General features: G+C 68.3%; 58 protein-coding genes (1 of these 58 running past the window's edge). 30 read left to right on the forward strand and 28 right to left on the reverse strand.

What is annotated here, in order from left to right:
- Positions 1–172: 172 nt before the first annotated feature.
- The 4 genes from ACFUEJ_RS17390 (at position 173) to ACFUEJ_RS17405 (ending at position 4,463) form a co-directional block, all read left to right on the forward strand.
- Positions 173–1,210, forward strand: a complete 1,038-nt coding sequence (locus ACFUEJ_RS17390; protein WP_068970542.1) for a porin PorA family protein — start codon at positions 173–175, stop codon at positions 1,208–1,210.
- Positions 1,211–1,353: 143 nt separating this feature from the next.
- Complete coding sequence (locus ACFUEJ_RS17395) at positions 1,354–2,466, forward strand: NDMA-dependent alcohol dehydrogenase (protein WP_055475060.1); 1,113 nt, start codon at positions 1,354–1,356, stop codon at positions 2,464–2,466.
- A gap of 25 nt (positions 2,467–2,491) precedes the next feature.
- A complete protein-coding gene (locus tag ACFUEJ_RS17400) occupies positions 2,492–3,940 on the forward strand; it encodes an aldehyde dehydrogenase (RefSeq protein ID WP_137809919.1) in 1,449 nt (482 codons plus the stop codon).
- A gap of 277 nt (positions 3,941–4,217) precedes the next feature.
- Positions 4,218–4,463: a hypothetical protein gene (locus tag ACFUEJ_RS17405; protein WP_137809920.1), complete on the forward strand. Its 246-nt coding sequence runs from the start codon at positions 4,218–4,220 to the stop codon at positions 4,461–4,463.
- A gap of 75 nt (positions 4,464–4,538) precedes the next feature.
- Here the strand turns inward: ACFUEJ_RS17405 and ACFUEJ_RS17410 are convergent, their stop codons facing one another.
- Positions 4,539–5,999: a DUF222 domain-containing protein gene (locus ACFUEJ_RS17410; RefSeq protein ID WP_240198504.1), complete on the reverse strand. Its 1,461-nt coding sequence runs from the start codon at positions 5,997–5,999 to the stop codon at positions 4,539–4,541.
- Positions 6,000–6,107: 108 nt separating this feature from the next.
- The gene (locus tag ACFUEJ_RS17415) at positions 6,108–7,025 is read right to left on the reverse strand and encodes a hypothetical protein (RefSeq protein WP_055475058.1); all 918 of its coding nucleotides are present in this window, start codon (positions 7,023–7,025) and stop codon (positions 6,108–6,110) included.
- Positions 7,026–7,218: 193 nt separating this feature from the next.
- Here ACFUEJ_RS17415 and ACFUEJ_RS17420 point away from each other — a divergent pair, with 193 nt between their 5' ends.
- Both ACFUEJ_RS17420 and ACFUEJ_RS17425 read left to right on the forward strand, forming a co-directional pair.
- On the forward strand, positions 7,219–7,413 hold the full coding sequence (locus ACFUEJ_RS17420; protein WP_137809921.1) for a hypothetical protein: 195 nt from the start codon (positions 7,219–7,221) through the stop codon (positions 7,411–7,413).
- On the forward strand, positions 7,413–7,748 hold the full coding sequence (locus tag ACFUEJ_RS17425) for a hypothetical protein (RefSeq protein ID WP_055475056.1): 336 nt from the start codon (positions 7,413–7,415) through the stop codon (positions 7,746–7,748). Before ACFUEJ_RS17420 ends, ACFUEJ_RS17425 begins: the two co-directional genes overlap by 1 nt.
- A gap of 112 nt (positions 7,749–7,860) precedes the next feature.
- Here the strand turns inward: ACFUEJ_RS17425 and ACFUEJ_RS17430 are convergent, their stop codons facing one another.
- The 5 genes from ACFUEJ_RS17430 to ACFUEJ_RS17450 all read right to left on the reverse strand — a co-directional run bounded on the left by ACFUEJ_RS17430 (position 7,861) and on the right by ACFUEJ_RS17450 (position 13,216).
- Positions 7,861–8,223 carry a GNAT family N-acetyltransferase gene (locus ACFUEJ_RS17430; RefSeq protein WP_055475055.1) on the reverse strand — a complete coding sequence of 121 codons (363 nt, stop codon included), beginning with the start codon at positions 8,221–8,223 and terminating at the stop codon, positions 7,861–7,863.
- A gap of 101 nt (positions 8,224–8,324) precedes the next feature.
- The gene (locus ACFUEJ_RS17435) at positions 8,325–10,127 is read right to left on the reverse strand and encodes an acetyl/propionyl/methylcrotonyl-CoA carboxylase subunit alpha (protein ID WP_055475054.1); all 1,803 of its coding nucleotides are present in this window, start codon (positions 10,125–10,127) and stop codon (positions 8,325–8,327) included.
- Positions 10,128–10,333: 206 nt separating this feature from the next.
- Positions 10,334–11,872 carry a condensation domain-containing protein gene (locus ACFUEJ_RS17440; protein WP_055475053.1) on the reverse strand — a complete coding sequence of 513 codons (1,539 nt, stop codon included), beginning with the start codon at positions 11,870–11,872 and terminating at the stop codon, positions 10,334–10,336.
- Positions 11,869–12,306 (reverse strand): SufE family protein, encoded by a 438-nt coding sequence (locus ACFUEJ_RS17445; protein ID WP_055475052.1) that lies wholly within the window; start codon positions 12,304–12,306, stop codon positions 11,869–11,871. The genes ACFUEJ_RS17440 and ACFUEJ_RS17445 overlap by 4 nt, the downstream gene beginning before the upstream one ends.
- 13 nt (positions 12,307–12,319) lie before the next feature.
- On the reverse strand, positions 12,320–13,216 hold the full coding sequence (locus tag ACFUEJ_RS17450) for a sulfurtransferase (protein ID WP_055475116.1): 897 nt from the start codon (positions 13,214–13,216) through the stop codon (positions 12,320–12,322).
- A 152-nt stretch (positions 13,217–13,368) separates the two neighbouring features.
- Between ACFUEJ_RS17450 and ACFUEJ_RS17455 the strand changes: the two genes are divergently transcribed.
- A complete protein-coding gene (locus ACFUEJ_RS17455) occupies positions 13,369–14,352 on the forward strand; it encodes a metalloprotease (RefSeq protein ID WP_231632652.1) in 984 nt (327 codons plus the stop codon).
- Positions 14,353–14,377: 25 nt separating this feature from the next.
- Here ACFUEJ_RS17455 and ACFUEJ_RS17460 read toward each other — a convergent pair whose 3' ends face one another.
- From ACFUEJ_RS17460 to ACFUEJ_RS17470, 3 genes are read right to left on the reverse strand one after another with little or no spacing between them, the layout of a single operon-like run.
- Positions 14,378–15,046, reverse strand: coding sequence for a nucleoside triphosphate pyrophosphatase (locus ACFUEJ_RS17460; protein ID WP_055475051.1), 669 nt, complete (start codon positions 15,044–15,046; stop codon positions 14,378–14,380).
- Between the two features lie 2 nt (positions 15,047–15,048).
- Positions 15,049–15,267, reverse strand: coding sequence for an acyl-CoA carboxylase subunit epsilon (locus ACFUEJ_RS17465; RefSeq protein ID WP_171011626.1), 219 nt, complete (start codon positions 15,265–15,267; stop codon positions 15,049–15,051).
- A 32-nt stretch (positions 15,268–15,299) separates the two neighbouring features.
- Positions 15,300–16,928: an acyl-CoA carboxylase subunit beta gene (locus ACFUEJ_RS17470; RefSeq protein WP_055475049.1), complete on the reverse strand. Its 1,629-nt coding sequence runs from the start codon at positions 16,926–16,928 to the stop codon at positions 15,300–15,302.
- A 158-nt stretch (positions 16,929–17,086) separates the two neighbouring features.
- Between ACFUEJ_RS17470 and ACFUEJ_RS17475 the strand changes: the two genes are divergently transcribed.
- Positions 17,087–17,878, forward strand: a complete 792-nt coding sequence (locus ACFUEJ_RS17475) for a biotin--[acetyl-CoA-carboxylase] ligase (RefSeq protein ID WP_055475048.1) — start codon at positions 17,087–17,089, stop codon at positions 17,876–17,878.
- A gap of 35 nt (positions 17,879–17,913) precedes the next feature.
- Here the strand turns inward: ACFUEJ_RS17475 and ACFUEJ_RS17480 are convergent, their stop codons facing one another.
- Complete coding sequence (locus tag ACFUEJ_RS17480) at positions 17,914–18,534, reverse strand: hypothetical protein (protein WP_055475047.1); 621 nt, start codon at positions 18,532–18,534, stop codon at positions 17,914–17,916.
- A gap of 156 nt (positions 18,535–18,690) precedes the next feature.
- Between ACFUEJ_RS17480 and ACFUEJ_RS17485 the strand changes: the two genes are divergently transcribed.
- Genes ACFUEJ_RS17485 through ACFUEJ_RS17495 form a run of 3 tightly spaced genes read left to right on the forward strand, consistent with a single transcriptional unit; the run spans position 18,691 to position 21,387 of the window.
- On the forward strand, positions 18,691–19,311 hold the full coding sequence (locus tag ACFUEJ_RS17485) for a PH domain-containing protein (RefSeq protein WP_388030832.1): 621 nt from the start codon (positions 18,691–18,693) through the stop codon (positions 19,309–19,311).
- Positions 19,308–19,982: a response regulator transcription factor gene (locus tag ACFUEJ_RS17490; protein WP_004572230.1), complete on the forward strand. Its 675-nt coding sequence runs from the start codon at positions 19,308–19,310 to the stop codon at positions 19,980–19,982. Before ACFUEJ_RS17485 ends, ACFUEJ_RS17490 begins: the two co-directional genes overlap by 4 nt.
- Positions 19,983–19,989: 7 nt before the next feature.
- Positions 19,990–21,387, forward strand: a complete 1,398-nt coding sequence (locus tag ACFUEJ_RS17495) for a HAMP domain-containing sensor histidine kinase (RefSeq protein ID WP_058252699.1) — start codon at positions 19,990–19,992, stop codon at positions 21,385–21,387.
- On the opposite strand, the gene ACFUEJ_RS17500 is transcribed toward ACFUEJ_RS17495, so the two are convergent.
- Positions 21,359–21,919, reverse strand: a complete 561-nt coding sequence (locus tag ACFUEJ_RS17500; protein WP_197414684.1) for a GtrA family protein — start codon at positions 21,917–21,919, stop codon at positions 21,359–21,361. The genes ACFUEJ_RS17495 and ACFUEJ_RS17500 overlap by 29 nt on opposite strands.
- Before the next feature lie 182 nt (positions 21,920–22,101).
- Between ACFUEJ_RS17500 and ACFUEJ_RS17505 the strand changes: the two genes are divergently transcribed.
- Both ACFUEJ_RS17505 and purE read left to right on the forward strand, forming a co-directional pair.
- A complete protein-coding gene (locus ACFUEJ_RS17505) occupies positions 22,102–23,298 on the forward strand; it encodes a 5-(carboxyamino)imidazole ribonucleotide synthase (protein ID WP_175404351.1) in 1,197 nt (398 codons plus the stop codon).
- Positions 23,295–23,807 (forward strand): 5-(carboxyamino)imidazole ribonucleotide mutase, encoded by a 513-nt coding sequence (gene purE, locus ACFUEJ_RS17510; protein WP_055475043.1) that lies wholly within the window; start codon positions 23,295–23,297, stop codon positions 23,805–23,807. The genes ACFUEJ_RS17505 and purE overlap by 4 nt, the downstream gene beginning before the upstream one ends.
- Before the next feature lie 12 nt (positions 23,808–23,819).
- Here the strand turns inward: purE and ACFUEJ_RS17515 are convergent, their stop codons facing one another.
- From ACFUEJ_RS17515 to ACFUEJ_RS17530, 4 genes are read right to left on the reverse strand one after another with little or no spacing between them, the layout of a single operon-like run.
- Positions 23,820–24,650: a dienelactone hydrolase family protein gene (locus ACFUEJ_RS17515; protein WP_058252701.1), complete on the reverse strand. Its 831-nt coding sequence runs from the start codon at positions 24,648–24,650 to the stop codon at positions 23,820–23,822.
- Between the two features lie 4 nt (positions 24,651–24,654).
- Complete coding sequence (locus ACFUEJ_RS17520; protein ID WP_058252702.1) at positions 24,655–25,029, reverse strand: nitroreductase family deazaflavin-dependent oxidoreductase; 375 nt, start codon at positions 25,027–25,029, stop codon at positions 24,655–24,657.
- Between the two features lie 38 nt (positions 25,030–25,067).
- Complete coding sequence (locus ACFUEJ_RS17525) at positions 25,068–25,784, reverse strand: TIGR03089 family protein (RefSeq protein WP_058252703.1); 717 nt, start codon at positions 25,782–25,784, stop codon at positions 25,068–25,070.
- Positions 25,772–27,871, reverse strand: coding sequence for an LCP family protein (locus ACFUEJ_RS17530; RefSeq protein ID WP_388030839.1), 2,100 nt, complete (start codon positions 27,869–27,871; stop codon positions 25,772–25,774). Before ACFUEJ_RS17530 ends, ACFUEJ_RS17525 begins: the two co-directional genes overlap by 13 nt.
- A 230-nt stretch (positions 27,872–28,101) precedes the next feature.
- On the opposite strand from ACFUEJ_RS17530, the gene rfbD reads away from it, so the two are divergent.
- The 3 genes from rfbD to ACFUEJ_RS17545 are packed head-to-tail and all read left to right on the forward strand — an operon-like array spanning position 28,102 to position 31,114.
- Complete coding sequence (gene rfbD, locus ACFUEJ_RS17535) at positions 28,102–29,052, forward strand: dTDP-4-dehydrorhamnose reductase (protein WP_058252705.1); 951 nt, start codon at positions 28,102–28,104, stop codon at positions 29,050–29,052.
- Positions 29,053–29,057: 5 nt separating this feature from the next.
- Entirely contained in the window at positions 29,058–29,936 is an 879-nt protein-coding gene (locus ACFUEJ_RS17540; RefSeq protein ID WP_175404348.1) for a glycosyltransferase family 2 protein, read from the forward strand.
- Between the two features lie 44 nt (positions 29,937–29,980).
- Entirely contained in the window at positions 29,981–31,114 is a 1,134-nt protein-coding gene (locus tag ACFUEJ_RS17545; RefSeq protein WP_058252707.1) for a sugar phosphate nucleotidyltransferase, read from the forward strand.
- A 20-nt stretch (positions 31,115–31,134) separates the two neighbouring features.
- Here ACFUEJ_RS17545 and ACFUEJ_RS17550 read toward each other — a convergent pair whose 3' ends face one another.
- A complete protein-coding gene (locus ACFUEJ_RS17550) occupies positions 31,135–31,782 on the reverse strand; it encodes an O-methyltransferase (RefSeq protein WP_055475035.1) in 648 nt (215 codons plus the stop codon).
- Between the two features lie 292 nt (positions 31,783–32,074).
- Between ACFUEJ_RS17550 and sigE the strand changes: the two genes are divergently transcribed.
- The 4 genes from sigE (at position 32,075) to tatB (ending at position 35,488) form a co-directional block, all read left to right on the forward strand.
- Positions 32,075–32,695, forward strand: a complete 621-nt coding sequence (sigE, locus tag ACFUEJ_RS17555) for an RNA polymerase sigma factor SigE (RefSeq protein WP_055475034.1) — start codon at positions 32,075–32,077, stop codon at positions 32,693–32,695.
- A gap of 234 nt (positions 32,696–32,929) precedes the next feature.
- On the forward strand, positions 32,930–33,460 hold the full coding sequence (locus ACFUEJ_RS17560) for a hypothetical protein (protein ID WP_055475033.1): 531 nt from the start codon (positions 32,930–32,932) through the stop codon (positions 33,458–33,460).
- A complete protein-coding gene (locus tag ACFUEJ_RS17565; protein ID WP_058252708.1) occupies positions 33,457–34,977 on the forward strand; it encodes a S1C family serine protease in 1,521 nt (506 codons plus the stop codon). Before ACFUEJ_RS17560 ends, ACFUEJ_RS17565 begins: the two co-directional genes overlap by 4 nt.
- A gap of 31 nt (positions 34,978–35,008) precedes the next feature.
- Positions 35,009–35,488, forward strand: a complete 480-nt coding sequence (gene tatB / locus ACFUEJ_RS17570) for a Sec-independent protein translocase protein TatB (protein WP_058252709.1) — start codon at positions 35,009–35,011, stop codon at positions 35,486–35,488.
- Between the two features lie 4 nt (positions 35,489–35,492).
- Here the strand turns inward: tatB and ACFUEJ_RS17575 are convergent, their stop codons facing one another.
- The 4 genes from ACFUEJ_RS17575 to ACFUEJ_RS17590 form a co-directional block, all read right to left on the reverse strand.
- Positions 35,493–36,638, reverse strand: coding sequence for an Mrp/NBP35 family ATP-binding protein (locus ACFUEJ_RS17575; protein WP_055475030.1), 1,146 nt, complete (start codon positions 36,636–36,638; stop codon positions 35,493–35,495).
- 58 nt (positions 36,639–36,696) lie between these two features.
- Positions 36,697–37,824, reverse strand: a complete 1,128-nt coding sequence (locus ACFUEJ_RS17580) for a lytic transglycosylase domain-containing protein (RefSeq protein ID WP_058252710.1) — start codon at positions 37,822–37,824, stop codon at positions 36,697–36,699.
- Positions 37,825–38,065: 241 nt separating this feature from the next.
- Positions 38,066–38,581 carry a DUF1003 domain-containing protein gene (locus ACFUEJ_RS17585; protein ID WP_055475028.1) on the reverse strand — a complete coding sequence of 172 codons (516 nt, stop codon included), beginning with the start codon at positions 38,579–38,581 and terminating at the stop codon, positions 38,066–38,068.
- The gene (locus tag ACFUEJ_RS17590) at positions 38,578–39,924 is read right to left on the reverse strand and encodes a magnesium transporter MgtE N-terminal domain-containing protein (RefSeq protein WP_055475027.1); all 1,347 of its coding nucleotides are present in this window, start codon (positions 39,922–39,924) and stop codon (positions 38,578–38,580) included. Before ACFUEJ_RS17590 ends, ACFUEJ_RS17585 begins: the two co-directional genes overlap by 4 nt.
- A 135-nt stretch (positions 39,925–40,059) precedes the next feature.
- On the opposite strand from ACFUEJ_RS17590, the gene ACFUEJ_RS17595 reads away from it, so the two are divergent.
- The 5 genes from ACFUEJ_RS17595 (at position 40,060) to ACFUEJ_RS17615 (ending at position 45,412) form a co-directional block, all read left to right on the forward strand.
- Positions 40,060–40,548, forward strand: coding sequence for a general stress protein (locus ACFUEJ_RS17595; RefSeq protein ID WP_055475026.1), 489 nt, complete (start codon positions 40,060–40,062; stop codon positions 40,546–40,548).
- A 220-nt stretch (positions 40,549–40,768) separates the two neighbouring features.
- Positions 40,769–42,181, forward strand: a complete 1,413-nt coding sequence (locus tag ACFUEJ_RS17600; protein WP_175404349.1) for an extracellular solute-binding protein — start codon at positions 40,769–40,771, stop codon at positions 42,179–42,181.
- A complete protein-coding gene (locus ACFUEJ_RS17605; protein WP_082652962.1) occupies positions 42,178–43,398 on the forward strand; it encodes a sugar ABC transporter permease in 1,221 nt (406 codons plus the stop codon). The genes ACFUEJ_RS17600 and ACFUEJ_RS17605 overlap by 4 nt, the downstream gene beginning before the upstream one ends.
- Before the next feature lie 4 nt (positions 43,399–43,402).
- Entirely contained in the window at positions 43,403–44,233 is an 831-nt protein-coding gene (locus tag ACFUEJ_RS17610; protein WP_055475025.1) for a carbohydrate ABC transporter permease, read from the forward strand.
- A 3-nt stretch (positions 44,234–44,236) separates the two neighbouring features.
- Positions 44,237–45,412 carry an ABC transporter ATP-binding protein gene (locus ACFUEJ_RS17615; RefSeq protein WP_058252713.1) on the forward strand — a complete coding sequence of 392 codons (1,176 nt, stop codon included), beginning with the start codon at positions 44,237–44,239 and terminating at the stop codon, positions 45,410–45,412.
- A 28-nt stretch (positions 45,413–45,440) separates the two neighbouring features.
- Here ACFUEJ_RS17615 and ACFUEJ_RS17620 read toward each other — a convergent pair whose 3' ends face one another.
- Complete coding sequence (locus ACFUEJ_RS17620) at positions 45,441–46,298, reverse strand: hypothetical protein (protein WP_055475023.1); 858 nt, start codon at positions 46,296–46,298, stop codon at positions 45,441–45,443.
- Positions 46,288–46,977 carry a metallophosphoesterase gene (locus ACFUEJ_RS17625; protein ID WP_068969932.1) on the reverse strand — a complete coding sequence of 230 codons (690 nt, stop codon included), beginning with the start codon at positions 46,975–46,977 and terminating at the stop codon, positions 46,288–46,290. Before ACFUEJ_RS17625 ends, ACFUEJ_RS17620 begins: the two co-directional genes overlap by 11 nt.
- Positions 46,978–47,035: 58 nt before the next feature.
- Between ACFUEJ_RS17625 and ACFUEJ_RS17630 the strand changes: the two genes are divergently transcribed.
- From ACFUEJ_RS17630 to ACFUEJ_RS17640, 3 genes are all read left to right on the forward strand, one after another.
- A complete protein-coding gene (locus tag ACFUEJ_RS17630) occupies positions 47,036–47,629 on the forward strand; it encodes a suppressor of fused domain protein (protein ID WP_068969931.1) in 594 nt (197 codons plus the stop codon).
- A 159-nt stretch (positions 47,630–47,788) separates the two neighbouring features.
- Positions 47,789–48,505 (forward strand): HemK2/MTQ2 family protein methyltransferase, encoded by a 717-nt coding sequence (locus ACFUEJ_RS17635; protein ID WP_137810056.1) that lies wholly within the window; start codon positions 47,789–47,791, stop codon positions 48,503–48,505.
- Positions 48,502–48,705 carry a CDGSH iron-sulfur domain-containing protein gene (locus tag ACFUEJ_RS17640; RefSeq protein ID WP_058252716.1) on the forward strand — a complete coding sequence of 68 codons (204 nt, stop codon included), beginning with the start codon at positions 48,502–48,504 and terminating at the stop codon, positions 48,703–48,705. Before ACFUEJ_RS17635 ends, ACFUEJ_RS17640 begins: the two co-directional genes overlap by 4 nt.
- A 39-nt stretch (positions 48,706–48,744) precedes the next feature.
- Here ACFUEJ_RS17640 and ACFUEJ_RS17645 read toward each other — a convergent pair whose 3' ends face one another.
- The 3 genes from ACFUEJ_RS17645 to ACFUEJ_RS17655 form a co-directional block, all read right to left on the reverse strand.
- Positions 48,745–49,782 carry an iron-containing redox enzyme family protein gene (locus ACFUEJ_RS17645; RefSeq protein ID WP_137810086.1) on the reverse strand — a complete coding sequence of 346 codons (1,038 nt, stop codon included), beginning with the start codon at positions 49,780–49,782 and terminating at the stop codon, positions 48,745–48,747.
- Between the two features lie 140 nt (positions 49,783–49,922).
- Positions 49,923–50,582, reverse strand: a complete 660-nt coding sequence (locus ACFUEJ_RS17650) for an endonuclease (RefSeq protein WP_065632810.1) — start codon at positions 50,580–50,582, stop codon at positions 49,923–49,925.
- 46 nt (positions 50,583–50,628) lie between these two features.
- Positions 50,629–51,714, reverse strand: a complete 1,086-nt coding sequence (locus ACFUEJ_RS17655; RefSeq protein ID WP_058252770.1) for a magnesium and cobalt transport protein CorA — start codon at positions 51,712–51,714, stop codon at positions 50,629–50,631.
- 42 nt (positions 51,715–51,756) lie between these two features.
- Between ACFUEJ_RS17655 and ACFUEJ_RS17660 the strand changes: the two genes are divergently transcribed.
- Both ACFUEJ_RS17660 and ACFUEJ_RS17665 read left to right on the forward strand, forming a co-directional pair.
- The gene (locus ACFUEJ_RS17660; protein WP_058252719.1) at positions 51,757–52,377 is read left to right on the forward strand and encodes a MarC family protein; all 621 of its coding nucleotides are present in this window, start codon (positions 51,757–51,759) and stop codon (positions 52,375–52,377) included.
- A 58-nt stretch (positions 52,378–52,435) separates the two neighbouring features.
- Positions 52,436–53,386: a glycine betaine ABC transporter substrate-binding protein gene (locus tag ACFUEJ_RS17665; protein WP_388030858.1), complete on the forward strand. Its 951-nt coding sequence runs from the start codon at positions 52,436–52,438 to the stop codon at positions 53,384–53,386.
- A gap of 89 nt (positions 53,387–53,475) precedes the next feature.
- On the opposite strand, the gene ACFUEJ_RS17670 is transcribed toward ACFUEJ_RS17665, so the two are convergent.
- Positions 53,476–54,306: an SDR family oxidoreductase gene (locus tag ACFUEJ_RS17670; protein ID WP_058252721.1), complete on the reverse strand. Its 831-nt coding sequence runs from the start codon at positions 54,304–54,306 to the stop codon at positions 53,476–53,478.
- A gap of 26 nt (positions 54,307–54,332) precedes the next feature.
- Positions 54,333–55,814: the 3' portion of an NAD(P)/FAD-dependent oxidoreductase gene (locus ACFUEJ_RS17675; RefSeq protein WP_137810059.1), read on the reverse strand. It continues 81 nt past the right edge of the window; only the last 1,482 of its 1,563 coding nucleotides appear in the window; its start codon lies beyond the right edge, outside the window; it ends in the stop codon at positions 54,333–54,335.

The raw sequence follows: 55,814 nt of genomic DNA on the forward strand, positions 1-55,814 counted from the left end.
CCCCACCTAGATCGATCACCACGACCACACCCCGGAACCGACACATCCCCGCAGCAGGAACCTCAACCCAGGCTGGACCCTAATTCAGCAGGCTCCTAGGGTTCACGCACCTACGACTGTGAGGCAGAACACTCTGACTTGATTGGGGAAGGCCCCCGATCGAGGAGGAATCATGAAACTCTCTTCGAAGGTCTGGTCGGCAGTCGGCGTCTTGCTCATTGCCCTGGCCCTGGCCATCTGGTTTGTCGTCGTGCCGAGTGCTACCAAATTTCCGTCGAAAACTAATACAACTCAACACTATTCGGGTGTCGCAAACTTGCTCGATGCGCAAGCGCTCGGCCGCGGCGATGTCGCGCACGCGTTCATCAGCAACGCTCCGGTGACAATGGATCGAACAGTCAAGGCGGTAAAGACCTCTGGAAACACCGTTGTGGTCACCGACAATTCGACGGTCCAGGTCGCGACGCAGACGTTGACTGACGACCATACGTATTCGATCAACCGGACCAACATGCTGCCGACGGATCCGCCGAACGGACAGCAGGTCGAGCACACGGACGGTTACACCGTCACGCTGCCGATCGGCCCTAAAGGATCTGGCAGCTCGTATCGCTTGAATGACAACGCGACGCAGCAGGCATTCCCATTGAACTACCGAGCCGCGGCAAAAGTACATGGCCGCAACGTGTATGAGTACAACTCGACCGGGACAGGTGCAGTGAAGAGCCCGTCGCTGCTGAAGACGCTCCCGCCTGCGCTACCCAGTGCTATTGCCGCACAGTTGATGCCAAGCCTCCCTACCGCCAGCCAGGAAGCGATAAAGCAGGCAGGTCCGATCCCTCCTGCGATACCGCTGTCCTACATGGCGACCACGAACTATGACCTGCAGGTCGACAAGCAACTCGGGGCACCGCTATCGGTCGCGATCGACCGCACGGTAACCGCGTATGCCGATCTCGGCGGGAAACAGATCGAACTATTGCCCGTGTTGCAACTGAACGTGAAGACGACTGACCAGTCGGTGGCGAGCGCGGCCAAGACCGCACACAAGAGCGGACTCATGCTCACGATCATGAGCACCTGGTTGCCCACCATTCTGACGATCCTTGGAGTCTTCCTGCTCCTTTGGACAGTGTGGCGGGAACTACGGCGGCGGCGATCTGCGCCCGACGCGCCGGTCGATGACAAGCAACCGGTGAACAGCCACTAGCCGAACGCGACGAATTGGTCCGCCCGCAAATGGCGCTCCTGTTCAAGCACGTGGCGTTGCGATCCACGCTTCGCGCGTGTGTGACGCAGCACACTATCCACGATGGGCGATCGCCCGAATTCTTTCATTGATTGGAGCAAGTAATGAAAATGCAAGCCGCAGTTCTCTGGGGTCCCGGCCAGGATTGGAGTGTCGAAGAAGTCGAGCTCGACGGGCCCCAGGAAGGCGAAGTGCTCATCCGCTACGAAGCGAGCGGGCTGTGCCACTCCGACGATCACGCTCGCACCGGCGACATGCCGATCGCCGTCCCCACCGTCGGCGGCCACGAGGGGGCAGGTGTCATTGAAGAAGTCGGTCCAGGAGTCAAGAACCTACGGCCCGGTGACAAGGTTGTGTGTTCGTTTCTTCCCGCATGCGGACAGTGCCGGTGGTGCTCGACTGGACAGCAGAATCTTTGCGACATGGGCGCATTCATCCTTGCCGGCACCATGCTCGACGGCAGCTACCGTCGCCGCGCCCGCGGAAAGGATCTCGGCGCCCTATCGCTGCTGGGAACTTTCGCTGAGTACGGCACGGTGCACCAAGAGTCCGTGGTGAAGGTAGACGACGACGTACCACTTGAGCGAGCGTGTCTACTTGGTTGCGGAGTAACCACGGGGTGGGGCTCGGCGGTGAACACCGCAAAGGTCCAACCGGGCGATACCGTCGTCGTCATCGGCTGCGGCGGCATTGGCGGCAGCGCGATCCAGGGCGCCCGGATAGCGGGCGCCGAGAATATCGTCGCGGTGGACATTGTCGAATCAAAGAGGCAGCAGGTAATGCCACTCGGGGCAACGCATTTCTGCACAAGCTTCGAGGAGGCCACCGCGCTTGTGGCCGACCTCACCCGCGGTGTAATGGCGGACTCGGCGATTCTCACAGTCGGAGTCGTCGCCGGCGAAATGATCGGGCAGACGCTGGAGTTGGTGCGAAAAGGCGGTGTGGGTGTTGTCACCGGTATTGCCCCGGCAACTGAGAACACTGCAACTATCCCGTTGATGATGTTCACACTCTTCCAAAAGCGTTTGGCTGGAAGTCTTTTCGGCGAAGCTAACCCGAGAGCCGACATTCACCGGCTGCTCCGACTGTACCGAGACGGCCAACTCAAGCTCGACGAGACCGTCACCGCCGAGTACCAACTCGGCGATATCAATCAGGGATATCAAGACATGTTCGATGGCAAGAACATTCGCGGGATCATCACGCACAGCCACTGAGATGCAAGCACTCACGGAGGAACACATGATCGACCAGAACGCACTGTTCATCGATGGCGCATTGTCACCAGCCCACGCGCCCGAACGCATCGAGATATTGTCCGCGGCCACCGAAGAAGTCATCGGACGCGCACCAGCAGCAGATGAGGACGACGTCGACGCCGCGGTTGCCGCGGCACGACGTGCATTCGACGATCCGCGTGGTTGGTCGGCGTGGAGCCCCGACGACCGCGCAGCGGCGATCGAGCGGCTTGCCGACGAGTTGGAGGCGCGCGCGCCGCAACTCACCGAATTGGTCTCGTCGCAAAACGGGATGCCGATTGCCATCGCCGGAACGCTCGAATCCGGGCTTCCCGCGACCGTGTACCGGTATTACGCCAACCTCATTCGGACCACAGAACTGGAGCAGACACGTCCAGGCGTACTCGGTGGCCGCGCCATTGTTCGGCAGTCCCCCGTCGGTGTGGTCGCCGCGATCGTGCCATGGAACTATCCAAACCTGGTCACTGCCTTGAAGGTGGCGCCTGCGTTGGCCGCTGGCTGCACCGTGGTGGTGAAGCCCAGCCCGGAAACAGTCTTGGACTCTTATGTTTTCGCAGAAGCGGTCGCCGCCGCGAACATACCCGCGGGAGTCGTCAACATCGTTCCCGGGCGGGCGAGCACTGGCTCCTACCTCGTGTCACACCGAGACGTCGACAAGGTCACGTTCACCGGATCGACCACCGTCGGCCGCCAAATCGCAAAGACCTGTGGTGAGTTACTCCGCCCAGTGACCCTCGAGCTCGGGGGAAAGTCGGCAGCGATCATCCTCGACGATGCTGACCTCACTGCGAACATCGAAGGACTGTTTCAGGCGACGTTACTGAATAACGGTCAGACCTGTGTGCTGAATGGCCGAATTCTTGTCCCTCGCAACAGGTTCGACGAGTCGCTTGAGGTCTTCGCCGGACTCGTGAATGGTGCTGTCATCGGCGATCCACTTGATCCGAGTACACAGGTCGGGCCACTGGTCACTGATGCGCACCGCAACCGGGTGGAGGCACACATCGCAAGAGCCAAGGACGACGGCGCTCGCGTTGTTGCCGGCGGCGGTCGGCCGGCCCACCTCGATCGTGGTTGGTATGTACAACCCACCCTCTTCTCGGATGTTGATCCGTCGAGTCCCCTTGCGCAAGAAGAAGTGTTCGGACCGGTACTCGCTCTGATGCCATACGACGACGTCGGTCAGGCGGTTCAGATCGCTAACGATTCGGCATACGGGTTGGCCGGCACCGTGTGGACCGCAGATGAGGCTCACGGTATCCAGATCGCCGAGCAGATCGAATCTGGCACGGTAGGTGTCAACTACTACATGCTCGACCCGGTTGCGCCATTCGGCGGTATCAAAGCGAGCGGTTTGGGGCGCGAACTCGGCCCCGAAGGCCTCGCGGCATGCATGCGAACCCACACGACATATCTGTCGACCAGCGCGTAGCCACCCCGTGTGTCGTTCCTGCCGCAGTGCCCACCGGGTAGGAACGACACACGGACTGAGGGGAGGTTCCTGACATCACGGAGAGACATGACGGCTGGCGCTACGGGGACAAAGTCATCGTGCGCGCACGGCACGCAGCGGCGGTGCCAGCGTTTGGCTATGTGATCGGCAAACCCGACCGTTTGGGATCTATCCCTGTTCGCCTGGATGACGGATCCGCATGCTGGTATCACGCGGATGCACTCGTCCGGCTAGCAAGATGGTGAACCGTATTAGGATGCCTGACGATATTTTTGAGGACATTCTCTACTTTATTTTCAAGGCGCACTCGCGCGCGGTGCCGGCGCCGGGCTCCGACTTCGTCTCGCCCCGGACCTACACCAGCCATATAGGTGCGCCCGGAACCATCGGCGTCGAAATAGGTTGCCCTGCCCTGACCAAACGATCCGTCATTCACGGCGGAGACAGACCCGTTTCGATACGCCCATGGCCGGTGGCCGTTTCTCCGGCGCAGTTCCAGTGAAGCCCGTCGATGACGACGAAGACACTGCGAGCAGAGGCACGAAGCAGCCTGATCCGGCCACCGGAAGGGGTGTTGTTAGCGACTAGCGAGGTTGCGTGCATCGGTCGGGCCGCCGCGCCGCGGGTCGGTGTGGTCGAACGGTTCGGTGTGGTCGAGGTCGATCTGCCAGACCGGGGCGTTGCAGCCGGGGAAGGTGCAGCACAGTTCGCCGGCACGCACCAGGGCCTGGAGCTTCTTCGACGGGGTGTACCGCGTTGTCGAACTGTCCGCCTCGGGAGGCGATACCGGTGGCGCGTCGGGCGCGGCGGGGTTCGGTGCGGGATGGATGTAGGTGCGTCGGGCTTCGGCGAGCAGCTGCCGGGCGGTGTCGGCGTCGAGGATGCCGTGGCGGTCGAGGAATGCGGGGTCGTTGTCTAGACCGATCAGGGTCGACAGGTTGACCACGATGTGAAAGGTCGCGCGCGGCGCCGGCGATGACGACGGCGACGCGTCCGGACCCGGAGGGTCGGCGACAACCGTGTCGCTGTCCGGGGTGTCGGTGTCATCGTTCCCGGAGTGGCGCGCGGGTGCCTCAGTCGTGTGGTCGGCGGTGTCCACTGTCGCTGCGTCGACGTCGCCGGTGGTGTTGGCTTCAATGTCCATTGCGGCAGGTCGGCAGTCGTCGCATTCGCACGCGATAGAAGCTTCGCCCCGCGCGAGCGCTTTCAGAGCATCGACTCGGCGGTTGGCCAACTTTCGAGGGTCACCGGCGTGGACCGCGGTGGCCATCGCCGTCAGGCGGGCGTCGAACTCGGCGGAATCAGCAGTGGGCAGCGTGCCGGAGATCCGGGACTGCCCGGGTGTGAACCGGTCGGGGGTGACGGTCACCTTGCGGTCGGATTTCACTCGCTCCTTGCGTCGGCGGATCGCGTCGGGTGCCCACTTGGCGACGATGGAATCGACCATGGCGGTGAACCGGGCCGTGGACATCGGTGCGCGGGCGAAGATCGCCTCGGCGAGATGGGCGTCGACGGTCTGCATCTCTTCGTCGTCGGTGATGAGGTCGGTGCGTTTGAGGGCGATGAGGAAGCGGCGCTTGTCGATTCGACCGCACGCGAGTGCGTGTCCGGTGAAGGAGAGTCGGTAGCGCAGTGCGTCGCCGGCTTCGATGAGATCTTTCGCCTCGGCCGGCGTCACGGTGAGGGTGGCACCGACTTCGGCGATGGCCTGTTCGAGACCGTTGGGCCCGAACTGCTCGTAGGGATTCTCACCAGCGGCCACCCGCGCGGACAGGTGCTCGAAGGCTTCGATGGAGTCGAGTTCGCCGCTGTGCGTCTCGGCGCGCCGCTGCGCGTAGTCCATCTCGCGTTCGTCGTGAATGAGGCTGGCAACGACCATCATTCGATGCGCCGACGCTGCCGCCAAACCCGCGCAGTGGTTGAGGACCTCGACGAGTTCGGCAGCGGAGAGTTCATGGTCGGGACGAAAGCGCGGCTCGACCGACTCCTGTGATGGGTCCACAGATGTAGTGGACCCGGCCCCCGCCCCCGATGACATACCTCCACGATACTCGAATATATGTTCGAGTCAAGGGTGTATTTGTTTCTCCTTCGAATATCCGATGATGCAACCACGACGCACCGACAGGTCATCCTCAGATCGAGGTCAGCGATGTCCGCGTGGCAGGCCGATGCGGATCAGGCGTGGGTCCTGCGTGATCTCGCGTACCTCGAATGTCGGGTCGATCTCCTCCGCCACCCGATCGACGATCAGAGAACCGTTGCTGTCGAACCCGATTCGGTGGTGAGTCAACCTGGTCGTGAACTTCCAGACGGCCATCGCTTCGACCTCAGTGGTGACCGAGTCTTCGCATCGGACACAGTCGAGTGCTGCGTCACTGTCCGGATCGTCGGCGTGTTCGTCGCATGGCTCCCAGTCCGAGGTGACGAGGTATCCGGGGTCCCACAGGGAGCCCTCCGTCGGCGGCCATTCCACCGAGTACCACTCGCCGGCAGCGATTCCGTACGTTCCGATGGCCTCGTCGAGCACGGCCTTGCGGTCGGCTTCGGTCCATTCGATCCGGGGTGGAATCGCCACGTCCTCGATGGGGTCGATTCCGGCGTAGTCGGCGGGATCGCCGAGCAGTTCGGTATCGGTGGCCTCGTGCTGCGTTGCCCGACCGACGGATTCATGTGTGTCGAGCACTGCGGCCTCGGCTGTCGCAGCGTCGATATCCGCTGCCAGGTAGGCGGCGGAGTTCATCCGCTCATGAACCGCTCTCGCCGGGATCCGCGAGACGAGTTCGTCGACCACCGCTTGCTCGGCGTCGTAGAGCGCTCCGGATGCCAAGCGGAGTGCCGTCTTCCCAACCGGCACAGAGATTCCCGATGTCCGGCAGTCCCACAACTCGGCGGCGATCCGATCGCGCCGGTCGACCAACTCCCACGCGAGAGCTCTGGCTGATTCGCCGGATGTCGAGTGTGGGATCAGCGACTGCTCCTGCAACTCGGCGATGATCCGAGTGAACCGATCGGAGCCTTCGCCGGACGAGTCGATCCAGTGATCGTTCGTGAACGTGCCCAACGCGGCACCTCCTCCCTGACGTTCTGTCTCGGTCGTCCATTCCTACGCCGAGAACCTACTCGGGGCCAGTGACATCAATCGTGGGGTGACTCGTCGCAATCGGACGGCGATCGTTGTGGTGGATGTCGGTGCCGCGTCGCATTCTGGTGACGGAAGCCGACAGGTCAACTCGGCCGAACCGAGAGGAGGCGACATGGTGAACTCGAAAGCCCTCGCAGAATTCATTGATTCGGCCGAGGCCGGCGCTCGCGCGGGCATCGTGCGCGAGACCGGAGAGATGTGCCGTTCCCATCGACACCGCCATTCATCGTCTGCGATCGACTCGATGAGCCCACTGACGGGCGTGGATTTCGAGGGGCCCGCGGAGGCCGAGCGAGGCGTCGCCTGATGGCGCCCGAACCCGTCCGACTCCCCGCCGCGATGGCGTCCCCGGCAGTCGGCTGCACTGTGAACGCCGGCTGGTATCCGCTCTTGGTTCGCCTCCATCGCCGGCTCTCAGCCGTCACCGACGACTTCACCTACGCGCAGATCAAAGAGAAGTTCGGGGTTTTGCGCTGCTACCTCAATTACGGAAACTCGGTCGACGATTTCACGTGGAGCCTTTGCGAGCTCCTGGTCGACGCGACAACCGACGAGTCGAGCACCGTATGCGAATTCTGCGGCGACCGAGGAGAAACCCGGTACGACCTTTCCTGGATCAAGACGACCTGCGGAGATTGCTGACCGTAACGTTCGGCGGTGAGCAAGACCTGGGTCATCTGAAGCGGCGCGCAGATCGCCGAATGGACGAAGATCGCCCCGGGTACGACGAATGGTCGTGTGCTGACTCCGCGTCTCAGCCGATCCCGCGCGACAGCATTTGCCCGACAACCAGACCGAGTGCACCCTCGGCAAACCTCGAGACCGGCCCGACGGCGGTGTCCAGCGCCTCGTCGTAGCCGTCGCGTGCCTCGCCCCACAGGCGGCCCGACGAGCCGTTCGGCGTGACCCCGATCAGGGCGATGAGCTCACCGGTGGTGGGGATGCAGATCGCCCAGACGAATCGTGTCTCCGACTCCCAGTCACGCTGCGCCGCAGCGACGTACGCGGCGGGGTCGTCGACCTCGAGATGAGACAACGCCGGGACGTCGGTGATCCGCTCGTCCGCACGAAGCGCACGCAGATACCACGTCCCGGCGTTGATCTCGACTGGTTGCATTGCCTTGTTGTACGCCCGCCCTTCGAGGCTCGTCGCTTGCGCTCCTCGCACCTCAGGGAGCAGGGGCGCTCGCACCTCAGGCAGCGAGGGAGCGGTGTGTCTTACTTCAGCTCGAGCAGCACCGTGCCCTGGGTGACGGCAGCACCGGCCTCGATGGTGAGGCCGGTGACGACGCCGTCCTTGTGGGCGGTGACCGGGTTCTCCATCTTCATGGCCTCGAGGACGACGACCAGATCGCCGGCGGCGACCTCCTGGCCCTCCTCCACGGCGACCTTGACGACGGTGCCCTGCATCGGAGCTGCCACGGCGTCGCCGGAAACGGCTGCGCCGCCACCCTTCTTGCGCGAACGTGCCTTCGGCTTCTTGCGGACGACGCCGTTGGCCGAGCCGCCACCGCCACCGAGGGCGAGATCGCCGGGCAGCGACACCTCGACGCGACGGCCGCCGACCTCGACGACGACGTTCTGCCGCGGGGCGGCCTCGTCGTCTTCGATGGGCTCGCCGCCGGTGTACGGCTCGATCGGGTTCTCCCAATCGGTCTCGATCCACTTGGTGTAGACGTCGAACTTCTCGCCGTCGCCGATGAAGGCGGGGTTGGAGACGATGTGCCGGTGGAACGGGATGACCGTCGCCAGGCCCTCGACCTCGAACTCGGCGAGTGCGCGACGCGAACGCTCCAGCGCCTGCTCGCGGGTCTCGCCGGTGACGATCAGCTTGGCCAGCATCGAGTCGAACTGGCCGCCGATGACGTCACCCTCGACGACGCCGGAGTCGACGCGGACGCCGGGGCCGGTCGGCTCCTTGTAGACCGAGATCGGTCCCGGGGCGGGCAGGAAGTTGCGGCCGGCGTCCTCACCGTTGATGCGGAACTCGAAGGCGTGACCGCGCGGGGTCGGGTCCTCGGTGATCTCCAGCTTCTCGCCGTTGGCGATGCGGAACTGCTGACGCACCAGGTCGATGCCCGCGGTCTCCTCGGTGACCGGGTGCTCCACCTGCAGGCGGGTGTTGACCTCGAGGAACGAGACCAGCCCGTCGCTGCCGACCAGGAACTCGACCGTGCCGGCGCCGTAGTAGCCGGCCTCGCGGCAGATGGCCTTGGCGGACTCGTGGATCTTGGTGCGCTGCTCGTCGGTCAGGAACGGGGCCGGGGCCTCCTCGACCAGCTTCTGGAATCGACGCTGCAGCGAGCAGTCGCGGGTGCCGGCGACGATGACGTTGCCGTGCTGGTCGGCGATGACCTGGGCCTCGACGTGGCGGGCCTTGTCGAGGTAGCGCTCGACGAAGCACTCGCCGCGACCGAACGCCGCGACGGCCTCACGCGTGGCCGACTCGAACAGGTGCGGGATCTCCTCGATCGTGTACGCGACCTTCATGCCACGTCCACCGCCGCCGAATGCCGCCTTGATGGCGACCGGCACGCCGTGCTCCTGGGCGAAGGCGACGACCTCGTCGGCGTCCTTCACCGGATCCTTGGTGCCGGGGGCCATCGGTGCGTCGGCCTTGAGCGCGATGTGGCGCGCGGTCACCTTGTCGCCGAGGTCGCGGATCGACTGCGGGGACGGACCGATCCAGATCAGCCCGGCGTCGATGACGGCCTGCGCGAAGTCGCCGTTCTCCGACAGGAAGCCGTAACCCGGGTGGATCGCGTCGGCGCCGGACTTCTTGGCCGCGTCGAGGATCTTGTCGAAGACCAGGTACGACTCCGCCGATGTCTGCCCGCCCAGTGCGAAAGCCTCGTCCGCGAGTTTGACGAACAGTGCGTTCGCGTCGGGCTCGGCGTACACCGCGACGCTCGCGATGCCTGCATCCCGGGCGGCGCGGATCACGCGGACAGCGATTTCGCCACGGTTGGCGATGAGGACCTTGCTGATTGCGGACGGAGTGTTCGCAGAGGTACTGGGCACTTGTTCTCCTGGGCCTTACTCGTACTCAGGTGCACGACGCGGTAGCGCACGCGACACGTTGGGCGGACGTCGGTCAAGTCTGGCGGCCCGCCGTCACCGGCCGGGATGCGGACGGCGAGGGCGATGCGACACCTTCGCGGTGCAGGTGTCGCGACCTTCCGGGCAATACCCTAGCCCACCGAGCAATCGTTCGGTGGAGCCCTGGGTCACAACGCCGGAGAGAATGTGCTCGCATCACCGAGGCGTCGGACCAGTTCGGCGAAAGCACGCAGGTAGGCGTGGACGGGACCACCTGTCGGGTCGATCGCCCAACCGTCTTCGGAACGGGCCTCGGCGGCGGGAAATGTGACGTTTCCCTCATGTTGTGCACCCGGAGTGTTCGCCGAGGCGGTGACGCCGAGCTCACGCAGCGGCGACTCGCGCGGGAACCGGGCGGAGTACCGCAGTCCCGACGGGGTGCGGTTGATCCAGATGTACACCTCGTCGGGCGAATAGCTGTGACTGCGGAGGACCTTCGCACGCCCCGCGTCGGCGGCCCCGGCGCCCGGTGCATAGCGCGTGTCGATGAACGAGATGACGAACCGCGGGCCACCCTCGTGCCCGATCAGGTCGGCCACCCGCAGGAACGGCAGCGAAGCGCCCTGACGCCCGTGCTTGAGCGCGGCGGTGGATCGGACGACGGCCTGGTCGAACGTCGGGGAGTCGGACATGTCGAGACAGAAGGGAGCGACCCCGACGAACCAGCCGAGGGAGGTCAGCCAGCGGGCGTCGTCGCGCGTGTGCCGCGGCAGCACACAACGGAACTGCCGATCGCCGGTCAGTTCGTGGTGCACCACGGCGAAGGCCGCCAGCACTCCGGCGGTCAGCGTGCCGCCGGCCTCCGAGCAGATCGCGGTGAACCGGTTGGCCGTCGCGTCGTCGGCGACCACACCCCACAGCGACTCCTGGGGGAGTGCCGCGTCCGTGTCGACATCGTCGGGGGTGCGGTGATCGTTGGCCGGGTCAGCCGTGTGCAGGCCGGGCATGTCACCGTTGCCGGCGGCCAGGAACTCCGACCACAGGCCGACGGCCGGATGATCGCGCCCGGTCTGGTCGGCGAGCCGGCGTTCCGCGGCGCTGAAGTCGACATAACTGCCGACCTCGGGCAGATTCGCGCCGCGATGCTCCCGCGCCGCCCGGTACATCGACACCAGCTCCTGCTGGGCCATGATCAGCGAGTACCCGTCGACCAGCGAGTGATCGGCGGCGAAGAGGAGCGTGAACGAGCGTTCGCGTCCGACCGTCGCGAACCGGTAGGCCGGCCAGTGCAGCGGCGCGGTGGCGCGATCGAACGAGCCCGCCAGTTGCTCCACGAGCGGACCCGACTCGGCGTACCAGCCGACCCGGCCCATCTTGAGTTTCACGGTCCCCGGCGCGGTGGTCAGCCGCTGCAGGCCGGAGCCCTTGATCACGACGTGACTACGCAGCACCTCGTGCCGGTCGATCCACTGGGTCAGCACCGACCGGATGGCCGGGATCGACAGCGGCTCGTCGAACTCGATGCTCAACCCGAGCCAGGCCTCACGTCCGCCCTCGCGACGCGTGCGGACCCGGTACTCGAACGCCGCCCGCAGATGCTGCTCGTGATTGTGCGAGGTCAGGCGCGAGTCGTAGTCCCAATTACCCAGTCCGCCCGGCACATACGGCGTCCACTCGACGAGACCGCCGGGCGCGATGGGTTCGTCGCGGATCTGGATGAACTTCATGCCCCGGGCGTGTCGGGCACCTGGGCGCGAACCTGCGCCTTGATGCGGCCCAGCATGCCCGCCATACCCCGCAGGCGCAGCGGACTCACGGCGCTGCCGAGTCCCAGGTCGTAATAGAAATCCGATGGCACGTCGAGGATTTCGCGCGCCGACGCGGTGTCGAGTCCCTGATGAAGGATGGCGGCGAAACCGCGGGTCGTCGGCGCCTCGCGCGGAGCGCTGAAATACAGCCGCACCGACGACGGGTCGGCGGCGTCGACGGACAGGAAGACCGGCGACTGGCACTCGGGTACCGGTTCCATCGCATCCTGCTCGAGATGCGCCGGTATGTCCGGCAATTCGCCGGCGAACTCGAGCAGGAGCGTGACCTTGTCGGAGTCGTCGAGTGCGCCGAAGTCGTCGACGATCTCGGCCAGGGCTGGAGGCAGACTCATCGTGCGGTCGGGTTCACTCGGTGCCGGGAACGGCGCCCGGCTCCTCGCCGACGGCGATCGGCACGCGCACCGCGTTGCCCCACTCGGTCCACGATCCGTCGTAGTTGCGGACCGCGGTGTGCCCCAGCAGATGTGTCAGCACGAACCAGGTGTGGCTCGACCGCTCACCGATGCGGCAGTAGGCGATCGTGGGCGTCTTCGGGTCGAGCCCGGCGTAGATCTCGTCGAGTTCGGCGCGGCTGCGGAAACGGCCGTCGGGGGCAGCGGACTTCGCCCACGGGATCGAGATGGCGGTCGGGATGTGCCCGCCGCGCAGCGCGCCCTCCTCCGGGTAGTCCGGCATGTGCGTGCGCTCGCCGGTGTACTCCTGCGGGGAACGGACGTCGACGAGGGGCTCGGTGCCCAGGGCCTCCAGGACCTGCGGCGCGAACGCGCGGATCTTGGCGTCGTCGCGCTCGACCACCGGGTAGTCCGACCGCGGGTAATCGGGGACGTCGAAGGAGGTGTCACGGTCCTCGGCCATCCAGGCGTCGCGGCCACCGTCGAGCAGGCGGACGTCCTCGTGGCCGAACAAGGTGAAGACCCACAGCGCGTAGGCGGCCCACCAGTTGCTCTTGTCGCCGTAGATCACGACAGTGTCGTCGCGTTCGATTCCCTTGCTGCGCATCAGTTCCGCGAACTGCTCGCCGTTGATGTAGTCGCGCGTGACCGGGTCGTTGAGATGAAGGTGCCAGTCGATCTTCTGAGCGGTCGGGATGTGGCCGATGTCGTAGAGCAGCACATCCTCGTCGGACTCGATGATCTTGAGTCCTTTGGCGCCGAGATGCGCCGACAGCCACTGGGTCGTCACCAGCCGCTCGGGGTGGGCGTAGTCGGCGAAGGCCGGATTCGGGTCGGTGTCAACGCTCACGGTGCTCTCCAGCTCGCTGTTCGGACGTTCCGCGTGGATCACGCGCGGACCATCTGCGGTCCCGCTGATAAAGCGTAGGGCATCGGCCGGAGCGTGCTTCGATCAGACGACAAACCCCAGGTGAAGCGGGTCCCGCCTGCTACGTTCGCCGAATGATCGATCGACGCGGGCCCCTCGCGATGCGGTGGGCGGTCGCTCTGGCCGCCGTGGTGACACTGACCGTCGGAAGCGGATGCGCACTCATCCCGTCCGAGAATTCCGGGGAGTCCCGTCCGTCGTCCGCGTCGACAAGCAGCGCACCGAGTCCGACGCCGTCGCGCTCAACGGACCCGACCGGCGACGCCGACGCGGCGCAGTGCCGGCCCGACGACTGCCCGAAGTTGCCGACGCCGACCGCGGAACTCATGACCAGCGGGGTCACCCCGGCCAACGTGGACACCGCGGTGCCCGACTACCTGACCACGCTCCTCGACGACCTCGACCAGACATGGGGTGGGTGGTTCGACGAACTGGGCTGGGGCGACCCGGCACCGGGACGGGTGCTGATCGAGTCCGGCACCTCCTTCGCCACGGAGTGCATTGCCGGCGACGAGGATTCGAACCCCGTACCGATCCCGTCCGACGAGGCCAACGCGTTCTTCTGTGGAGTGGACACCGAACCGAACGGAGAGGGCACCCCGACCGAGGGCAGCATCGTGCTCCCGGTCGACACCTTCGCGGCCATCTGGGACGGCAACGTCTTCGGGGTGCCGTCGCCGATCGTCGGCGACTTCACCGCGGCGATCGTGGTCGCTCACGAATACGGCCACAACGTCGTGTTCCGGATGGCCGAGGCGTTCGACATCCCCGACAGCCGTCTCCCGGCCGGCAAGAACAGCGAGCTCATCGCCGACTGCCTGGCCGCGAACTGGGGTGCAACCGCCTACCAGCGTGATGCGCTCGGCGCGCGGGAGATCCTGCAGGTCGCGACGCTGCTGCCGATCATCGGCGACACCGGCGGCGCGTCCGGACACGGCTCGGCGCGCGAACGTGCGGTGGCGTTGACGGTCGGACTGACCGGCCCGCAGTTCAACCGCCAGGGTCAGCCGGTCGACTGCATCGAGCGGTACTGGCCGGAATTCTTCGAGGTGGAGTAGGGCCACCTCAGGGAGCGGGTCGTCGTCAGTGGCGCCAGAAGTCGGTGACCGAGAGCCCGACGTCGGCCAGGAGGGTGCGGACCAGCGGCAGGCCGATACCGATGACCGACGACGGGTCGCCCTCGATGCGCTCGACCAGCCAGCCACCCAGACCGTCGAGGGTGAATGCGCCGGCCACCTGTAGAGGTTCACCGCTGGCGACATACCGCTCGATGACGTGGTCGTCGGCGGCGGCGAAATGGATCGTGGTGGAGCTCGTCCCGCCGGCGGTCGCGGGCCGGTCGAGGCGGATCAGGTGATGGCCGGTCAGCAGGTCCGCGCTACGACCGCGCATCTCCGACCACTGCGCGACGGCGCGTTCGGGGGTGTGCGGTTTGCCGAGCAGCCGGCCGCCTAGATGGAGCATCGAGTCGCAGCCGATGACGGCCACGGCGCTGCCGGACCCGGCGAGTTCGGCGATCTCCGGAAGTGCCGCAACGGCTTCCGCCTTCGCGCGGGCGAGTTCGGCGACCACCACACCGGCCGGTGTGGAATCGGGGAGCGCGGCGAGGAGCGCATCCTCGTCGACATCCGACACCCGCACGACCGGCTCGACGCCTGCCGCCCGAAGGATGCGGAGCCGGGCAGGGGAGGCCGAACCGAGTACGAAGATCGGGCCGGGAGTACCCGGCCCGATCTCGGATTCGGATGTCATCGTCAGTAACGCAGGTTGGTGAAGCTTCCCGGGCCGCCCCACTGCGGACGCAGCCGGTCGATCGGGTGGCCCCAGTCGTTCCGGGTCTCGGGCTCGGCCGAACCGCCGCCCGAACCGGCACCGGCGAGGACGGTCACCAGCACGGCGAGGTCCTCGTCGGTCGGATTGCCGCCGACGACCGTCAGGAACGGACGCTCGGACTTCGTGGAGTCTTCGCTCACGGAATTCTCGCTCTCGGAACTGACCGCTGGTGTCACAGGGGGATGTTGCCGTGCTTCTTGGGCGGCAGGTTGACCATCTTGCGCTCGAGCAGCTTGAGCGCAGTGGCGATCTGACCGCGGGTGTGGCTCGGCGGGATCACCGCGTCCACGTATCCGCGGGCGGCCGCGACATACGGGTTGACGAGGGTGTCCTCGTACTCCTCCTGCAGCTGCAGACGCAGTGCGTCGACGTCCTCACCCTTGGCGGCCGCGTCCTTGAGCTGGCTGCGGTACACGAACCCGACCGCACCCGAGGCGCCCATGACGGCGATCTGGGCGGTGGGCCACGCCAGGTTCACGTCGGCACCCATGTGCTTGGAGCCCATGACGTCGTACGCGCCGCCGTAGGCCTTCCGGGTGATGACGGTGATCTTGCCGACCGTCGCCTCGCCGTAGGCGTAGAGCAGCTTCGCACCGCGACGGATGATGCCGCGGTACTCCTGATCGGTGCCGGGAAGGAAGCCCGGGACGTCGACCAGGGTGACGATGGGGATGTTGAAGGCGTCGCAGGTGCGCACGAACCGGGCGGCCTTCTCCGAGGCGTCGATGTCGAGGCAGCCGGCGAACTGCGTCGGCTGGTTGGCGACGATGCCGACGCTGCGGCCGTCCACCCGGCCGTAGCCGATGATGATGTTCGTCGCGTACTCGGCCTGCACCTCGAGGAACTCGTCGTCGTCGAGTATGCGACGGATGACCTCGTGCATGTCATAGGGTTGGTTCGGCGAATCCGGGATCAGGGTGTCGAGCTCGAGGTCTTCTTCGGTGAGGGTGTCCTCGATGGAACCGGCGGCCGGCTGCGCGACGGGCAGACGCGGGGCATCGGCGCGGTTGTTGCTCGGCAGGTAGCTCAGGAGTTCCTTGACGTACTCCAGGGCGTCCTCTTCGTCGGAGGCGACGTAGTGCGCGGTGCCCGACTTCGACATGTGCGTGTGGGCGCCGCCGAGCTCCTCCATCGTCACCTCTTCACCGGTGACCGTCTTGATGACGTCCGGACCGGTGATGAACATCTGGCTGGTCTGGTCGACCATGACCACGAAGTCGGTGAGCGCGGGGGAGTACACGTGACCGCCGGCCGCGGCGCCCATGATCAGCGAGATCTGCGGGATGACACCGGAAGCACGCACGTTGCGGTGGAAGATCTCGCCGTAGAGGCCGAGCGAGACCACGCCCTCCTGGATGCGGGCGCCGGCGCCGTCGTTGATGCCGATCAGGGGGCGACCGGTCTTGATCGCGAGGTCCATGACCTTGACGATCTTCTCGCCGTAGACCTCGCCGAGGCTGCCGCCGAAGACCGTCGAATCCTGCGAGAAGACGCAGACCTCGCGACCGTCGATGGTGCCGTAACCCGAGACGACGCCGTCACCGAGCGGGCGGCGCTCGGCGAGTCCGAAGTTGGTGCTGCGGTGCCGGGCGAGGGCGTCGAGTTCGACGAAGGACCCCTCGTCGAGCAGGTGGGTGATCCGTTCCCGCGCGGTGAGCTTGCCCTTGGCGTGGGTCTTCTCGACGGCGGCCTCACCCACCGGATGCTTGGTCTCCTCGAGACGATTGCGCAGATCGGCGAGCTTTCCCGCCGTCGTGTGGATGTCGGGAGCGGCGGCGTCGTCGCGCGAAGCAGTGGTCATGACTGACGATGCTAACTACCCGAGTGTGAGCCACGTCAACCGGATCAACGTGAGATATCCCTCAGGTTTACGAGCGATCGGTCGGTGGGCCGGCGGGTCGACCGTGAAACCGGTGGTATCCGTTCGTGCGGAGGCGGCGGCCAGTAGTTTCGTCAGGTATGAGTCTCGACGCCGATCTGCTCCGCACCCGTCTCACCGGCACCCGCTGGCACCGCATCGAGGTGGTCGAGGCGACCGGTTCGACCAATGCCGACCTCGTCTCGCGCGCCGCCGGCGAATCCGTCGGGGGCGCCGTGCGGATCACCACCGACCAGACCGCCGGACGTGGCCGCCACGCCCGCACCTGGACCGCGCCGGCCGGCACGCAGCTGGCCATGTCGGCCGCGCTCGACGTCGCCGACCACACCGAGGACCTGGGCTGGCTGTCGCTGCTGGCCGGACTCGCCGCCGTGCAGGGTGTCGACGACGCGATGGGGATCCGTCCGACGCTCAAATGGCCGAACGACGTGCTGATCGACGGCAAGAAGGTCGCGGGCATCCTCTCGGAATACACCCGCAGCGAGCATGCCGCAGGTGGCCCGGGAGGCGTGGCGGTGATCGGCACCGGGCTCAACACCACGATGGCGGAGGAGCAGCTGCCGGTCCCGACCGCCACCTCGCTCCGGCTCGCCACCGGCCGCGACGTCCCCCTGACCGAGCTCGCCGCGTCGTACCTGCGGGCGCTCTCCGAGCTGCTCGACCTGTGGCCGCACGACCTGGACGGGCTCGCGGCGCGGTACCGCGACGACAGCGACACCATCGGCCGCCGCGTACGGCTGGTCCTGCCCGGCAATCGTGAGGTCGTCGGCACCGCGACCGGTGTCGACCCCTCCGGCCGGATCGTCGTCGACGCCGACGGTGAGCAGGTGGTGGCCGCCGCGGGCGATGTCACCCACCTGCGGCCGGAGTGACTTCGACTCGGCTCGTCGCTCCGCTCCTCGCCGGCTCAGCCGGCGGGGCGCTGGACGCTCTTGCCGGCCATCGCCGGGATGATCGTCAGCGAAGGCAGACCGATCACCAGATGCACGATCGCGGTCTCGATGCCCACCGAGATCTGGTTGTAGGTCAGGATCGGGATCAGCACGGCCGCCACCAGCAGCAGGCCGACGATCCACCGGTAGAACTGATCGGGTGACGGCGTGACCAGGTGCAGCACGTACCAGAGCGCACCCGCGGCAAGCGCGCACAGGAAGCCGACGACGCCGAACCAGAGCTCGCTGGCGGCGACCGGGTTCCACACGCCGAACTTGCCCGACTCGTTCACCTTCTCCACGAATGCGGAGATGATCCAGGCGACGAGCCATGCCGCGAGACCGGTCACCACGCCGGTCATGACCACACCGCCGGCGAACGTGACGGGATTGATGTCCGGGCCACGACGGGGCTTGGCGGGCTGGCCCGGCCGGCCGTAGGCGCCCTGGCCCCCGTACGGATCTCCCGCATAGGGATCGGCGGCGTACGGATCGCGCGCATAGGGGTCGTTCTGGCTGCTGTAGGCACGCGACTCGGGTGTGTAACCGGACTCGTAGCGCGCGGTCCGCGGGTCGCGGGGATCCTGGTAGCTCATGGCGTTCTCCTCCCCGACCGGTCGTGAAAGCCGATGGTCGGATCTGGTGTCGGTCGGATCTGGTGTCAGGGCCCTGGCATGCTCACGGCACGAGGACGGCGGCGGTCGGCGTGATTGGCAGTCTACTGCGGCACCCGGCCGTTTATGCTGAGCCGCATGGCCTATCCGCGGGAGAACCTGGCGTCGGGGGAACGCGTCGTACTCCATCGGCACCCGCACTGGAAATGCCTGCTCGGGCCGTTCCTGTTGTTCGGGCTCCTCACCGCCGCCGCCGGCGTACTCCTCGGCGTCATCACGTCGTCGGGGTTGCGGTCGACACCGCAGACCGTGCTGCTCATCGCGGTCGCGGCGGTCTGGGCCATCGGCTTCTGCTGGTACTTCGTCCGCCCGCTGATGTCCTGGAAGACAACGCATTTCGTGCTCACCGACCGGCGGGTGATGTTCCGCAACGGAATCATCACCCGGTCGGGCATCGACATCCCGATCCGCCGGATCAACACCGTCGAGTTCCGGCACGGCCTCGTCGACCGGATGCTGCGCACCGGCACGCTGGTCATCGAGTCGGCCTCCGACGAACCGCTGTCCTTCGACGACATCCCGCAGGTGGAGAGGGTGCACGCGCTGCTGTACCACGAGGTGCTCGACGTCCACGACGACGAAGATCATCCGTGGGACGGACACCGGCGCGATTCCCACGACCAGACAGCGGACGGTCCCGTGCACCCCGGTGACCGGGCGGAGAACCGGGGGGAGAACCGGGGGGTCCGCGACCGATGACGACAGTGCTGCTCGCCGAGGACGACGCCGCGATCGCCGAACCGCTCGCGCGGGCGCTGTCGCGTGAGGGTTACGGCTGCGAGGTGGTCTCGACCGGGGCGGATGCCCTGGAGAAAGCCCTCGACACCCGCTATGAACTACTCATCCTCGACCTCGGGCTACCGGTGCTCGACGGTCTGGAGGTGTGCCGGCGGGTACGTGCCCAGCGACCCGCGCTCGCGGTGCTGATGCTGACCGCACGCACCGACGAGGTGGATTTCGTGGTCGGCCTCGACGCCGGCGCCGACGACTACGTCGGCAAGCCGTTCCGCCTGGCCGAGCTGCTGGCGCGGGTGCGTGCCCTCCTGCGGCGTCGCCAGCCCGGCGACGTCGTCCTCGAGGGCGGTGCCCTGCGCCTGGACGCGCGGGCACGCCGCGTCCTGGTGAACGGACACGACCTCACCCTGGCCAACCGCGAGTTCGACCTGCTGCGCTTCCTCATGGAACGCGCGGGCGAGGTGGTGACGCGCGAGGAGATCCTCACCGAGGTGTGGGGTTCGGCCGACCTGCGGTCGTCGAAGACCCTGGACATGCACATCTCGTGGCTGCGCCGGAAGATCGGCGACGACCGCCACGACCGTCCCCGCCACATCGTGACCGTGCGCGGCGTCGGCTTCCGGTTCGACCCCTAGTCGTCTCATGCGCCGTCGCCTGCTCACGACCATGATCGCCGTCCTGCTGGCGGTCGGTGGGCTGCTGGGCATCCCGCTGAGTGTCGTCGCGTGGTGGTGGGTCGCCGACAACGCGCACCAGGACCTCGACAACCGGCTGAAGGTCATCGCAGACCAGCTGATCCGGCAGGAGGGGGCCGACGGCCGGATCCCGCCGGAGTCCCTCGACCGTGAGGCGTTCCAGCTGCTGCTGCCGCCGAACGGCAGCCTGATCGTCACCTTCCCCGACCCCACCGGCACCCTGCAGCGCACGGTGGTCGGGGCGGACATCAGCGAGCCCCGGCTCTCGGAGTCCATCTCGCTCGGCGCAGCCGGGACGCTGACCCTGTCCATCCCGCGCGACGAGGTCCGCAACGACCAGTTCACCGCCGCGTCGATCGTGGCCGTCATCGTCGTCGCGTCCGTCATCGGCGGCACGCTGGTCGCCGCGGTCACCGCGGGTCGGATCGTCGATCCGCTGACCGATCTCGCCGATCGGGCCGCGACCATGGGCCGGGGCGACTTCCGGACCCAGTGGAAGATGTACGGCATCGCCGAACTCGATCGGGTGTCGCGTGCACTGGCCGACGCGAACGCCGAACTCGCCCTGCGCCTCGAGCGCGAGCGAGAGGTCGCCGGTGACGCCTCCCATCAGCTGCGCAGCCGCCTCACCGCGATCCAGCTACGCCTGGAGGAACTCTCCCTGCACGATGACCCCGCGGTCGTCACCGAGGCCGAGGCCGCCCTCGATCAGATCGAGCGGCTCGCCGCCGAACTCGACGAGCTGGTCGAGGCGTCCCGGGCCGACGAACCCGCGCCCGAGTTCGTCGACGTGTCGGACATGCTGACGACGCTGGTCGGGGATTTCCGGCACGCCTTCGAGGCGAGGGGCCGCGAACTGCTGGCGACCTTCGACGGCGTCCCGCACGCGCTGACCGCGAACCCGGGTCGTCTCCGGGAGGCGGTCAGTGTGCTGGTCGACAATGCCCTGCAGCACGGCCGCGGGACCTGCCGGATCCACGTCGGCACCCTGCCCGCGGGGGACCTGGTGCGCATCACCGTCGCCGACGAGGGTGACGGGGTCGCCGACGAGATCGCCGCACACATCTTCCGTCGGGGTTTCTCGGCCGGCCGACGGCCCGGCGCGGGCCGGAGCGGGGTCGGCCTGTCACTCGCGCGGGCACTGATCGAATCCGACGGTGGCCGACTCGAACTGACCGTCCGGCGACCGCCGGTGTTCGCGATCGTCGTGCCCGCGCGGCTGGTCACCGGACGCGATCAGCTCGGCACCGACCGGGGCGACTCCGAACTCGCCGACGAGATCGACGAGAACTCTGGTCGGCCCCCGCGATCGGGCGTCAGGCGTGACCGAGTTCCTCATCGTTGAGCTCGGCGAGCGAGGGGTGCAGGTCGGTCGATCCGGCGTCCCCGCCGCGCAACTGTTCTTCGGGGAAGGCGAACTTGCGCAGTGCCCAGAACCGGAACGCCATCTGCATGAGGTTGCCGATGATGTAGCCGAGCACGAAGTCGATGACCACGATCTCGGACACGCTCAGGTTGGAGCGCATGTCGAAGATGTTGTTGGCGACGAACAGTGGAGCGGCCTGGAGGATGACGCCGATACCGCTGATGGCGAAGAACAGCATCGCCTCGTGGTGACGTTCGCGGCCGCCGCGGTTCTTGAACGCCCACTCGCGATTGAGGATGTAGCTCAGGATGGTGGCCAGGACGCCGCCGATGACCTTGGCGATGACCGGCTTGGTCTCCAGGACCGTGAGGCTCAGGCTGTAGAAGATGGCGAGGTCGAAGACGAAGGTGGTCCCGCCGACCATCGCGAACTTGATCAGTTCGTGGTGCCGCATCACGAGCCGACGGACCGGCGCTGGGAGGCGGGCGATCATCTCGTCGATCAATGGCACAAGATCCGAGTGTACGAAACGAAACCGCCGGGACACGTGCCGGGCGGTTGTGCGAATGATGCCGCATACATGCCACGATGGTGCGCGTGAATTCACGCGAGCAGGTCGGCGGGGCCGTGTCCCCGTCGTCGCAGGTGCCGCCGGTCCCTGAATCGGGGCGCCCGGGCGGCCGGGCGTCGGGGATGCCGACCGTGACGATGATCGGCGGTGGGCAGCTCGCTCGGATGACCCACCAGGCCGCCATCGCCCTGGGCCAGTGCCTGCGAGTGCTCGCCGCGTCCGAATCGGACCCGGCCGCCCAGGTCAGCGCCGACATCGTCCTGGGGTCGCACGACGACCTCGACGATCTGCGGCGCGCCGCGTCCGGGTCGGTCGCGGTGACCTTCGACCACGAGGGCGTCCCGCTGGCGCACCTGCAGGCACTCGAAGCCGACGGGGTCGCGGTGCTGCCGCCGTCGAAGGCGCTGCATTTCGCGCAGGACAAGCTCGCCATGCGGTTCCGGCTGGCCGAGCTCGGCCTGCCCGTGCCCGACTTCGCCGACCTGTCCGGGGACCGGGCCGCGGCCCGGTCTCGTCTGATCGAGTTCGGCGAGGCCAACGACTGGGCCATCGTCGTCAAGGCGGTCCGCGGCGGTTACGACGGCCGCGGGGTGTGGCTCGTCGACGGCGCGGACGACGCTCTCGCGGTCTTCGACGAGTACCCCGACGACGCACCGGCGCTGCTCGCCGAACAGAAGGTGCCGATGCGACGAGAGTTGTCGGCGATGATCGCGCGGTCGCCGTTCGGTCAGGGTGGGGCGTGGCCGGTGGTCGAGACCATCCAGCGCCACGGGCAGTGCGCGGTCGTCCTGGCACCGGCTCCCGGGCTCGACGACGAGGTCGCCGCGCACGCACAGCAGATGGCCTTGCGGCTCGCCGACGAGCTCGGCGTGGTCGGTGTGATGGCGATGGAAATCTTCGAGACCGTCGACGGCGAGCTGGTCGTCAACGAACTGGCGATGCGTCCGCACAACAGCGGGCACTGGACGATGGACGGTGCGGTGACCTCGCAGTTCGAGCAGCACCTGCGCGCCGTCCTCGACTATCCGCTGGGCAGCACGGCACCGAGTGCGCCGGTGACGGTGATGGCCAACATCCTCGGTGCGGCGGACGCACCGGCGATGTCGATGGACGAGCGGCTGCACCACCTCATGGCCCGGATGCCCGAGGCCAAGGTGCATCTCTACGGCAAGGGCGAGCGACCCGATCGCAAGATCGGGCATGTGAACATCGTCGGGCGCGAAGGGGATCGGCCGGAGTCGGTACGGGAGCGTGCCGAACGCGCGGCCCAGTGGATGTCGCGGGCGACGTGGACCGACGGATGGGATGAACATTCATGAGTGAGACGCACGGCCCGCGGGTGGGCCTGATCATGGGCAGTGATTCGGACTGGCCGACGATGAAGGCGGCCGCCGAGGCCCTCGCCGAGTTCGACGTGCCGTTCCAGGTGGGTGTCGTCTCGGCTCACCGCACGCCGCAGCGCATGCTCGACTATGCGGCCGGCGCGGCAGGCCACGGCATCGAGGTGATCATCGCGGGCGCCGGTGGCGCCGCGCATCTTCCGGGCATGGTCGCGTCGGCGACCCCGCTGCCGGTGATCGGGGTACCGGTCCCGCTGCGGCATCTCGACGGACTGGATTCGCTGCTGTCGATCGTGCAGATGCCCGCCGGGGTCCCGGTGGCCACGGTGTCGGTCGGGGGTGCGCGCAACGCCGGGCTGCTCGCGGTCCGGATCCTCGCCGCGGCCGACGCCGACCTGCGCGCCCGAATGGTCGAATTCCAGCAGGGGCTCGAACAGATGGTTCTCGACAAGGACGCGGCACTCCAGCAGGAACTGTTGGGGGAGTAGCACTTCCGCCGATCAGATCGTCGGCTGCAGGCCGAGCTTCGCGGTGAAGAAGTCGATGACCCGATCGTAGGCCTCGCGGGTCGGCTGCCCTGGCTCGTCGAGGAGGTCCTCGGTGAGCACCGAATGTGGCCGCGGCAGCATCGAATCCGGGTTCGCGGACTCGTCGGGTAGCTCGATGCCGATGAAGGCGTCGCCGAGGATCTCCCGGAGATACGCGAATCGGGCTCCCGGCACCAGACGGTCGCCCTGGAAACGCAGACCCATCACCTCGAGGCCGCGTGCGCACCGCGCCTGCACCAGAGCGAGATCCGACTCGCTCACGTCGATGGCCCGCGCGCGTCCCGGCAACACCGCGAACGGCAGTGAGGGCTGGGACAGCACCGGGGCGAGCATCCGCTCGTCGGTGGCCATCGCGAGTGCGAACCCGCCGGTGAAACACATCCCGACGGCACCGACCCCGGGGCCGCCGCACCGGTCGTGTTCGCGGGCGGCCAACGCCCGCAGCCACGACGCGACCGGTGACGTCTTGCCGGTGGCCAGGATCGTGAACTCGCGGGTGATGCATGCCCGGGCGATGGTGCCGAGCATGTTCGTCGCCGAGCCGACCGCGCCGAGGTTGTCCGGGCGAGGATCACGGCCGTCGACGCCGAACAACGACGGCAGCACCGCGGTGGCGCCCGCCCCGGCCACCCGGCGCGCGACGTCGGCGACCTTGGGGCTGATCCCCGGCATCTCGGCGATGACGATGACGGCGGGACCACTGCCGAGGCGATGCACCCGGCGGGTGGTCCCGTACAGGGTCACGTCCTCGGCGTCGAAGTCGTCGAGCGGGTCGTCGGCCATCAGATCACGCCGCGTGCAGTGTGCCGAGGAGTGCGGAGTCGAAAAGTCGCGCCGGGATGCGGGCACCCCGGGCGATGTCCGGCGAGTCCGACGGCACCACCCGCGGACCGGTCACCCGGTAGTGCCGGTTCTTGCGGATCAAGCCGAAGGTCCCGGCGGCCTGCACGTTGCGGACCCAATCGGTGTGCCGCCCGTACGTGAGGATGATGGTGAGCCGATTGCCGTCGACCCACGCCATCACCGGGATGGAGTAGTGCTTGCCGGACTTACGTCCGACGTGCTCGACCATCGCGAACGGAGCCAGTCTGGGCGCCCATTGTCGCTGGATGGGGTTGGTCACTCGCTTGTTCAGCCGGGCCACCGCGCGGGGGATTCGCATGTCCCCACTGTGCCCGATCGGCGGCGTGCCCGCGGGGTTCACGACAGGATCAGGGTGGCCTTTTCCATCTCGGCGATGGCCGCGAGCCGTTCCGGTGAGGCCGCGGAGACGTGGACGAGGCTGCCGCCCGCCAGCAGAGGTGCCAGGAGGTGAGCGTTCACCCGGTCGCCGGAGTACCACGGCCGGGTGGACACCACGCGGGCGCCCGGTCCGATTCCCTCGCGCTCAGCCGTCGCCCGGGCGTCGTCGAGCACCTCGCCGATGGGGGCGCCCTCCAGGGTGGCCGATGCAGGGTACCGAGACGAGAACTGATCGCCGTGGACGCGGACCACGCTGCCGTAGTCGCCGACGCCGGGCGGCAGGTCGCGCAGCGGCAGCGCGAACGGATCGAGCGAGGCGACCACGACCTCGTCGACGTCGGGATGGCTGCCCAGGCGATCACGGCTGGTGAACACGATCATCGGGACTTCGGTGGAGTCGAAGTGCACCTCGGCGCCCGCCCAGAGCGCGCCCAGCAGGATGCCGGCCGTCTGCCAGTGCTCCGGGAGATCGACCGCGACGACATCGCCTTCGGCGACCCCGATCTCGTCGCGTAGGTAGTTCGCGGTCTTGGCCGCCCAGTTGCCGAGGGTCGCCGCCGAGAGCTCGGTGCGCTCACCGGTCGCGTCGTCGTAGTAGGTCAGCAGCGGACGCGAATGATCGGCGACCGCGGCGAAGATCGCGTCGGTGAGAGTGTTCGGAGTCAGTTCACGCACATGGGCCCCTCGTTGCCCGCGGTGATCGGCGGGCGCTTGTTGCCGACACGCTCGCTCGCCGGGGTGTTGTCGGTCTGGTCGCCGGTGTCGCTGATCGAGCCCGGACCGGCGTAGGTGTTGGTCAGCACCACCTTCAGCTGGTCGTCGGCGAGAGCGGGATCGGCGACGACCTGGGCGCCGCCGAGATCCTTGGCGAGGAGCCGAGCGGCGTCGCTCTCCTCCTTGGCGTACACGATCGAGTCCTTCGTGTCGGCCTTGCCGCTGGAGGTGGCTCCGACCCGGAAACCCTTGTTGGTCAGGATGTTCGCGACATTCGAGGCGAGCCCGTCGATGGTTCCTGCGTTGACCACGTCGACCGTGTAGTCGCCGCGCTGGATGCCCTGCGTCTGCTTCGGTGCCAGCAGGTCACCGGTGAAGGCCTGGACCTCGCGCGGGTCCACCTGGACGACGCTCTGCTGACCGTCCTCGCTCCAGCCCTGCTCCGTCACGATCGGGATGGTCGCGAACTTCACCCGGCCGCCGCTGAGATCCTTGAGCTGTTCGGCGAACCGGATGATGTCCCAGTCGTCGTCGATGACCACCGACCGCGACACCGCGTCCTGCAGCTCCGACAGCTTACCCGGATCGGTCAGGGTGTTCGCCGAGATGATCTTCTGCGTCAGCGACGCCATGAACGCCTGCTGGCGGGTGATGCGGTCGAGATCGCCGCGGGGGAGGCCGTGACGCTGGCGCACGAAGCTGAGCGCCTTGGGCCCGTCGAGAGTCTGACGGCCGGCGCGGAACCGCGCGCCCGTAAAGGGATCCCGGACCGCGTCGTTCAGGCAGACGTCGATGCCGCCGGCCGCGTTCGTCAGCAGCACGAAACCAAGCAGGCCCACCTCCGCGTAGTGGTCGACCTGCACGCCGGTCAGGTTGGCGACGGTGTCCACCAACGCCTTCCGGCCCGCCAGGGTGCCCTCGGACTCGGCCTCGCTCTCGGACTTGCCATCGGTGACCGCTTGCGCGCGAACGGTTTCGCGCGTCGTGCCGTAGGCGGCGTTGATCTTGCTCATCCCGACACCGGGTACGTCGACATACGAGTCGCGGGGGATCGAGATCGCGGTCGCCGACGAGCCGTCGTCGGGGATGCGGATCAGCAGGATGGTGTCGGTGTTGGTCGCGACCTCGTCGCCCGACCGCAGGAGTCGGAGTTCCTCCGGCGACAGCGGATTGCCCTTGGCGTCGGTCCGCGAATCGGTGCCCACGAGGAGGATGTCGACGGCCCCGTCTTCGGCGCCACCGCCGAGATCGAGTCCGCCGAGCTGGGTGATGCGGGTCTGCAGGTCCGACATGGTGTTCCAGGCGTATCCGGTGCACAACAGCACCGCCACCGAGGCGACCGCGATGAGCGCACGACCCCAGCCGGCCCCCGGGGTGCGGGCACCTTTGCGTCGGCTGTCGGCCGGCGGCTTCGACGGTGGTTCGGGTGCCGACGACGTCGCCGCCGTGCGCCGGTCGCCGGACTTCGGTCCGGCCGATTTCGGTCCGGTCTGTTTCGGTCCGGTCGGCTTCGGGTCGGTGGACTGACGTGCGGTCGGCTTCCGCGGGCTCGTCTTGGGGTCGCCTGGCTTCTGCTCGGACGTCCGCTTCGCGGCCGGGGCCGGGCGGGTGTGGATCTCGCCGGAGGTGCGTCGGACGGGCCGCGGCTCGCCGGGGCGGCGCTGCCGGGTCGGGGTGGGTTCCACGGCTTCTGGCGTGGCTCGTCGATCGCCGGGGTCGCGACGTTCGGAGTTACGGGGGTCGGCGGCCGGCCGACGCCGGGGGTCGCGGGGTTCGCGTGGATCGGCAGCGCGACGTCGCGGGTCCGGCGGGGGCTGGCGTCGCGCTCGGGGTGGGGGATTGCCCGGTTCACCGGGGAGCGGTGCCGCGCGGCGCGGGGATTCGCGCCCATCTGGTCCACCGTCGTACGGGGGCCGGGCCGGGCGCCTGCGCGCGCCGGGCTCCGGGGCGCGCCGATCGCCGGGCATCGGCTGACGCCCGTCGGGACCCGGCCGTGCCGGACGGCGCGGCTGCGCGCGCCGACGCGGGCCGTCGGATGGTGAATCCACTGGTGAGCGGTCCCTTTCGAGGTCGGCACATCGGGTCCGGGGTCGACGCGGCGAGCGTTACGCCTGAGGATGTCGATGCTGATGTGCAAGGCGGGTCGGCTGTTGTGTGCTGTCGCCAGGCTACTGAAGTGATTCGCGAATTCGAGAACGCAACGCCGGTCGTGTGAGTAGCCGTCGTCACGTGTGCCGGCGAGCGCGTCGCCGCGTGGGTACCGCCGGACTCCGGCACGATGGTGCTCATGCGTGTGACGCCGAGCAACCCCACCGTGTACATCGTCGGCGCCGGCGGGCAGCTGGGAACTGCCCTGCAAGCACGGTCGACCGAGGTTCCCGACGTCGTCGTGCGGCCGCTCACCTCAGCCGACGTCGACATCGCCGACCCGACCTCGGTGGCCGCCGCGCTGGGCGACCTCGGCCCCGACGACATCGTGGTGAACTGCGCGGCCTACACCGACGTCGACGGAGCCGAGGCCGACTCGGAAGGCTCGCGGCGGGTCAACACCACCGGGCCCGAAGTGCTCGCGCGCCGGACCGCCGACGCCGGCGCGTGGTTCGTGCACGTGTCGACCGACTACGTGTTCCCCGGGGCCGCCGCGGAGGGTTCCCGGCCGGTCGAGCGGAACGGATACGAACCCGACGACGTGAGCGGAACGCCCGCGACCGTGTACGGCCGCACCAAGCTCGACGGCGAACGCGCCGCGCTGTCGGCGGACCCGCGGGCCACCGTCGTGCGGACGGCATGGGTCTACACCGGCGGACCCGACAGCCGCGACTTCGTCGGCACGATGCGGCGGCTCGAACAGTCACGGGAGACGGTGTCGGTCGTCGACGACCAACTCGGGTCCCCGACCTACTCGTACGACCTCGCCGACGGGCTCTGGGAACTCGTCGTCGCGGGCCCGCGCGAAGACGTGTGTGGCGCGGTTCTGCATGCGACGAACTCGGGCACCGCCACCTGGTTCGACGTCGCCCGCGGGGTCTTCGAAGAGGTCGGGGCGCAGCCCGACCGGGTCCTGCCCACGACGACCGCCGACTTCCCGCGCCCGGCCCCGCGGCCGGCGTTCTCGGTGCTCTCCGGCCACTCCTGGGAGGCCGCCGGCCTCACCCCGCTCCGGCCGTGGCGACCCGCGCTGCACGCGGCGATCGCCGCGTCGGACGCCGACCCCGGTTCGTTACCCTGAGCGGCGTGCCAGTTCAGCCAGCCGTGGTGACGGTGACCTATTTCTCCGGCGATCACCTCGTGACCTTCCTGCGCAGCCTCGACGCCGTCACCGACGTCATGCCGCAGGTCATCATCGCCGACAACGGGTCCGACGACGGCGCGCCCGAGCGGGCCGAGCAGGAGTACGACACGGTCACGCTGGTCCGCACCGGCGGCAACATCGGCTACGGCGGTGCGATGAACCGCGGTGTCGCCGAGCTCGACCCGGATGTCGAGTTCGTGCTCATCTCCAATCCGGATGTCGAATGGAAGCCCGGTGCCATCGACGAGCTGATGGCCGCCGCGCAGCGCTGGCCGCGAGCGGGTTCGCTCGGGCCGCTCATCCGCGAACCCGACGGCTCGATCTACCCCTCGGCGCGGCGCGTTCCCGACCTCGTGTCGGGCACCGGACACGCGATCCTCGGCACGGTGTGGAAGTCCAATCCGTGGACCGCGGCCTACCGCGCGGACGACGAGACACCGTCGGAACGTCCGGTGGGGTGGCTGTCGGGCTCCTGCCTGCTCGTGCGGCGCGAGGCCTTCGACGCCATCGGCGGCTTCGACGCCCGCTACTTCATGTACATGGAGGACGTCGATCTCGGCGACCGCCTCGGCAAGGCCGGGTGGCAGAACGTCTATGTGCCGAGCGCGGAGGTCGTGCACACCAAGGGGCACAGCGCCGGTCGGCATCCGGAGAGGATGCTGCCCGCCCACCACCGCAGTGCCTACCGGTTCCAGGCCGACCGCAATCCGGGACCGTGGCGGGCGCCGCTGCGCCTGGCGTTGCGCATCGGCCTGGAGGTCCGATCCCGGCTCGCCGTGCGCGCGGCGCGACGCGCGTCGGCGAGCGAGAACTCCCGATGAATGCTGAAGTGAACACCAGTCACCTCGAGGAAGGACCCGATCCAGTGGACAACTACACCGTGCGTGAGTCGGTGGAAAGACCGTCCGTGGGGGGATCGGACAACATCAGGGAGGACGTCGAGGCCGTCGTCCTCGTCGGCGGGAAGGGAACCCGCCTGCGCCCACTCACCCTGTCGGCGCCGAAACCGATGCTGCCCACCGCCGGGCTGCCGTTCCTGACCCATCTGCTGTCCCGCATCCGGGCGGCCGGTATCCGCGACATCGTGCTCAGCACCTCGTTCAAGGCCGAGGTCTTCAGCGAGTACTACGGCGACGGTTCGAAGCTGGGCCTGCGCATGCGCTACGTCACCGAAGACGAGCCGCTGGGCACCGGCGGCGGTATCCGCAACGTCCTCGACGAACTGACCGCGAGCACGATCGTGGTGTTCAACGGCGACGTCCTCGGTGGCACCGATGTCGGCGACGTCATCGACAGTCACCGCGCCGCCGACGCCGACGTCACCATCCACCTCGTGCGGGTCAGCGACCCCCGCGCGTTCGGCTGCGTCCCGACCGACGCCGACGGCCGGGTCACCGCGTTCCTGGAGAAGACCCAGGACCCGCCGACCGACCAGATCAATGCCGGCACCTATGTGTTCAAGCGCGAGGTCATCGAATCCATCCCGGCCGGCCTGCCGGTGTCGGTCGAGCGTGAGGTGTTCCCCCGGCTGCTCGTCGAGGGCAGTCACGTCCACGCACACGTCGATCACGCGTACTGGCGGGACATGGGTACGCCCGAGGACTTCGTCCGCGGCTCGGCCGACCTCGTCCGCGGGATCGCGCCGTCGCCCGCCCTGGGGGACCGTCGCGGCGAGTCCCTCGTGCACGAAGGCGCGGGAGTGGGCCCGGGTGCCCTTCTGATCGGCGGCACGGTGGTCGGCCGTGGCGCCGAGGTCGGCCCGCGCGCCCGTCTCGACGGCGCGGTCGTCTTCGACGGCGCCGTGATCGAGGCCGGCGCGGTCGTGGAACGGTCGATCATCGGCTTCGGTGCCCGCATCGGGCCGCGTGCGCTGGTCCGGGACACGGTCATCGGCGACGGTGCTGACATCGGCGCCCGTTGCGAGTTGCTGCGCGGCGCCCGGGTGTGGCCGGGAATCGAGATCCCCGACAACGGGATTCGATTCTCGACGGACGTCTAGTCCAGCAGGAGCGCGGCCGACTAGCGGATCTTCGCGGCGGCGAGCACGCCGGGCCCGAGCGGGATGACCACGGGAAGCAGCTGCTCGTCGTCGGCGATCAGCAGGGCCGCCTCGCGGGCCGCCGCCGTCGGCGGTTCGGTGCGGGCCGGGTCGCCGACCGTTCCGTGCGCGGTCGCGTTGTGGACGACCACGACACCTCCCGGTCGCAACATCCGGACGGCCTCACGCACGAACCGGGGCAGGTCCAGCAGTGGTCCGTCCACGAAGACCAGGTCATAGGACGCGTCGGACAACCGCGGCAGCACCTCGACCGGCGTGCCGTTGATCAGCCGGGTGCGGCCCGGGGCGATGTCGGCGCCGGCGAACGACGCCCGTGCGGCCCGGTGATGTTCGGGCTCGGGATCGATCGTGGTCAGCACGCCGTCGGCCGACATGCCGTTGAGCAGCCAGAGGCCGCTCACCCCGGTGCCGGTCCCGATCTCCACGACGGCCCGCGCATCGGCCGCGCGGGCCAGCAGAGCCAGTAGCGCGCCGACCGCCGGGCTGACCGGTGTCGCGCCGAGCTCCTCGGCGCGAGCGCGGGCGGCGATGACGGCGTCGTCCTCGACGATGGCCGACTCGGCGTAGGCGATCAGGTCGGGGCGTGTGGACGGCGTTGACTCGGTCACGCGTCGAGGTTAGTCCGGCCCCGCGGCGGAACCCGATCCGGCGCGCCAGACCTGGGCGAATCCGCTCACGGCGAGACCGCCGACGCATCCTCAGGCAACACTCAGGCGCCTCATACGGCGGCCACACTCCGATAGGAGAGGGTGAGAGCTGTTCCGGTTGGGACAGGTCCCGGGAGGTCGGTGTGAACTCCCTGGCAGCTCGGGAATACCCAGCCGGAATCATCCGTTCGTCTTCGGTGAGTGCTTGGGTCACCGGGTGCGTGTTTCACGAGAGAGGAACCGACCACCGACCATGACCGATCCCCGCGATCCCGCCGACGCCGTGCCCGCCGTTCCGGCGGGCACCGCAGGTTTCGACGCCACCGGCGACGAACTGCTCATGCCGTCCTGGGACGACCTGGTCCGCGAACACGCTGACCGCGTCTACCGTCTGGCCTACCGTCTGTCGGGGAATCAGCACGACGCCGAGGACCTCACGCAGGAGACCTTCATCCGGGTCTTCCGCTCGTTGTCGAACTACCGTCCCGGCACCTTCGAGGGCTGGTTGCACCGCATCACCACCAACCTGTTCCTCGACATGGTCCGTCGCCGCAGCAAGATCCGGATGGAAGCCCTGCCCGAGGAGTACGACCGGGTGCCGGCCGACACCCCGGATCCGCAGCAGGTCTTCGACGCGACGAACCTCGACCCCGACCTGCAGCGCGCCCTGGACTCGCTGGCTCCCGACTTCCGCGCGGCCGTGGTGCTGTGTGACATCGAGGGCCTGTCCTACGAGGAGATCTCCGCCACCCTCGGTGTCAAGCTGGGTACCGTCCGCAGCCGCATCCATCGCGGTCGGCAGAGCATCCGCGACGCACTCGCGGCCCAAGGACACACCAGTAGCCGTTCGGTCGCGCTCGGCTCGCACGCCTGAGGTCGCTGCCGGGAACCCTGCTCCGCCGAGCATCGTTGAGAGTCTCGGATACGCTGAGACGTTGCCTGTGTCACGGGACACGATGCGATCGGAGGCCGCAGCCCGCGGACGCCCGCGCGTTCGGGGGACGGCATCGGATGCCGCCGGTCGGTACCGTGGCAGACAGCAGCAGAGCCCAGTGGCAACACAGGATTCATCGTGCGGCGGTTTCGTCGTGGAGAGGGGTGAACGACGATGATGGACGGCGATCGCGGGCGTCCGACCGGAAGTGGCGGTGTCGAACCGCCGACTCCCAACCTTCGTCGCCGGCGGTCCTCCTGGACCCCAGCCAGGTGGAATACGAACACCTGGAGTCCGGCTCCCTCGTCGTTCCTGCCCAACCGCGGCTACCGCGCGCCGGGTACGGCCGGCGGACGCGGCTTCGCACCCACCGAGCACCTGGCCCCCGAGGCGGTCGCCGCCTTCGTCGACGGCGAGCTCGGGATGTCCGCGCATGCGCGGGCCGCTCATCATCTGGCGCTGTGCCCCGAGTGCGTCACCGCGGTCGAGGCGCAGTCGTTGGCCCGCACCCGACTCCGCGAGTCCGGCCGCGTGTCGATCCCGGACTCCCTCCTCGGTCAGCTCTCCCAGATCCCCACGCGTGAGATCGATCTGAGCTCCGAGCCACCCCGCCCGGCAGGGTTCGGGCCGACCGTGTCGCCCGATGCGCCGACCGACGGCATCCCCGCGGCCCGCGGCCGCGCCTTCCGTCGCCGGGGCCGGTGACCGTGGCCCCCGACGCCGATTCTCCCGATACCGGTGACGCACAGTTCGCGCGGCGCGCCGAACCGCCCGAGTCGCAACGTCTGACGCCGTCGCGGACCCGGCACTCGCCCGTGTCGCCGTCCACCGCGCAGGTGTTCGGCCGCCCGTCGGGTGTGCGCGGCTCGTTCGCCACCTCGGACGGCGACAAGCGGCCGCCCGAGCCGCAGATCGCACCCCCGGACCCGGTGCTCGCCGAGGCCTTCAGCCGGCCGGCCGGATCGAGCGACACCCTGCAGCGGGATCCGCTCGCGACCTACGGCCACACCGAGCAGCCGCAGGCGCCGGACGACCCGTGGCGCGACCCGGAGAGCCCGGCGCGGCTGGACGCACCCGCGCTGGCGTCCGCATCGTCGGACATCCCGACCGAGACCGGCCCCAAGCTCGGTGTCCGCGACATCCTGCTCGGCAATCGCCTGAGCTGGGTCGCCCTGGCCACGCTCGCGGTGATCGCGTTGCTGATCGGGCTCGTCGGCGGGCTGATGGGCCGGTACACCGCCGAGGTGGCCGCGCCGCTCACCAGTGACACGGTCGAGTTGTCCACTGAGGACACCGGCGGCGACGCCGGACCGCGGTCGTCCGTGGCCGAGGTGGCCCGGGCGGTGGAGAAGTCGGTCGTCGCCATCGACGTCCGCGCGGCGGGCGCCTACGCCACCGGGTCGGGATTCGTCATCGACAAAGAGGGTTACATCCTCACCAACAACCACGTCATCTCGATGGCCGCGAACGACAAGAGCGCCAAACTGGAGGTCGTGTTCTTCGACCGTCAGCGGGTCCCGGCGCGCATCGTCGGTCGCGATCCCAAGACCGATCTCGCCGTGTTGAAGGTCAACAATGTCGAGAACCCGACGGTCTCGGTGCTCGGTAGCTCGGGCGACCTGCAGATCGGCGAAGAGGTGGTCGCCTTCGGATCTCCATTGGGGCTCAACCGAACCGTGACAAGCGGCATCGTCAGCGCGACCGACCGTGCCGTGGCGCTGACGCCCGACGCGGAGTCCGACACCGACGCGGTGATCGACGCGATCCAGACCGATGCCGCGATCAACCCGGGCAACTCGGGCGGTCCGCTGGTCAACGGCGAAGCCCAGGTGGTCGGCATCAACACCGCCGGGCGCCTCGGCGCCGGGGGCGGCAACATCGGGCTCGGATTCGCGATCCCCATCGACGAGGCCAAGCCCATCGCGGAGGCGCTGATCCGCGACGGCCGCGTGAACCACCCGCAGATCGGCGTCAACGCCAGTTCGGTGCGCAACGAGCGCGTGCTGGGCGCACAGGTCCGCAACGTCGTCGCCGGCAGCCCCGCCGAACGCGCGGGCATCCGGGAGAACGACGTGATCACCTCGTTCAACAATCGCCCGATCGAGAGCGCCGACGAGCTGAACGTCGCGATCCGAACCGCCAGCATCGGCGAGTCGGTCCCGTTCCAGTACTGGCGGGCGGGTCGCACGTTCAGCGGTACCATCACTCCGGCGAGCGACTAACCACACCACCGCACAGGTCAGGACGAGGCACATGTTCAGCAGCATCGGATGGGGCGAGATAGCGATCCTGGTGGTCGCGGCACTCGTCATCCTCGGCCCCGAACGTCTCCCCGGTGCCGTCTCCTGGACGATGCAGTCGGCCAAGAAGGTCCGTGATTACGCGACCGGTGCGAGCAATCAGCTGAAGGACGAGCTGGGTCCCGAATTCGACGACCTGCGCAAGCCGCTCGCCGACCTCAACGAACTGCGGGGTATGACGCCGCGGTCGATCGTCACGAAACACCTTCTCGACGGCGATGATTCACTGTTCCGGCTGAACGAGAGCGCCACCACGGTCGACCGGAAGACCACCCCGGCGGCGCCAGAGATCAAGCCCGTGTCGGCGCCCCTGTCGTTCGAGAAGCAGGAGAGCGGGAATCAGGACTCCGCCGGCCCGGCGGGATCCGCGGCGTCGGACCGCCGGTCGCGGTCGGGGTCGCGTCCCGCCGCGGCCGACTGGGACGCGACCTGACCGGTCAGGAATTCCGGATGGTGTCGAGTCCCAGACTCATACCCGCCAGGCCGCGCTTACGCGCCGCGAGCTTGCCCGCGATGGCGCGCAGGGCGGAACCGGACGCCGATTCGGGTGCCGACAGCACCACCGGGACACCGGCGTCGCCGCCTTCGCGTAAGGCCGTCTCGAGCGGTACCTGACCCAGCAGGTCGACCTGGGCGCCCACCGCGCGCGTGAGGCGTTGCGCCACCTGCTCGCCGCCGCCGGACCCGAACGGTTCCATGCGGCTGCCGTCGGGCAGTTCCAGCCACGACATGTTCTCGACGACGCCGAGGATCTTCTGCCGCGTCTGCAGCGCGATGGCCCCGGCGCGCTCGGCGACCTCGGCCGCGGCCTGCTGGGGTGTCGTCACCACCAGGATCTCCGCGCCCGGGATGAGCTGCGCGATCGAAATCGCGACGTCACCGGTGCCCGGCGGCAGGTCGAGGAGCAAGACGTCGAGATCGCCCCAGTAGACGTCCGCGAGGAACTGCTGCAGGGCTCGGTGCAGCATGGGACCGCGCCAGGTCACCGGCGTGTTGCCGTCGGTGAACTGTCCGATCGAGATGAAGCGGACGCCGTGGTTGCTGGGCGGCATGATCATGCGTTCGACCTGCGTGGGTTTGGCGTCGCTCCCGAGCATGCGGGGGACCGAGTGGCCGTAGATGTCGGCGTCGAGAACGCCGACGGTGAGCCCGCGTTCGGCGAGCGCCGTGGCGAGGTTGACGGTCACGCTCGACTTGCCGACGCCGCCCTTACCCGACGCGACGGCGTAGACACGGGTCAGTGAGCCGGGCTGGGCGAACGGGATGACCGGCTCGGCCTTGTCCCCGCGGAGCTTCTTGCGCAGCTCGGTGCGCTGCTCGTCGTCCATGACGTCGAGTTCGACGCGGATCGCGCCGACGCCCGGGACGTCGGCGACTGCTGTTTCCACGCGCTGCGAGATCTCGGTGCGCATCGGGCACCCCGATGTCGTGAGGTACACCCCGACGTCGACGCTCGCGTCGTCGTTGATCGTGACCGACTTGACCATCCCGATGTCGGTGATGGGCTTGCCGATCTCGGGATCCTTGACCTTGCCCAGAGCGGCGCGAACTGCCGATTCCGTGGGCGCGACTCCTGTTGTCATCTGGCCCAGACTACCGGCGGCGCCGACGGTTCCGGGCGCAGGTCCTCCGGTGGCGCCGTCAGCGGACGGGAACCGGGGTGCTCGCCCCTCCGGGCCTCTTCGGACCGGCGTTCCCCGCCGGTCCCTGTTGTACCGCCGGGGCCTCCCTCTTGGTGGGCGGGGGAGCGGGCTGGCCCGGGAACAGCGGCGGGATCGACGGCAGGCAGACGATGATGCACGGCGGCGGCGGAGGGCTCGGCCGCCGCGTGGTGGAGGACGACGACGACGACGAGGACGACCCGGACTCCGGCTGCCTGGGCTTGCTGGACGAGCTCGAGCTGCTCGACGGCTTGCGCTTCATCTCCGGGATGGGGTCGGTCGGCATCACGCCCGTCGCGTAGGCCCCGGCCCAGCCGAGGACGTTGGCGACATACTCCATCGAGCGGTTGTACCGCAGCACCGCCGACACGCGAGTGCGCTCGTTCATGATGTCGGTGACGCCGGCGCAGAGATACCGGCCGGCCGAGTACGTGGCGTCGAAGATGTTGTTGGGGTCGGGTTTTCCGTCGCCGTTGGCGTCGGAGCCCCACGCTGCCCACGTGCTCGGGATGAACTGCATCGGGCCCATCGCGCGGTCGTGTCCGGCGTCGCCGTCGATGCGTCCGCCGTCGGTGTCCTTGATGACCGCGTTGCCGGCCAGCGAGCCGTCGAGGACCGGCCCGGCGATCGGGTTGATCGTCGTGCCGTACTGATCGACCGAGCCGTTGCTCGCATGATTGGACTCGATGCGTCCGATGCCGGCCAGCAGGAACCACGGCAGTTTGCAGGCCGCGCTCTCGGCGGCGACGCGGTTGGCGGCCAGCTTGTAGGCCTGGAGTACGACGCCCGGGATCCCCAGCGGGCCCGAGGGGAGGTCGCTCGCGAGCCGGAACTGCGGCGCCGGCAGCGCGGTCGCGGGCTTCTCCGGCGGCGGCGCGAAGCCGAGGAGTGCGCCCGGCGAACCCGCGACGAGTTCGGCCACCATCACGGGGGCATCGGGCTCGACGACGGCCGACGCGACGTTGCCGCCGGAGGCGCTCGACGTCGCGGTCCCCAGGACCAGTGCACCGACCAGACCGCCGCCGACGACCAGCGTCGCGGCGCGTCGTGGGAACGAGGACGGACGGCGCGGACCACGGCGACGGCGGACGAGGTCGAGGGGCCTCACCGGAGGCCTCCTGCACATCGTGCGGCCCCGGGCCGCTGCCCGGTCCTGTTCACTCCGTTGTCAACACACACTTCTGCCCCCGAGAACGCGGCGATGCTCACCCGCGGCCCAGGTCCAGAGCCGCTCACATGGATGTGTCGGAGAATCTCGTCGCGCCGTGACAGACGCCGGGATCCGGTCCGAACTGTGACCCACCATACATATGGGTCTGACGTCCCAGACACGAACCCGGCTTTTGGTGTCAGTGATCCTTGGAACCGCGGCGGCCGGATTCGTCGCCGGCGGGGGCGCCGAGCCGTTCGGTGAGTTCGTCGAGCAGGTCGTCCAGTTCTTTGCGCAGGTAGTCGCGCGTGACGGTGTCGCCGACCGCGAGACGGACCGCGGCGAGCTCCCGGGCCAGGAACTCGGTGTCGGCCTTCGTCTGGGCGGACCGCATCCGGTCCTCTTCCAGCGACACCCGGTCGCGGTTCTCCTGCCGGTTCTGGGCCAGCAGGATCAGCGGCGCCGCGTACGCCGCCTGCGTCGAGAACGCGAGGTTCAGCAGGATGAACGGGTACGGGTCCCACTGGATCGACACCGCGACCAGGTTCAGCACGATCCACACGATGACGATGACCGTCTGGATCGCCAGATATCGTCCGGTGCCCAGGAACCGGGCGATCCGCTCGCTGTACATCCCGACGACGTCGGAGTCGAGATTGAACGAGATCGTGCGGCGGGTGCTGGGGGTGTCGAGCTTGCGTCCCGGTTCGCTCATCGGATCCGCACCTGGGGGCCGCCCGATGCCGGTTCCGGGCCACTCCCGACGCCGTACCCGTCGGCCTCGACGACGTCCTCGGGTTCGGTCTCACGCCAGTCGCGCGGCAGGATCTCGTCGAGCAGGTCGTCGACGCTCACCGCGCCGAGCAGGTGGCCGGCCTCGTCCACGACGGGGCCGCACACCAGGTTGTAGGTCGCGAAATATCTCGTCATCGTCTCCAGGGAGTCCTCGGGATGGAGTTGGGCGAGGTCGGTGTCCAGGATGCCGCCGACCAGGTGCGCGGGCGGTTCCCGGAGCAGGGCCTGCAGATGCACGCATCCGAGATACTTGCCGGTCGGTGTCGAAGTGGGCGGGCGGACGACGAACACCAGACTCGCCGCGGCCGGCGTCAGGTCGGGGTTGCGGACCCGGGCGAGGGCCTCGGCGATGGTGGTCGATGCGGTGACCACGATCGGCTCCGAGGTCATCACGCCGCCCGCGGTGTCGGGGGAGTGCAGCAGGAGTCGGCGGAGGGGCTCGGACTCCACGGGGTCCATCTCCTCGAGGAAGGCCTCGGCCTCGGTGTCGGGCAGTTCGCCGAGGAGGTCGGCGGCGTCGTCGGGGTCCATCGCCTCGAGGATGTCGACGGCGCGGTCGCGTCCGAGCGCGGCCAGCACCTCTTTCTGGTCGTCGGGCGGCAACTCCTGCAGCACGTCGGCGAGCCGTTCGTCGTCGAGGGCCGAGGCGATCTCGTCGCGTCGTTTCGCGGGCAGTTCGCGCAGGGCGTTGGCGACGTCGGCCGGGCGCATGCCCTCGAACTGCAGGAGGGCCTGCGCGACTCCTTGTCCGGGCAGGTTCAGCGAGCTCTGGGTGATGCCCTGCACGCTGGACCACTCCACGACCTGTGTCTCGTGGCGCCGGCGCAGGCCGCGACGTCCCGCCCGGATCGCGACGCGGGAGACGACCCAATCGCGGGTCCGGGTCTTCTCGATCCCGAGGTCGATCACCGTCACGTCGGCGTCGGCGAGCTCGGGGAGATCCGGATCGACGACCCGGACGTGGGTGTCGAGGACCTGTCCGATGGCGAGCGCCTCGCCGGGGCGCAGATGGAGTCGGCGGAGGCTCACGGTGCCGGTGTTGAGGGCCACGGCCTGGGGCTCGATCGCGGTCACCCGCAGCATCGGCACGAAAATCCTACGCCGAGTGGTCAATTCGACCGCGAGACCGAGGACGCGCGGTTGCTGCCCGGACATGCGGATCGAGATCACCACGTCGCGGACGCGTCCGATGGACTCGCCGTCGGGACCAAGGACGGCCAACCCGACTAATCTGGCCACGAACACCTTGCTCACCGACGACATGGGAGTAAGGGTAGTGCCATCGGTGCAACGGAGGCCGACGGCAGACACGAACGCCCACCGGTGGGAGACCAGTCCCACTGTCGGGTCTCACCGCGACGTTCAGCACTGGAGTCTGACAACAGGGAAGGCCCCGATATGACCAATCCCATGCGCCCGAGCCGCGAGACGCCGGGACTCCCCACCCCGCCCAAGGGCTGGCCGATCGGTTCGTACGGAACCTACGCCGAGGCCCAGCGCGCGGTGGACTTCCTCTCCGACGAGAACTTCACTGTCCAGGACGTCACCATCGTGGGCGTCGATCTGATGCAGGTCGAGCGGGTCATCGGCCGGCTGACGTGGGGCAAGGTGATCGGCGGCGGGCTGGTCTCGGGTGCCTGGCTCGGCTTCTTCTTCGGCTGTCTGGTGGCGCTCGTCTTCGCCGGTTCGCCCATTGCGCCCATCCTGGTGGGCATCGTCGGCGGCATGGTCTTCGGTGTGATCTCCGCGACCATTCCGTACGCGGCGACCCGGGGCCAGCGGGATTTCGCGTCGACCATGCAGCTGGTCGCCGGCCGCTATGACGTGCTGTGCGACCCGAAAAGCGCAGAGAAGGCGCGCGACATGCTCGCCCGTCTCACCTTCTGACGTCGCCTCCCGCGGTCGGACACGGAGCGATCACAATCGCCCGCGGAATGGCACGCCCATGCCGAATGTGTTGCATGTCACGAATCCTCACGTATAGCGTTGCTCTTCGGACGCTCACGGCGGAGCACCGCTGCGGCGCCGCGTACGACATCGAGGAGGCTGCGTGCGGAGCAGGGTCAGCACGGACGGATCCATCAGCACCGACGGATCTACCAGGCGCGTGAGACGAAAGGTCCTCGCCGCGGCGGTGGCAGCGGTGGCCATGCTGCCCGTGCTGTCCGCGTGCGGCTCGGGATATGAAGCGGGCGTACTCAATTTCTATCCGCCGGCCGACGGTGCGGACACCTTCGCCGAGATCGGCGACAAATGCTCGGCCGATTCCGGTGGTGCGTACAAGGTCGTGACCACCCCGTTGCCCAAGGGCGCCGACGATCAGCGTTTGCAGCTCGCACGGCGCCTCGCGGGCAACGACAGCGGGCTGGACCTGATGGGCATGGACGTGGTGTGGACGGCCGAATTCGCCGACGCGGGTTGGATGGTGCCGGTCCCCGACGCCATGGCCGCCGAGGTGTCGGCGCGCACCCTGGGCGGTCCGCTCGACACCGCGGTCTGGAAGACCGACGACGACGAGCGGGAACGGCTCTACGCCATCCCGTTCTCCACGAACACCCAATTGCTCTGGTACCGACCGGATGTGCTCGTCGAAGACGTCGACCGCCGGCGCCCGGCGTCGACGTGGAACGGCATGCTCGAGGACGCGCTCGTCAGCGGTCGCAACGGCGGACCGACCTACATCATGGTGCAGGGCAGGCAGTACGAAGGCCTGATGGTGTGGTTCAACTCGGTACTCGCCAGCGCCGGTGGGCAGATCGTCGACCCGGACGACCCCGACAAGGTCACCCTCAACGACACCCCCGAACACCGCGCCGCGACGGTCCGCGCACTGGAGACGCTGAAGCGGGTCGCCACCGCGCCCGGTGCCGATCCGTCGCTGACCAACTCCGACGAGGGCGCCGCACGGCTCGGCATGGAGAGCGGTGAGGCCCTGTACCAGGTGAACTGGCCGTTCGTCTTCGCCGGGATGCGCGAGAACGCCGTGGCGGGCAGCGTCGCCTTCCTCGACCTCACCGAATACGCGAACCTGTACGCGGACACCGCGAATCCGCCGACCCCGGCGCAGGTGGTCCCGCTCAACCGCGAGATGCGGCGGGTCTTCGATTTCGCGCCCTATCCGGGCTTCGAGGGACTTCCCACCAAGACGACCCTGGGCGGCATCAACATCGCCGTCGCGAGCACCTCGCAACAGCAGGACCTCGCCTACCAGGCCGCCGAGTGCATCACCAGTGAGGCATCGCAGAAGGCGTTCTCGTTCAGTGCGGGTCCGCCGCCGGTCATCGAGTCCATCTACGACGACGCCGATTTCCGCCTCGCGTACCCGATGGCCGACGAGATCAAGCGGCAGCTCGAACCCGAGCACGCTGCTCTGCGGCCGAAATCGCCCGACTATCAAGCAATCTCGACGCTGCTGCAGGCCAAGTTGAGCCCGGTCGGCGCCTGGGAGCCGGAGGCCCTGGTCGACGAGCTCGCCGAAGCGGTCCAGAAGGCCATCGACGGGGAAGGGCTGGTCCCGTGAGCGACAACGACACTCCGCGCAACGACGCCGAGAACGCGGGCGGCAACCCCGACGACGCGGGGTTCCGCGCCGGGCGACACGCCCTCCCGGATGATGCCCCACCCCAAACCGGTCCGATCCCGATCGTCGGTGACACACCTCCGGTGCAGTCCGATCAGGTGTGGACCGCTCCGCCGGGAGGTCGGCACGAGGTGACCGCGGCGTCGTCTCACACCGACCGGCCCACCCCGGATCCCGCGCCCGCCTCGCTGTCGAAGCCGGCGACCGGGACGGGCGGGGGCACCGCGGTGATCGATCGGCCCCGGGCCGACACGCCGCCGGCCGCCCCGCGCAAGCGCAGCGAGGGCAAAACCGCCGAGCGCCGGCTGGCCTTCTGGCTCGTGGCGCCGGCCGCACTGATGATGCTCTTGGTCACCGGATACCCGATCGTGTACGCGGTCTGGCTGTCGCTGAACAAGATGAGCCTCTCGGCGCCGGGGGAACGCGAGTTCGTCTGGTTCGCCAACTACGCCACCGTCCTCACCGACAACTACTGGTGGACGGCCTTTGCCGTCACGGTCGGCATCACGGTCGTGTCGGTACTCATCGAACTCGTGCTGGGCATGGCGATCGCGCTCGTCATGCACCGGACGATCTTCGGGCGGGGCACCATCCGCACCGTCGTCCTGATCCCGTACGGCATCGTCACCGTGGCGGCGGCGTTCTCCTGGTACTACGCGTGGACGCCGGGCACCGGATATCTCGCCAACCTGCTACCCGACGGCACCGCACCGCTCACCGAGCAGTGGCCGTCGCTGGCGATCATCGTCCTCGCCGAGGTCTGGAAGACGACGCCGTTCATGGCCCTGCTCCTGCTGGCCGGCCTCGCGCTCGTCCCGGACGATCTGCTCAAGGCGGCCCAGGTCGACGGCGCCGGGGCGTGGACGAGACTGTGGCGCATCATCCTTCCGCTGATGAAGCCGGCGATCCTGGTGGCGCTGCTGTTCCGCACACTCGACGCGTTCCGCGTGTTCGACAACATCTACGTCCTCACCAGCGGGTCCAACAACACCTACTCGGTGTCGATGCTGGGTTACGACAATCTGTTCGGCGCCTTCAATCTCGGCGTCGGCTCGGCGATCTCGATTCTGATCTTCATCTGTGTCGCGATCATCGCGTTCGTGTTCATCAAGGGGTTCGGCACCGCCGCACCGGGTTCCGACGACGAGGGGAGGTAAGCCGTTGAATGCGAGCGGAAAGTCCAAGGCCTGGTGGTCGATCGCCAACATCCTGGTGATCCTGTATGCACTCATCCCGCTGCTGTGGATCATCAGCCTGTCCTTCAAGCCGGCGAGCAGCGTGACCGACGGGAAGTTCTGGCCGAGTGAGTTCACCCTCGACAACTACAAGAGCATCTTCGAGACCAGCGCCTTCACCTCGGCGCTGATCAACTCGATCGGCGTGGGTCTGATCACCACGGTGATCGCGGTGCTCCTGGGGACGATGGCGGCCTATGCGGTGGCCCGCCTGGACTTCCCGGGCAAGAAGCTCCTGATCGGTGCCGCGCTGCTGATCGCGATGTTCCCCCAGATCTCGCTGGTGACACCGCTGTTCAACATCGAGCGGGCAATCGGGTTGTTCGACACCTGGCCCGGCCTGATCCTGCCCTACATCACCTTCGCGCTGCCGCTGGCGATCTACACCTTGTCCGCCTTCTTCCGCGAGATCCCGTGGGAGCTGGAGAAGGCCGCCAAGATGGACGGCGCCACCCCGTGGCAGGCCTTCCGCAAGGTCATCGCACCGCTCGCCGCCCCGGGCGTCGTGACGGCGGCGATCCTGGTGTTCATCTTCGCCTGGAACGACCTGCTCCTGGCCCTGTCGCTGACGTCGACCGAACGGGCTATCACCGCGCCGGTGGCGATCGCGAACTTCACCGGCAGTTCGCAGTTCGAGGAACCGACCGGGTCGATCTCGGCCGCCGCGGTGGTCATCACCATCCCCATCATCATCTTCGTGCTCTTCTTCCAACGTCGAATCGTGGCCGGCCTGACCTCCGGCGCCGTGAAGGGATAACCCATGGCAGACATCGTTCTGGACAACGTCTCCAAGCAGTATCCCGACGGCTCGACCGCCGTACACGGGGTCGACATCGAGATCGCCGACGGCGAGTTCGTGATCCTGGTGGGCCCGTCGGGATGCGGTAAGTCGACGACGCTCAACATGATCGCCGGACTCGAGGACATCTCCGGCGGCGAGCTGCGGATCGGCGGGGAGCGGGTCAACGAGCGCGCACCCAAGGACCGCGACATCGCGATGGTGTTCCAGAGTTACGCGCTCTACCCGCACATGTCGGTGCGCGAGAACATCGCCTTCCCACTGACTCTCGCGAAGATGCCGAAGGATCAGGTGGCCGCGAAGGTCGACGAGGCCGCGCGCATCCTCGACCTCGGGCAGTACCTCGACCGCAAGCCGGCCAATCTCTCCGGCGGTCAGCGGCAGCGCGTGGCGATGGGCCGGGCGATCGTGCGCTCCCCGAAGGCGTTCCTGATGGACGAGCCGCTGTCGAACCTCGATGCGAAGCTGCGCGTGCAGATGCGTACGGAGATCTCACAGCTGCAGCAGCGCCTGGGGACCACCACGGTGTACGTGACCCACGACCAGACCGAGGCGATGACCCTCGGTGACCGGGTCGTCGTGCTGCGCAACGGGTATGTGCAGCAGATCGGTACGCCGCAGGAGCTGTACAACAATCCGACCAACGTGTTCGTGGCCGGTTTCATCGGCTCCCCGGCGATGAACTTCCTGTCCGGTCGCCTCGGCAGCGAGGGTATCGAGACCGCGATCGGCACCATCGTCCTCGACGACCATCGTGCGGTGGTCTCCCGTGCCGGAGACGTCGGCAGTGGCGGCGACGTGCTCATCGGCATCCGGCCCGAGCACCTCGAAGACGCGTCGCTCGTCGACTCGACGACCCGTGGGCACGGCGGGACCTTCACCGCGAACATCGACGTGCTCGAGTCGATGGGGTCCGACATCTACGCCTACTTCGGCGTCGGGTCGAGCCGGGCGTCGAGCGACGCCCTCGCGGAGTTGTCCGCCGATTCCGGAACCGATCTCGGCGGCAACCAGTTCATCGCCCGACTGTCCCCGGACTCGAAGGTGAGCCGCGGCGGTTCGGCGGAGCTGTTCTACGACGCGTCGAAGATCGCGGTGTTCGACCAGAGCTCGGGGCAGTCCCTGCGCGTCCGCTAGTGTCCCGCCTGTCCCTGCAGGCGTCGGCTCAGCGCCGGCGCCTGCGGGAGTGGTCGAGCAGTTCGTCGAAGACGTGTTCGTCCCAGATGTGCCTGCGCACAAGCCGATACCGTTCGCAGGCCACCCACATGTACAGCTCGGCGTCGCTGTCGAGGTCGGGCCGGATGCCCGCCCGGCGCGCCATCCGCACGACCGGCAGGAACTCCTCACCGAACCAGCGCCGAGCGGTCTCGGTGCGGTTGAGGAACTCGCCGATCTCCTGGCTCAGGCGAAATCCCCACGCCTCGACGTTCTCGGCGAGTTCGGCGTAGTCGAACGGGAAGCTGAGTCGGATGGCCTCGGCCTGGGACCCCTCGAGCGGCACGCGTGACAGGAAGATCCGACGATGGTCCTTGAGGACCAGGTCGGAGGTCGCGGTGATGCCCTCGGGGGAGATGCGCGTGTGGATCAGGGTGACGTAGGCGTCGATCGTGACCCAGTTCCGCGCGATCGCGATGGACACGCGGTGATGGCCGTCGATGACGAAGTGCATCGATCCGATCCGGTACAGCTGTACCGGAGGGACGGATTCGCCGCGGCGTTGCGCGGCCGCCAGCCGCTGCCAGCGCTCCCGGCCGCGCGACGAGGTGGGCCGGAAGTAGCGGTCGAAATCCTTGGTGCGGTCGACACTTCCGACGATCGAGGACACCTCGACGACCTGCAGTCCGAGTGAGGTCTCCCCGGTCCGTCCGAGCGCGGCGACGACCTCGTCGAACGGGAGGATGGTGTTCACGTCGGCGGGCTGACGCATGAACCACTGCGCGAGCCGCGCGCGTTCGGCCTGGCGTCGCATCCGGGCGAAGTCGTTCTCCGCGTCGGCGTCGGGAAATCCGGTGTCACGCGCCATGTCTGCGCCTCACGATCTCGACCTCCCGGGTGGCGGGATCGAAGTCGAACTGGCAGTAGCCGACGACGTTCATCGAGGTCGTCGAGGAGCCGATGGGCAGATCAGCCGGTCGTTCGCCGTACGGATGGACGTGGCCATGGACCAGCAGCGCCGGTTGCAGCGACCGGACCAGCGGGTGGAAGCAGTCGAAACCCCGGTGGGGCAGATCGTCGCGGTCGCCGACGCCGCGGGCCGGGCTGTGCGTGAGCAGGATGTCGGCGCCGCGGGGAGGTGACAGGGCGGTGGTGCATCGCAACCGGAGGGACCGCAACCGCTGTTGGGTGTCGGTGTACTGGTTGGTGCCGTTGTTGTAGCGGCGGCTGCCGCCGAGGCCGCTGATGCGGAGTCCGGCGACCGTCACGGTCCGGCCGTCGGCGTTGACCGCACCGCACGGTCCGGGGTCCTCGACGGGGAGTCCGGCGCGCGTCCAGCCGGTGCGGCCGCGGCGGTACCCGCGCAGGTCCCGGTCGTGATTGCCGGGCACGAACACGCACGGCGCGTCGCACAGGGACGACAGGATCTCGAGGTACTCGAACGGGAGGTCACCCGCACCGAGGATGAGGTCGGGCCGGGACTCGATCCCCACCCCGAAGGTGAGGGAGTCCACCACCTCGTCGGCGACCGCCAGAACCCGGACCATTGCTCCAGGCTAGAGGAGCACCCCGGGTCCGTGCGCCGGAGTCGGTAGCCTGTCGGATGTGAGCGAAGCCGTGACTGAGGTCGTCGGACGATTTCTCGAAGACCGGCTGGGGGCGACTCCCCAACGTGCGTCGGTGACGTTCCTCGGTGTCGAACCGATCGACGTCCTGCGGTTCGTGCCCGACGAGGCCGGCGATCGGGACGAGGTGGTCTACGTGACGTCGGGGTGCGCGCGGCACCCGATGTCCGATCCCACCGACCTGCACGCCGATCCGGTCCGCGGACCCCGTGCCGAACTCGTCGTGCGCGTGTCGTCGGGAACGCCGCTGCCCGGTCTGCACAAGCGCATGGCGACGCTGGCGGCCGCGCCGGCGGTCGAGGGCCTCGTCATCGCCGCCGATGCGCTGGTCGACCTCGGCGAACCCCTGTGGGACGGTTCGCCGTTCACCGCGGTCCTGCTCGAGGCGGACGAACTCGGGACGGTCGAGCTGCCCACGCCCATGGACCCGGTCAGCATGCTCCGGGCGGTGCCGATCACCGCCAACGAGGCCGCGTGGGTCCGACTGAAGGGTGCCGACGCACTCCGCGAGGCCTGGCGTGAGGCGGGTATCGATGTGCGGCGGCCGGATCGGGCCTCGGCAACACCGGCCTGACCGGCCGGCGAATTCCCGGCGCACTCATCCGCATCGAGGTTTCGGAACGTATGACAGAGGGAACATCTGACCAACTGAGCACGGTCCGTCTGAGAAGTGAGGGTGCATGGAGTCACGGGGAGCAGGGACCATCGGCACGACGAACGGGCGGTGCCCGGCGTGACCATCACCTCATCGTCGCTTCCCACAGCGACCGCAGCGCTACCCGAGCTCGATGTCTACCTGCCACAGCAGGACACTCAGCTGTTGATCGACACTCTCCGATCCCGCGGCGTCTCCGGGGCCCGCGTGCTCGATCTCTGCACCGGCAGCGGCGCCATCGCGATAGCGGCCGCAAGGTCGGGTGCGTCGCACGTGACCGCGGTGGACGCATCGGCGGACGCGGTTGCCTACGCTCGGCGCGCGGCAGCCGACACCGGCGTCCGGATCGAGGTGGCGCACGGTGATCTCCGGCGCCATCAGGGTCGCTACGACGTCGTCACCTGCAACCCCCCGTATGTTCCGACCCCACCGGAGTCCGAGTCGGAGCTGCACCCGGCCGGCCCGTCTCATGCGTGGGACGCCGGACCCGACGGCCGAGCCGTCCTCGACCCGCTGTGCGCACGCGTTCCCGAGTTGCTGGTGCCCGGCGGAGCTTTCGTGCTGGTCCACTCGGAATTCGCGGACTCCGACGCCTCGCTGCGCGCCCTGCGCGCCGGGGGACTGACCGCAGAGGTGGTGGCCGAGCGGGTCATCCCGTTCGGTCCGGTCCTCACCGCACGCGCGGGCTGGATGGAAGAGTGCGGCATGCTCGAACGCAACCGTCGCATCGAGCGTCTCGTCGCGATCGTCGCCGTCGCCTCGGATGGTCTCGCCCCGGCCGGAGCGTCGCGGTGAGCGGGGACAAGAAACCCAATGCGGTGCGGGTGATCCGAGGCGGACCCGTCCTGGTGTCCGGTCCGGTCGACATCGAACTCCCCGACGGCGCCCGGGTGCAGTCCGACCGGTTCATGGTCGCGGTGTGTGCGTGCGGTCGGAGCAAGAACTACCCCCTGTGCGACACCAGCCATCGCAAGAAGCGCCGCCGCGCGACCTGACGGCTCACGAGCGCCGCCCGAACGAGCGCCTTGCCCGGATCAGATACCCGGGAAGGCGCTCTTTCCGTCGTCCCACGCGGACAGCACATGCCGGTCGAGGGCGTCCTCGACGAACAGGAAGGCGCGGATCCCGAAGATCACATCGGCTTCGGTGTCCGGCTCGGTGCGGACGAGATCGCCGACGACATCGGTACGCAGGATCTGCTCGTGCACGGCATCGGCCTCGACGTGTTCGCGATAGAACCGCCGGCACGCCTCCGGTGCGTCGAGCTGCTCCAAACCGGCCAGCAGCCGCTGCGAACCGGGCGGCGAGGTGATCTCGGTGGCGGCCAGATGCCCGACCGCAGCGCCCCGGTAGCGCCGGTGTAGTCCGAACAGCGACATCAGATTGACCGGCGTGAGGGCGACGCCGGGAACGGTGTCGAGGTAGCCCAGGTAGTCGGCGCTGAGATCGGAAGCGCGAAGCAGATCGGCGAACAGCTCCTGATGCACGGCGTCGCCGCGTCCGCCGCCGAATTCGTCGAACTCGACGGCGACGTAGGCGGCCTTGGCGTGCCCGCGCAGACGTGGGATCGCGAAGGCGTGCGGGTCGGCCTCCTTGAGGTGGTACAGCGAGCGCAGGGCGAACAGCTGCCGGTACTGCTCCCACGTCCCGGCGTCGCGGAGCCGGTAGGAGGCGCCGTCACCGTCGGGGTTCTCGATGCACAGTTCTTCCATCTCGTGCTCGGCGGAATCGTCGGCGGTCATCGCCGGGACGTCGCGATGCAGAGCGGCGAGGAATCGCTGCTCGAGGGCGACCCGAACCGTGAGCAGGGCCGGACTCCATTCCCAACCGGCGTCGGCGTCGACGAACCCGACGTAGTGCATCTCGTAGCAGAGGTACAGCGCGAGCTGCAGATCGTCGCCGTAGGGGTCGGCGTCGACGACCCTCGGGTCGTCGGCCGGCAGGTCGAGGACCGACGCGGACGCAGGGTCACCGCGGAGGAGATCGATCACCATGGCCGAGAGCGATCCGCGCGCACCGGGCAACAGGGGGCGTCGGAAGGCCGTGTCGTGCGGCCTCGGATCGTCGACCATCGGGTCAGCTGACACCTGGGAGTCCTCCTGTCGGGTACGGGCGTCGGGCACCGCGGTGCGCGGCGGACGCCGGCTCTCCTGGGTAACCGGATCGGGGACGGCACAAACCATCACCGGGTGGTTGTGACCGTCGTCCCAGCCTAGGCCCGGTTGTCGGATCCGGCGATCTCCGCGCGCAACTGCTTGTCGAGCGAGACACGCACCAGCGCCGCTGCCAGCACCTCGGGCCGGCCGTCGGCGAGATCGGCGAGCCGTGCCGGGTCCTCGGGTAGTCCGAGGTCCCGGGCGGCGGCGAGCGCGCGTTTGTCGAAACGCGGTGCGACCCACTCCCACACCGACTGCACCTCACGCAAAAAGATGTCGGCCCCGACCGGACCGATGCCGGTGAAATCCTGGAGCAGTTCCGCCGCGCGGGTGGGGTCGGAGTCGGCGTCGTCGGCGAGCCGACGGAGATCGCCGTGGTAGTCGTCGAGGACCTTCTGCGCCGCCTCGCCGAGGCGGGTGGCGGTGCTCTCGTCGTAGCGGACGTAGTGGCCGCGGCCGAGCGCGTCGACCAGCTTCTGCCAGTCGGCGCGGGCCATCTTCTCCGGGGTCCGGTAACCGGCGGTGAACAGTTCGCGCGCGGCGGCCACCGCGATGTCCGCGGAGATCCGCGTACTGAGGAGCAGGGCGAGCACCAACAGCTCGAAGAGCGGTGACGGCGTGTTCTTCAGCGTGATGCCGGCGTCCTGCGCGTAGGTGCGGCCGGCGCGGTCGATCAGTTGTCGCGCCGTGTCCTCGGCGTGGTCCGTGCGGGTCATCGAAGCCGGTTACCCACGCCGGTGCGTGGGCAATCCCAGTCGCGGGTCACAACCAGTGACTGCGCCGGAACACGACGAACAGCGTCGCGCAGAGGGCCACCAGACAGCCCAGCACGACGGGATAACCCCACTCCTGGTGCAGTTCGGGCATGTGGTCGAAGTTCATGCCGTAGATCCCGGCGACCATGGTCGGCACCGCGGCGATCGCGACCCATGCCGAGATCTTGCGCATGTCGGTCGACTGCTGGATACCGACCTTCGCCGCCGCGGCCTGCAGGAGGGAGGTGAGCAGCTCGTCGTACTCGAGGACTCGGTCGATGACGGTGGTGAGATGGTCGGCGACGTCGCGGAACTGGCGTCGGATCTCTTTGGGCACCAGCGGGTTACCGCTTGCCGTGAGACTCTGCAGCGGGGCCGCCAGCGGTGTCACCGCACGACGGAGTTCGAGCACCTCGCGCCGTAGGAGGTAGACGGGATCGATGTCGAGTGCGTGACCCTGCCGACCGAACACGACCTCCTCGATCGCCGCGACATCGGCGTCCATCCGGTCGGTGACGGCGAGGTAGCTGTCGACGACCTTGTCGGCGACGGCGTGCAGCACCGCGGTCGGGCCGAGGGCCAGACGCTCGGGGTGCGTCTCCAGGCGACGGCGCAGTTCCGACAGTTCGGTGTGCTCGCCGTGGCGCACGGTCAGTACGAAGTCCGGCCCCGCGAAGACCATGATCTCGCCGGTCTCGACGACCTCGCTCGCCTTGGCCATCGTCTCGTGCTCGATGTACTGCACGGTGCGCAGGACGAGGAACTGGGTGTCGTCGTAGACCTCGAGCTTCGGCCGCTGGTGCGCGTGTACCGCGTCTTCGACGACGAGTTCGTGAAGGCCGAACGTGGCGCCGACGTCGGCCATCTGAGCGTCGTCGGGGGCGTGGAGTCCGACCCATACGAAGCCCTCGCCGGCGGCCCGCACCCGGGCGAGACCTTCGGTGTAGCTCACCCGTCCCGGTTGCCGGTGGCCGTCGACGTACACCGCGCAATCGACGATCGCCCGCGCCACGGGGACGCGGATCTCGGGGAGCGGGCGGCGCTCGCGGCGCGGTGACAACCCGCGCGGACCAGGCCGGGGGATCGAGGGCACGAGTGCCGATGCTACCCGGCGGGCCCCGTACACTCTCCGAACGTGTCCTTCGACGTCACGGTGTACACGACGACGTTGATCACGCTGCTCGTCATCATGGACCCGCCTGGCCAGATCCCGCTGTTCCTCAGCCTGGTCGGTCAACGCTCGCCGGAGTACCGGCGGCGCGCGGCCTGGCAGGCGCCGCTCGTCAGCCTCCTGGTGATCAGTGTGTTCGCCGTCGCCGGCAAAGCCATCCTGAACTATCTCCACATCGGGATCCCGGCGCTGCAGGGCGCCGGCGGTTTGTTGTTGCTGCTCGTGGCGCTGCAATTGCTCACCGGCCTCGGCAACGCCGGCAAGCCAACGGCCGCCGACGACGTCAACGTCGCGCTCGTGCCGCTCGGCACCCCGCTGCTCGCCGGACCGGGTGCCATCGCCGCGGTCATCGTCGGTGTGAGCGGCGTCGACGCCGGATCGGGTGGTTATCTGGCCATCGCGGCAGCCATCGTCAGCGTTCACCTGGTGGTGATGTTGGTCCTGCGCTATTCGACGGCGCTCATCCGCATCCTGGGCATCGGCGGCATCACGCTACTCGCCAAGATCGCGGGCCTGCTCCTCGCCGCGATCGCCGTGCAGCTCATCGCCGACTCCGTCATGGGATTCATTGCCGAGGGAGCGTGAGCCGACCCGGGGACCCGCCTCGTTCGGACGTGGGACGTGCTGCGGATACGGTGGCGGGGTGACTGAACGTCGTGTCCGCAAACGTCTCATCACGGTGGCCGGTCTGATCGTCGTCCTGGCGGTGGTCATCGCCGGGTGCGCCGACGACTCGTCGTCTCCACCGCGCGGGGTGGTGATCGGCTCGTCGGAGGACCCGGCGATGCGCGTGATGGCCGAGGTGTACGCGGGAGCGTTGCGCAATTCCGGATCGGTGGTGTCCGGTGACCAGCTCCGTGGCGACGCGCCGGCGCTGCTGGACGAGATGGACCGCGCTGCGCTCGATCTCTTCCCCGCCTTCACCGGGGAACTGCTGACGTTGTTGTCTCCGTCGTCTACCGCGATCGGCGCCGAGGACGTCTACAACGACCTGAACCGCGCACTCCCGCAAGGGGTTTCGGTCGGCGATGAGACGCCGGTATCGGCGGCGCCGCAGATCTTCGTGTCGACGGCCCTCGCCGGGGACGTCGGCGCCACCGGACTCGAGGACTGCGGCCGACTGCCGGCGGGCCTGCCGGTCGTGGCCGTCGCCGAACCCGATGACTCGACGATGCGTGCCTTCGCCGACGCCGGTTGTGCCTTCGGTCCGGTCGAGGTCACCGCCACCGGAGAGGAGGTGCTCCGACGTGCCGCCGACGGCGGCGCGGTCGGACTGCTGACCCCCCTCGAGATCGCCGGCGAGGACGCCGACGGGGCGTCGTCGGAGGTCCAGGCGCTCCGCACATCACCGGGTGGCGGCGACACCGCGGACGGTGCCGCGGCTGCCGAACCCGCGGACGAGTCGGGTCCGCGGGCGGAGGTGCTGGTCCCGGTGTTCCGTTCCGCGGCGCTGAACCGCGATCAGGTGAAGGCCATGAACAAGGTGGCGGGCGAGATCACGACCGCTGATCTCGCCACCATGGCGGCCGAGGTCGACGGCGGTGCGGACCCGCGTGAGGTCGCGCTGGCCTGGCTGGGCGAACACGGGCTGTAGCAGCGCGGCGAAGACGCCGTGCCGACACGACGGGTGACACCGACACGCCCCGACCGCGTGTCGGTGTCACGACCTGTGTGATCCGGCGTCTAGCGCGCCTTCGACAGCGCCCAACCGGTGAGCTTCGCCGACACCCACTGGTACTTCGAGGCGACGAGGCGCACCGACAGGTCCAGGATCTTGGCGTCGGTGCCGACCAGGATGCGTGCCTTGTTCTTCCGGACGCCCTCGATGATCACCTCGGCCGCATCCTCACTCGTCATCCGGGCGAGGTAGCGGTCGAAGAACGCGGCCGTGGCCTTCTGGTCGTGATCCCCGGACACGGTGGCGTTCCGGGCGATCGCGGTCTTGATCCCGCCGGGATGCACACACGACACCTCCACCGGGTGCTTGGCGATGATCATCTCCTGCCGCAGCGCCTCGGTGAATCCGCGCACCGCGAACTTGGCGGAGTTGTAGGCGGCCTGGCCCGGTTCGGCCAGCAAGCCGAACAACGACGAGGTGTTCACGATGTGCCCGTCCCCGGACGCGATCACGTGCGGCAGAAACGCCTTGGTGCCGTTGACGACTCCCCAGTAGTCGACGTCCATCACCCGTTCGATGTCCTTGAACTCGGTGCGCTCGATCTCACCGTGGTGGGCGATGCCGGCGTTGTTGAACACGACATTGACCACGCCGAAGTGCTCGGCGACGGTGTCGGCGTAGGTGAGTACCGCTTCGCGCTCGGCGACGTTCAGCAGCTGCGAATGCACCTCGGCGCCGGCCTCTGTCACCAGCTTCTCGGTGACGGCCAGGCCGTCGGGGGTGACGTCGGAGATGGCCAGCCGCGCACCGCGACGCGCGAGCTTGACGGCGATGTCACGGCCCATTCCCGAACCGGCGCCGGTGATCACGACGACCTTGCCGCGAAAGTCCTTCATGTCTTGTCTCCTGTGGGTGGGTTCGGTCAGGCGTTGGCGGTGGCGGGCGACGCGATGTCGTCGCCGGTGGCGGAAGCGGCCGGCACCGCGGGTGCGGCGGATCGCCGGGCACCGCGGGTCACATCGTAGGCGGCGACGTCGAAGGAACGGGTCGTCTGCCGGAACGCGAAGGTGAAGCCCGGCCACAGCGTGGTGATGTTGCCGTTGGCGTCCTTGTACCAGGAGGCACACCCGCCGTTCACCCACACGCTGTTGCGCAGCTTGTGCTGGATTCCGGCGTTGAACTCCTGCTGGGCGGACAGCTTCACCTCGGTCCGGGTGATCCCCAGCGCGCGAGAGGTTTTCAGATAATCGACGAGGTAGTTCAGCTGCGACTCGATCATGTACACCATCGAGGTGTGGCCCAGCCCGGTCGACGGGCCCACCATCAGCATCATGTTCGGGAAGCCGTGGACGAACGAGCCCTTGTAGCCCTGCATACCGATCTCGTTCCACACCTGCGCGAGGCTGCGGCCGTCCTTGCCGATGATCTTCTCGAACACGGGGGAGTCGGTGACGTGGAATCCGGTGGCGACGACGATCACGTCCACCTCGCGGACGGTGCCGTCCTTCGACACGATCCCGGTCGGGGTGATGCGGTCGATGCCGTCGGTCACGAGATCGACGTTCGGGCGGGCGAGGGCCGGGTACCAGTCGTTGGACCGCAGGATGCGCTTGCAGCCCACCTGGAAGGTCGGGGTGGCCTTGCGCCGCAGCTCGGCGTCGCGGCCGATGCCGCGCAGGATGTTGGCGCGGCAGAGCAACTCGACCGGCTTGAGGGCCTTGGGGGAGTAGGTCAGACCGAACGCGACGACCTCGTTGGCGGCGTAGATGCCACCGCGGACCGCGGACTGGTACCCGGGGACGTTCTTGTAGGCCCAGTGCTCGACGGAGCTGTAGGCGCGCTCGGTGCGGGGGACGATCCACGGTGCGGTCCGCTGGTACACGTCGAGGCGCCCGGCGACCTTCGCGACCTCGGGAACGAGCTGGATCGCCGACGCACCGGTCCCGATCACCGCGACGCGCTGCCCGCCGAAGTCGTGGTCGTTGTCCCAGCGCGCGGAGTGCACGATCTTGCCCTCGAAGGACTCGATGCCCTCGATGTCGGGGAGGTTGGGCTCGCAGAGCGGGCCGACACCGCCGACCAGGACTCGTGCCCGCACCTGGTCGGTCTTGCCGTCCTGCAGGGTGTCGATGATCCAACGGCCCTCGTCCTCGTTCCATGCGGTCCGCGTCACCTCGGTGCCGAAGCGCGCCTTCGCGCCGATTCCGAACCGGTCGGCGACCCCGTTGATGTAGTCGTGGATCTCGGGCTGGTGAGAGTAGGACCGCGACCAGGTGGGGTTCTTCGCGAACGAGAATGAGTAGAGCTGCGAGGGGACGTCGCAGGCCGCGCCCGGGTAGGTGTTGTCGCGCCAGGTCCCGCCGAAGTCGCTGCCGCGATCGAGGAGGACGAAGTCGTCGAAACC

The sequence above is a fragment of the Gordonia sp. NPDC057258 genome (genome assembly GCF_042668985.1).
GTDB lineage: Bacteria > Actinomycetota > Actinomycetes > Mycobacteriales > Mycobacteriaceae > Gordonia > Gordonia hongkongensis.

Excerpts from the sequence above, each read along its gene's own strand:
- ACFUEJ_RS17480 (WP_055475047.1), bottom strand. The coding sequence starts at position 18,534 with ATGAGCTACCAGGATCCCCGCGACCCGCGGACCGCGCGCTACGAGTCC.
- ACFUEJ_RS17395 (WP_055475060.1), top strand. The coding sequence starts at position 1,354 with ATGAAAATGCAAGCCGCAGTTCTCTGGGGTCCCGGCCAGGATTGGAGT.
- rfbD (WP_058252705.1), top strand. The coding sequence starts at position 28,102 with ATGGTGCTCATGCGTGTGACGCCGAGCAACCCCACCGTGTACATCGTC.
- ACFUEJ_RS17585 (WP_055475028.1), bottom strand. The coding sequence starts at position 38,581 with ATGAGCGAACCGGGACGCAAGCTCGACACCCCCAGCACCCGCCGCACG.
- ACFUEJ_RS17425 (WP_055475056.1), top strand. The coding sequence starts at position 7,413 with ATGGCGCCCGAACCCGTCCGACTCCCCGCCGCGATGGCGTCCCCGGCA.
- sigE (WP_055475034.1), top strand. The coding sequence starts at position 32,075 with ATGACCGATCCCCGCGATCCCGCCGACGCCGTGCCCGCCGTTCCGGCG.
- ACFUEJ_RS17405 (WP_137809920.1), top strand. The coding sequence starts at position 4,218 with ATGCCTGACGATATTTTTGAGGACATTCTCTACTTTATTTTCAAGGCG.
- ACFUEJ_RS17620 (WP_055475023.1), bottom strand. The coding sequence starts at position 46,298 with ATGGCGCGTGACACCGGATTTCCCGACGCCGACGCGGAGAACGACTTC.
- ACFUEJ_RS17575 (WP_055475030.1), bottom strand. The coding sequence starts at position 36,638 with ATGACAACAGGAGTCGCGCCCACGGAATCGGCAGTTCGCGCCGCTCTG.
- ACFUEJ_RS17615 (WP_058252713.1), top strand. The coding sequence starts at position 44,237 with ATGGCAGACATCGTTCTGGACAACGTCTCCAAGCAGTATCCCGACGGC.
- ACFUEJ_RS17470 (WP_055475049.1), bottom strand. The coding sequence starts at position 16,928 with ATGACCACTGCTTCGCGCGACGACGCCGCCGCTCCCGACATCCACACG.
- ACFUEJ_RS17495 (WP_058252699.1), top strand. The coding sequence starts at position 19,990 with ATGCGCCGTCGCCTGCTCACGACCATGATCGCCGTCCTGCTGGCGGTC.
- ACFUEJ_RS17440 (WP_055475053.1), bottom strand. The coding sequence starts at position 11,872 with ATGAAGTTCATCCAGATCCGCGACGAACCCATCGCGCCCGGCGGTCTC.
- ACFUEJ_RS17445 (WP_055475052.1), bottom strand. The coding sequence starts at position 12,306 with ATGAGTCTGCCTCCAGCCCTGGCCGAGATCGTCGACGACTTCGGCGCA.
- ACFUEJ_RS17420 (WP_137809921.1), top strand. The coding sequence starts at position 7,219 with ATGGTGAACTCGAAAGCCCTCGCAGAATTCATTGATTCGGCCGAGGCC.
- ACFUEJ_RS17400 (WP_137809919.1), top strand. The coding sequence starts at position 2,492 with ATGATCGACCAGAACGCACTGTTCATCGATGGCGCATTGTCACCAGCC.
- ACFUEJ_RS17390 (WP_068970542.1), top strand. The coding sequence starts at position 173 with ATGAAACTCTCTTCGAAGGTCTGGTCGGCAGTCGGCGTCTTGCTCATT.
- ACFUEJ_RS17625 (WP_068969932.1), bottom strand. The coding sequence starts at position 46,977 with ATGGTCCGGGTTCTGGCGGTCGCCGACGAGGTGGTGGACTCCCTCACC.
- ACFUEJ_RS17460 (WP_055475051.1), bottom strand. The coding sequence starts at position 15,046 with ATGACATCCGAATCCGAGATCGGGCCGGGTACTCCCGGCCCGATCTTC.
- ACFUEJ_RS17485 (WP_388030832.1), top strand. The coding sequence starts at position 18,691 with ATGGCCTATCCGCGGGAGAACCTGGCGTCGGGGGAACGCGTCGTACTC.
- ACFUEJ_RS17410 (WP_240198504.1), bottom strand. The coding sequence starts at position 5,999 with ATGTCATCGGGGGCGGGGGCCGGGTCCACTACATCTGTGGACCCATCA.
- ACFUEJ_RS17520 (WP_058252702.1), bottom strand. The coding sequence starts at position 25,029 with ATGCGAATCCCCCGCGCGGTGGCCCGGCTGAACAAGCGAGTGACCAAC.
- ACFUEJ_RS17590 (WP_055475027.1), bottom strand. The coding sequence starts at position 39,924 with ATGTCGTCGGTGAGCAAGGTGTTCGTGGCCAGATTAGTCGGGTTGGCC.
- ACFUEJ_RS17475 (WP_055475048.1), top strand. The coding sequence starts at position 17,087 with ATGAGTCTCGACGCCGATCTGCTCCGCACCCGTCTCACCGGCACCCGC.
- ACFUEJ_RS17490 (WP_004572230.1), top strand. The coding sequence starts at position 19,308 with ATGACGACAGTGCTGCTCGCCGAGGACGACGCCGCGATCGCCGAACCG.
- ACFUEJ_RS17515 (WP_058252701.1), bottom strand. The coding sequence starts at position 24,650 with ATGGCCGACGACCCGCTCGACGACTTCGACGCCGAGGACGTGACCCTG.
- ACFUEJ_RS17595 (WP_055475026.1), top strand. The coding sequence starts at position 40,060 with ATGACCAATCCCATGCGCCCGAGCCGCGAGACGCCGGGACTCCCCACC.
- ACFUEJ_RS17455 (WP_231632652.1), top strand. The coding sequence starts at position 13,369 with ATGATCGATCGACGCGGGCCCCTCGCGATGCGGTGGGCGGTCGCTCTG.
- ACFUEJ_RS17670 (WP_058252721.1), bottom strand. The coding sequence starts at position 54,306 with ATGAAGGACTTTCGCGGCAAGGTCGTCGTGATCACCGGCGCCGGTTCG.
- purE (WP_055475043.1), top strand. The coding sequence starts at position 23,295 with ATGAGTGAGACGCACGGCCCGCGGGTGGGCCTGATCATGGGCAGTGAT.
- ACFUEJ_RS17430 (WP_055475055.1), bottom strand. The coding sequence starts at position 8,223 with ATGCAACCAGTCGAGATCAACGCCGGGACGTGGTATCTGCGTGCGCTT.
- ACFUEJ_RS17560 (WP_055475033.1), top strand. The coding sequence starts at position 32,930 with ATGATGGACGGCGATCGCGGGCGTCCGACCGGAAGTGGCGGTGTCGAA.
- tatB (WP_058252709.1), top strand. The coding sequence starts at position 35,009 with ATGTTCAGCAGCATCGGATGGGGCGAGATAGCGATCCTGGTGGTCGCG.
- ACFUEJ_RS17650 (WP_065632810.1), bottom strand. The coding sequence starts at position 50,582 with ATGACCCGCACGGACCACGCCGAGGACACGGCGCGACAACTGATCGAC.
- ACFUEJ_RS17505 (WP_175404351.1), top strand. The coding sequence starts at position 22,102 with ATGCCGACCGTGACGATGATCGGCGGTGGGCAGCTCGCTCGGATGACC.
- ACFUEJ_RS17645 (WP_137810086.1), bottom strand. The coding sequence starts at position 49,782 with ATGGTCGACGATCCGAGGCCGCACGACACGGCCTTCCGACGCCCCCTG.